At 46.2% G+C, this 57,671-nt stretch carries 50 protein-coding genes (1 of these 50 cut by a window edge); 29 read left to right on the top strand and 21 right to left on the bottom strand.

What is annotated here, in order from left to right:
* Nucleotides 1–723, top strand: partial view of a LacI family DNA-binding transcriptional regulator gene (locus tag FKN08_RS11255; protein ID WP_009698245.1) — the 3' portion only. The gene continues 264 nt to the left of window position 1, outside the view; only the last 723 of its 987 coding nucleotides appear in the window; its start codon lies off the left edge, out of view; the stop codon is at nucleotides 721–723.
* 63 nt (nucleotides 724–786) lie between these two features.
* On the opposite strand, the gene FKN08_RS11260 is transcribed toward FKN08_RS11255, so the two are convergent.
* A complete protein-coding gene (locus tag FKN08_RS11260) occupies nucleotides 787–2,160 on the bottom strand; it encodes a carbohydrate porin (protein ID WP_170892244.1) in 1,374 nt (457 codons plus the stop codon).
* A 781-nt stretch (nucleotides 2,161–2,941) separates the two neighbouring features.
* Here FKN08_RS11260 and FKN08_RS11265 point away from each other — a divergent pair.
* Nucleotides 2,942–6,460 carry an AAA domain-containing protein gene (locus FKN08_RS11265; RefSeq protein WP_170892134.1) on the top strand — a complete coding sequence of 1,173 codons (3,519 nt, stop codon included), beginning with the start codon at nucleotides 2,942–2,944 and terminating at the stop codon, nucleotides 6,458–6,460.
* 286 nt (nucleotides 6,461–6,746) lie between these two features.
* On the opposite strand, the gene FKN08_RS11270 is transcribed toward FKN08_RS11265, so the two are convergent.
* The 4 genes from FKN08_RS11270 to FKN08_RS11285 form a co-directional block, all read right to left on the bottom strand.
* Nucleotides 6,747–7,466 carry a beta-ketoacyl-ACP reductase gene (locus FKN08_RS11270; RefSeq protein ID WP_170892135.1) on the bottom strand — a complete coding sequence of 240 codons (720 nt, stop codon included), beginning with the start codon at nucleotides 7,464–7,466 and terminating at the stop codon, nucleotides 6,747–6,749.
* Between the two features lie 300 nt (nucleotides 7,467–7,766).
* Nucleotides 7,767–8,561 carry a metal ABC transporter permease gene (locus tag FKN08_RS11275; RefSeq protein WP_170892136.1) on the bottom strand — a complete coding sequence of 265 codons (795 nt, stop codon included), beginning with the start codon at nucleotides 8,559–8,561 and terminating at the stop codon, nucleotides 7,767–7,769.
* 3 nt (nucleotides 8,562–8,564) lie between these two features.
* Entirely contained in the window at nucleotides 8,565–9,491 is a 927-nt protein-coding gene (locus tag FKN08_RS11280; RefSeq protein WP_170892137.1) for a zinc ABC transporter substrate-binding protein, read from the bottom strand.
* Nucleotides 9,481–10,623 carry a hypothetical protein gene (locus FKN08_RS11285; RefSeq protein ID WP_170892138.1) on the bottom strand — a complete coding sequence of 381 codons (1,143 nt, stop codon included), beginning with the start codon at nucleotides 10,621–10,623 and terminating at the stop codon, nucleotides 9,481–9,483. Before FKN08_RS11285 ends, FKN08_RS11280 begins: the two co-directional genes overlap by 11 nt.
* A gap of 207 nt (nucleotides 10,624–10,830) precedes the next feature.
* Here FKN08_RS11285 and FKN08_RS11290 point away from each other — a divergent pair, with 207 nt between their 5' ends.
* The gene (locus tag FKN08_RS11290) at nucleotides 10,831–11,502 is read left to right on the top strand and encodes a cupin domain-containing protein (RefSeq protein ID WP_170892139.1); all 672 of its coding nucleotides are present in this window, start codon (nucleotides 10,831–10,833) and stop codon (nucleotides 11,500–11,502) included.
* A gap of 73 nt (nucleotides 11,503–11,575) precedes the next feature.
* Here the strand turns inward: FKN08_RS11290 and FKN08_RS11295 are convergent, their stop codons facing one another.
* On the bottom strand, nucleotides 11,576–11,815 hold the full coding sequence (locus FKN08_RS11295; RefSeq protein WP_005392770.1) for a YdcH family protein: 240 nt from the start codon (nucleotides 11,813–11,815) through the stop codon (nucleotides 11,576–11,578).
* A 232-nt stretch (nucleotides 11,816–12,047) separates the two neighbouring features.
* Between FKN08_RS11295 and FKN08_RS11300 the strand changes: the two genes are divergently transcribed.
* Nucleotides 12,048–13,085, top strand: a complete 1,038-nt coding sequence (locus FKN08_RS11300) for a DUF4382 domain-containing protein (RefSeq protein WP_170892140.1) — start codon at nucleotides 12,048–12,050, stop codon at nucleotides 13,083–13,085.
* Between the two features lie 114 nt (nucleotides 13,086–13,199).
* Here the strand turns inward: FKN08_RS11300 and FKN08_RS11305 are convergent, their stop codons facing one another.
* Complete coding sequence (locus FKN08_RS11305) at nucleotides 13,200–14,069, bottom strand: helix-turn-helix domain-containing protein (protein WP_045606594.1); 870 nt, start codon at nucleotides 14,067–14,069, stop codon at nucleotides 13,200–13,202.
* A 125-nt stretch (nucleotides 14,070–14,194) separates the two neighbouring features.
* Between FKN08_RS11305 and FKN08_RS11310 the strand changes: the two genes are divergently transcribed.
* A complete protein-coding gene (locus tag FKN08_RS11310; protein WP_170892141.1) occupies nucleotides 14,195–15,343 on the top strand; it encodes a PLP-dependent aminotransferase family protein in 1,149 nt (382 codons plus the stop codon).
* A 410-nt stretch (nucleotides 15,344–15,753) separates the two neighbouring features.
* Nucleotides 15,754–16,782, top strand: coding sequence for a hypothetical protein (locus FKN08_RS11315; RefSeq protein WP_164665440.1), 1,029 nt, complete (start codon nucleotides 15,754–15,756; stop codon nucleotides 16,780–16,782).
* Nucleotides 16,783–16,888: 106 nt separating this feature from the next.
* Here FKN08_RS11315 and FKN08_RS11320 read toward each other — a convergent pair whose 3' ends face one another.
* Nucleotides 16,889–17,215: a DUF4156 domain-containing protein gene (locus FKN08_RS11320; protein ID WP_025592803.1), complete on the bottom strand. Its 327-nt coding sequence runs from the start codon at nucleotides 17,213–17,215 to the stop codon at nucleotides 16,889–16,891.
* 195 nt (nucleotides 17,216–17,410) lie between these two features.
* On the opposite strand from FKN08_RS11320, the gene FKN08_RS11325 reads away from it, so the two are divergent.
* Complete coding sequence (locus FKN08_RS11325; RefSeq protein WP_170892142.1) at nucleotides 17,411–18,121, top strand: lipoate--protein ligase; 711 nt, start codon at nucleotides 17,411–17,413, stop codon at nucleotides 18,119–18,121.
* A gap of 336 nt (nucleotides 18,122–18,457) precedes the next feature.
* Nucleotides 18,458–20,026, top strand: a complete 1,569-nt coding sequence (locus FKN08_RS11330; RefSeq protein ID WP_170892143.1) for a DEAD/DEAH box helicase — start codon at nucleotides 18,458–18,460, stop codon at nucleotides 20,024–20,026.
* Nucleotides 20,027–20,117: 91 nt separating this feature from the next.
* On the opposite strand, the gene FKN08_RS11335 is transcribed toward FKN08_RS11330, so the two are convergent.
* On the bottom strand, nucleotides 20,118–22,997 hold the full coding sequence (locus FKN08_RS11335; protein ID WP_170892144.1) for an amylo-alpha-1,6-glucosidase: 2,880 nt from the start codon (nucleotides 22,995–22,997) through the stop codon (nucleotides 20,118–20,120).
* 220 nt (nucleotides 22,998–23,217) lie between these two features.
* Here FKN08_RS11335 and FKN08_RS11340 point away from each other — a divergent pair, with 220 nt between their 5' ends.
* Complete coding sequence (locus tag FKN08_RS11340) at nucleotides 23,218–24,129, top strand: LysR family transcriptional regulator (RefSeq protein WP_170892145.1); 912 nt, start codon at nucleotides 23,218–23,220, stop codon at nucleotides 24,127–24,129.
* Here FKN08_RS11340 and FKN08_RS11345 read toward each other — a convergent pair.
* Nucleotides 24,082–25,017, bottom strand: a complete 936-nt coding sequence (locus FKN08_RS11345) for a LysR family transcriptional regulator (RefSeq protein WP_170892146.1) — start codon at nucleotides 25,015–25,017, stop codon at nucleotides 24,082–24,084. The two genes, FKN08_RS11340 and FKN08_RS11345, sit on opposite strands and share 48 nt — an antisense overlap.
* A 198-nt stretch (nucleotides 25,018–25,215) precedes the next feature.
* Here FKN08_RS11345 and grxB point away from each other — a divergent pair, with 198 nt between their 5' ends.
* Nucleotides 25,216–25,845: a glutaredoxin 2 gene (gene grxB / locus FKN08_RS11350; protein ID WP_170892147.1), complete on the top strand. Its 630-nt coding sequence runs from the start codon at nucleotides 25,216–25,218 to the stop codon at nucleotides 25,843–25,845.
* 10 nt (nucleotides 25,846–25,855) lie between these two features.
* The gene (locus FKN08_RS11355; RefSeq protein WP_170892148.1) at nucleotides 25,856–26,980 is read left to right on the top strand and encodes an alkene reductase; all 1,125 of its coding nucleotides are present in this window, start codon (nucleotides 25,856–25,858) and stop codon (nucleotides 26,978–26,980) included.
* Nucleotides 26,981–27,063: 83 nt separating this feature from the next.
* Here FKN08_RS11355 and FKN08_RS11360 read toward each other — a convergent pair whose 3' ends face one another.
* Genes FKN08_RS11360 through FKN08_RS11370 form a run of 3 tightly spaced genes read right to left on the bottom strand, consistent with a single transcriptional unit; the run spans nucleotide 27,064 to nucleotide 29,450 of the window.
* The gene (locus tag FKN08_RS11360) at nucleotides 27,064–28,122 is read right to left on the bottom strand and encodes a zinc-binding dehydrogenase (RefSeq protein ID WP_170892149.1); all 1,059 of its coding nucleotides are present in this window, start codon (nucleotides 28,120–28,122) and stop codon (nucleotides 27,064–27,066) included.
* A 4-nt stretch (nucleotides 28,123–28,126) separates the two neighbouring features.
* Nucleotides 28,127–28,639 carry a 2,4'-dihydroxyacetophenone dioxygenase family protein gene (locus FKN08_RS11365; protein ID WP_053809405.1) on the bottom strand — a complete coding sequence of 171 codons (513 nt, stop codon included), beginning with the start codon at nucleotides 28,637–28,639 and terminating at the stop codon, nucleotides 28,127–28,129.
* A gap of 49 nt (nucleotides 28,640–28,688) precedes the next feature.
* Nucleotides 28,689–29,450, bottom strand: coding sequence for an SDR family oxidoreductase (locus tag FKN08_RS11370; RefSeq protein ID WP_170892150.1), 762 nt, complete (start codon nucleotides 29,448–29,450; stop codon nucleotides 28,689–28,691).
* A 131-nt stretch (nucleotides 29,451–29,581) separates the two neighbouring features.
* Between FKN08_RS11370 and FKN08_RS11375 the strand changes: the two genes are divergently transcribed.
* The gene (locus FKN08_RS11375) at nucleotides 29,582–30,583 is read left to right on the top strand and encodes an AraC family transcriptional regulator (RefSeq protein WP_170892151.1); all 1,002 of its coding nucleotides are present in this window, start codon (nucleotides 29,582–29,584) and stop codon (nucleotides 30,581–30,583) included.
* Between the two features lie 62 nt (nucleotides 30,584–30,645).
* On the opposite strand, the gene FKN08_RS11380 is transcribed toward FKN08_RS11375, so the two are convergent.
* From FKN08_RS11380 to FKN08_RS11390, 3 genes are all read right to left on the bottom strand, one after another.
* Complete coding sequence (locus tag FKN08_RS11380; RefSeq protein WP_005392736.1) at nucleotides 30,646–31,923, bottom strand: TRAP transporter large permease; 1,278 nt, start codon at nucleotides 31,921–31,923, stop codon at nucleotides 30,646–30,648.
* Entirely contained in the window at nucleotides 31,920–32,477 is a 558-nt protein-coding gene (locus FKN08_RS11385; protein WP_170892152.1) for a TRAP transporter small permease, read from the bottom strand. The genes FKN08_RS11380 and FKN08_RS11385 overlap by 4 nt, the downstream gene beginning before the upstream one ends.
* Nucleotides 32,478–32,609: 132 nt before the next feature.
* Nucleotides 32,610–34,043 carry a PLP-dependent aminotransferase family protein gene (locus tag FKN08_RS11390; protein ID WP_170892153.1) on the bottom strand — a complete coding sequence of 478 codons (1,434 nt, stop codon included), beginning with the start codon at nucleotides 34,041–34,043 and terminating at the stop codon, nucleotides 32,610–32,612.
* 273 nt (nucleotides 34,044–34,316) lie between these two features.
* On the opposite strand from FKN08_RS11390, the gene doeA reads away from it, so the two are divergent.
* The 10 genes from doeA (at nucleotide 34,317) to FKN08_RS11440 (ending at nucleotide 45,056) form a co-directional block, all read left to right on the top strand.
* Nucleotides 34,317–35,504, top strand: a complete 1,188-nt coding sequence (gene doeA, locus FKN08_RS11395; RefSeq protein WP_005392731.1) for an ectoine hydrolase DoeA — start codon at nucleotides 34,317–34,319, stop codon at nucleotides 35,502–35,504.
* Between the two features lie 54 nt (nucleotides 35,505–35,558).
* A complete protein-coding gene (gene doeB / locus FKN08_RS11400; RefSeq protein ID WP_170892154.1) occupies nucleotides 35,559–36,566 on the top strand; it encodes a N(2)-acetyl-L-2,4-diaminobutanoate deacetylase DoeB in 1,008 nt (335 codons plus the stop codon).
* Between the two features lie 332 nt (nucleotides 36,567–36,898).
* Nucleotides 36,899–37,912 (top strand): TRAP transporter substrate-binding protein DctP, encoded by a 1,014-nt coding sequence (gene dctP, locus FKN08_RS11405; protein WP_053084244.1) that lies wholly within the window; start codon nucleotides 36,899–36,901, stop codon nucleotides 37,910–37,912.
* Nucleotides 37,913–38,015: 103 nt separating this feature from the next.
* Nucleotides 38,016–38,495: an Lrp/AsnC family transcriptional regulator gene (locus FKN08_RS11410; protein ID WP_170892155.1), complete on the top strand. Its 480-nt coding sequence runs from the start codon at nucleotides 38,016–38,018 to the stop codon at nucleotides 38,493–38,495.
* 155 nt (nucleotides 38,496–38,650) lie between these two features.
* A complete protein-coding gene (locus FKN08_RS11415) occupies nucleotides 38,651–40,171 on the top strand; it encodes an NAD-dependent succinate-semialdehyde dehydrogenase (RefSeq protein WP_170892156.1) in 1,521 nt (506 codons plus the stop codon).
* A 41-nt stretch (nucleotides 40,172–40,212) separates the two neighbouring features.
* Complete coding sequence (locus FKN08_RS11420; RefSeq protein ID WP_074190436.1) at nucleotides 40,213–41,619, top strand: aspartate aminotransferase family protein; 1,407 nt, start codon at nucleotides 40,213–40,215, stop codon at nucleotides 41,617–41,619.
* Between the two features lie 86 nt (nucleotides 41,620–41,705).
* On the top strand, nucleotides 41,706–42,680 hold the full coding sequence (eutB, locus tag FKN08_RS11425; RefSeq protein WP_006741390.1) for a hydroxyectoine utilization dehydratase EutB: 975 nt from the start codon (nucleotides 41,706–41,708) through the stop codon (nucleotides 42,678–42,680).
* Between the two features lie 14 nt (nucleotides 42,681–42,694).
* On the top strand, nucleotides 42,695–43,654 hold the full coding sequence (locus FKN08_RS11430; protein WP_145534461.1) for a cyclodeaminase: 960 nt from the start codon (nucleotides 42,695–42,697) through the stop codon (nucleotides 43,652–43,654).
* A 56-nt stretch (nucleotides 43,655–43,710) separates the two neighbouring features.
* Entirely contained in the window at nucleotides 43,711–44,487 is a 777-nt protein-coding gene (locus FKN08_RS11435) for an Asp/Glu racemase (RefSeq protein WP_047008056.1), read from the top strand.
* 47 nt (nucleotides 44,488–44,534) lie between these two features.
* Complete coding sequence (locus tag FKN08_RS11440) at nucleotides 44,535–45,056, top strand: DUF2058 domain-containing protein (protein WP_006741387.1); 522 nt, start codon at nucleotides 44,535–44,537, stop codon at nucleotides 45,054–45,056.
* A 95-nt stretch (nucleotides 45,057–45,151) separates the two neighbouring features.
* On the opposite strand, the gene FKN08_RS11445 is transcribed toward FKN08_RS11440, so the two are convergent.
* From FKN08_RS11445 to FKN08_RS11455, 3 genes are all read right to left on the bottom strand, one after another.
* Nucleotides 45,152–45,766 (bottom strand): LysE family translocator, encoded by a 615-nt coding sequence (locus FKN08_RS11445; RefSeq protein ID WP_006741386.1) that lies wholly within the window; start codon nucleotides 45,764–45,766, stop codon nucleotides 45,152–45,154.
* A gap of 80 nt (nucleotides 45,767–45,846) precedes the next feature.
* The gene (locus tag FKN08_RS11450; RefSeq protein ID WP_048624767.1) at nucleotides 45,847–46,239 is read right to left on the bottom strand and encodes a ribosome recycling factor family protein; all 393 of its coding nucleotides are present in this window, start codon (nucleotides 46,237–46,239) and stop codon (nucleotides 45,847–45,849) included.
* A 3-nt stretch (nucleotides 46,240–46,242) separates the two neighbouring features.
* Nucleotides 46,243–47,112 (bottom strand): LysR family transcriptional regulator, encoded by an 870-nt coding sequence (locus FKN08_RS11455; protein WP_006741384.1) that lies wholly within the window; start codon nucleotides 47,110–47,112, stop codon nucleotides 46,243–46,245.
* Between the two features lie 105 nt (nucleotides 47,113–47,217).
* On the opposite strand from FKN08_RS11455, the gene FKN08_RS11460 reads away from it, so the two are divergent.
* Entirely contained in the window at nucleotides 47,218–48,474 is a 1,257-nt protein-coding gene (locus FKN08_RS11460; RefSeq protein WP_005373814.1) for an adenylosuccinate synthase, read from the top strand.
* A gap of 372 nt (nucleotides 48,475–48,846) precedes the next feature.
* On the top strand, nucleotides 48,847–49,911 hold the full coding sequence (ansB, locus tag FKN08_RS11465) for an L-asparaginase 2 (RefSeq protein WP_006741383.1): 1,065 nt from the start codon (nucleotides 48,847–48,849) through the stop codon (nucleotides 49,909–49,911).
* A gap of 84 nt (nucleotides 49,912–49,995) precedes the next feature.
* Here the strand turns inward: ansB and FKN08_RS11470 are convergent, their stop codons facing one another.
* Entirely contained in the window at nucleotides 49,996–50,832 is an 837-nt protein-coding gene (locus tag FKN08_RS11470) for a pyruvate, water dikinase regulatory protein (protein WP_005392709.1), read from the bottom strand.
* 251 nt (nucleotides 50,833–51,083) lie between these two features.
* On the opposite strand from FKN08_RS11470, the gene ppsA reads away from it, so the two are divergent.
* The 4 genes from ppsA to tyrS all read left to right on the top strand — a co-directional run bounded on the left by ppsA (nucleotide 51,084) and on the right by tyrS (nucleotide 56,748).
* Nucleotides 51,084–53,456 carry a phosphoenolpyruvate synthase gene (ppsA, locus tag FKN08_RS11475; RefSeq protein ID WP_170892157.1) on the top strand — a complete coding sequence of 791 codons (2,373 nt, stop codon included), beginning with the start codon at nucleotides 51,084–51,086 and terminating at the stop codon, nucleotides 53,454–53,456.
* Between the two features lie 170 nt (nucleotides 53,457–53,626).
* A complete protein-coding gene (locus FKN08_RS11480; RefSeq protein ID WP_170892158.1) occupies nucleotides 53,627–54,406 on the top strand; it encodes a hypothetical protein in 780 nt (259 codons plus the stop codon).
* A gap of 193 nt (nucleotides 54,407–54,599) precedes the next feature.
* Nucleotides 54,600–55,406, top strand: a complete 807-nt coding sequence (locus FKN08_RS11485) for a helix-turn-helix transcriptional regulator (protein WP_046876144.1) — start codon at nucleotides 54,600–54,602, stop codon at nucleotides 55,404–55,406.
* An 82-nt stretch (nucleotides 55,407–55,488) separates the two neighbouring features.
* Nucleotides 55,489–56,748 (top strand): tyrosine--tRNA ligase, encoded by a 1,260-nt coding sequence (gene tyrS / locus FKN08_RS11490; protein WP_170892159.1) that lies wholly within the window; start codon nucleotides 55,489–55,491, stop codon nucleotides 56,746–56,748.
* Between the two features lie 78 nt (nucleotides 56,749–56,826).
* Here the strand turns inward: tyrS and FKN08_RS11495 are convergent, their stop codons facing one another.
* Nucleotides 56,827–57,186 (bottom strand): DUF6559 family protein, encoded by a 360-nt coding sequence (locus tag FKN08_RS11495; RefSeq protein WP_170892160.1) that lies wholly within the window; start codon nucleotides 57,184–57,186, stop codon nucleotides 56,827–56,829.
* A 167-nt stretch (nucleotides 57,187–57,353) separates the two neighbouring features.
* Between FKN08_RS11495 and FKN08_RS11500 the strand changes: the two genes are divergently transcribed.
* Nucleotides 57,354–57,608 carry a hypothetical protein gene (locus FKN08_RS11500; protein ID WP_170892161.1) on the top strand — a complete coding sequence of 85 codons (255 nt, stop codon included), beginning with the start codon at nucleotides 57,354–57,356 and terminating at the stop codon, nucleotides 57,606–57,608.
* Nucleotides 57,609–57,671 lie beyond the last annotated feature (63 nt).

The following is a 57,671-nucleotide window of genomic DNA, read 5'->3' on the forward strand; positions in this document are numbered from 1 at the left end:
GGGAAACATGTCTTACTTGCTAGCACTCACCAAGCCCATGAAAAAGAACTGGAATACATTCAGATCTTTAACCAAAAACGGGTTGAAGGGATCATTCTTTACGCCACCCACCTCGATTCCAAGCTGGTAAAAGCAATTCAAAACTCAGCCGTCCCAGTTGTGCTCGTCGGTCAAGATGGTTCCATGTTTAATATTCCAAGCATCATTCATGATGACGCACGAGTAGGGTTTGAAGCGGGAAATAGACTGGTTGCAAAAGGTTGCCAAACCATGGGTTTTATTGGTGTGCAAGGTGACGATATCGCGGTAGATAAGCAACGCTCTGAAGGATTTGTTCAAGCGCTACAACATCATGGTTTTGAGCTCGCCTTCCATGCTCGTGGTGACTTTACAATCGATTCTGGCTATTCATTGGCAAAACAACACTTAACAAAGAACCCTAAGCTAGATGGCTTGTTCTGTGCGACAGACCGTATTGCTATCGGTGCGATGAGAGCGATTCAAGAGCTCGGGTTAACACCGGGTAAAGACGTTTTAGTGCTAGGAGTTGGTGATGATGAGCTCGCATCAGTGTGCACCCCAACCTTATCAACATTTAACTATGCATTTGATAAAGCAGGGGAAAATGGTGCGAAACTGTTACTAGATAGAATCGCCAACAGAAGTTTTGAAATGAGTAAGATGGTACTAACCTTCAAAACAATTGAGCGTCAGTCCTGTTAATGAAAAAGCGCCAACTGAAATCAGTTGGCGCTTTTCTTATTACTCTTTGTCGGTTAGAGCCCTTTAGAACCAAGTTTCCATTTGCAGTGCAAACAGAACTTCACCACCATCACCCATCGTTGCAGCGCCCGCATCCTGGCTAATCGAGTAGCCATTCAAGTCTTCGCTCCAATCAACGTAGCTAACTGCAAAACGTAGCTCCGGACGGTCAAAGAAACCTGCTGCGGTAGACATCTTAAGCGTTGGTGCAATTGTCGCTTTGTAAAAACTGCCACTTGCTTTATCAATCGCATTGTCTAGGTCCATGTATTGGTATGAGCCTTCATAAACCATCTCAAAGTTTTGCGTAAACTCTTGTGCTAAGCGGATGTTGAACGATGCCCACGTAAATTCATCATTTTTAGCAAAGCGATCTTGGCTGTGTTCTGCTAGCAACGCAGGTGCTACACGCCAGTTGTCGCCGATGCGTGTTACACCATAACTGAACAAGCGTACGGCTTTTGCGTCTTCTAGCAAATCACCGTTTGAACCAATGCCTTTAAGTTCCGCACCCAGTCCATCACCCATCAAAATACCGGTTTTAGAGAAGCCTTCACTCATGCCAAAGAAGTTATCGCCATGGTAAGCAAACATCGCATGTAAACCTTTGTCCGCTGCACCTTCTACGCGATCATTGTTATCAGCAGACGTCATGCCGCTCAGCATCAATTGCCAATTACCAAAGCGGTTGTTCATTGTCGCGATATAGTTTTCAACATCCGTTGACGAGCTATCAATCTCACCAAAATCACGACCATAGATCGAGAAGTTTGCTTTCCATGAATCGCTCATTTGGACGTCATACACGCCTGCACCAGTACCAGATAGGAAAACGATATCCGAGTCAAAGAAGTGAATGTCAAAGTTATCACGGTCAAATCGTTTGCCTGCCCAAAACGTTGCGTCAGCAAACGCACTTGATTCAGAGAACATGCTCAACTTGTTTAGCTCAGCATATACCTGACGAACGTTTAATTGACTCTCACTCGCTGTCCATTCGTTATTGGTTTCCGTACTATCTGCCAACATGATTCGGAACAGTGCGCTGGAACCATCATCTGCAAAGCGTTTGTGAATAAGGTTTGCTTCCACATAATGATCATCCTCAACCCCTAATCGTCCAATTGGCGCGCCAATAGCACCAGCTGCCGTCATGTAAGGACCAGTACCCACTGCACCATTCAGATCATCATTAATGAGCAACCCGGAACGAGCGTAGCCATGAAACTCAAAGCTTGAGGCTTTTTCATTTGCTTCTACGGATACTTTTTCTGTCTGTTCAAGCCTCTGTTCTAATTCATTAATTCGCTTTTCAAGAGCGGCAACATCTGTTGTTGCGAATGCAGGTGCAGTAACCAGCCCAAGCGCTACTGCCATCGTCAAAGTGTGTAGTTTCATTTCCATAGTCTCACGTAAATTTATACTTAGGTTATTTGCAAACGTTCCCAAGCAAAATTGCAAACTTATGGTGACTTTAAACGTCCATCTAAAGCCTGAATTTCAGAGCGCTCAGATACAGAGCGTCTCTACCACTTGTATCAATGAAGGCGATAATATATAAAATTTTCGGGAACGTTACCGCGAGGAAGAAATTTTGTTACTTCTATCACGTTCAATTGTGTTACTTACAGAAAAATCATTAACCAGCGCACAGTTAAATTATTCGCTCTAGAGGAAGCAGTTTGAAGATATCAGGCTGTGAATGGGGATTTGATGTTCGCTTGAGGGAATGATAATCACTCACTTCCCCAATCTACTTGGTGACGACGCGCCTCTAGAAGATCAGCGGCTAAGCTTGAAAGTGACTAAGAGCGAAGCGGATCTCGATACCTTGGTTCAAACAACATAAAAGGCAGTTAAGACGAGATAAACGCCCTTCACTTTCTGTGAAGAGCGCTTTGTTATTCTAATTCAAGCTAACGAAACTCTTTTTTGGACAGACATTATTTAGGTCTGCAGCTAAATATTCACAGAGCTAATCATTGAATTCATATAACATTAGGAAAATAAACTTTAATACTCCTGCCCCAATTCTTCGACTGCTCGAATGGTCATCATCCGCATGACTAAAAGATCGCCAAGTAAGAAATTGTTCAAAGTTCTTACAAAAAACACTCCCTTAGCAAGGAGATATTCGACTAAAATCACACGCTTAACACGAAAATTTCAAGGACCGGGTATGAATAATCAGGGCTGGATTCACTATTGGCGTAATTCTCTTGCCGATGCCGACAGCGCGAAAGGTGCATTAAAAAAACAAGATCTGAAGAATTATGTGCGAGCGACAACCGACGAGTTCAAAGAAGGTAAGCTTAAACCTGATTCTACATTGCTAGAAGATCTGTTTCGCAATGAACCAGATACCCTAACCGCCGTACAAATTCATCATCGACCGATCACCTATTATCTTCGGAAAGTTCATGGCAAAGATTACAGTGGTAATATGCCTGGTGTACTGACACCGATTGTCTGCTCTTTATGGGTCAATCGTGAAGGACTATTATTTCCTCACACCGCGCCATTCATACCTCGTGATTTGCTTGCTCCTCAAGGAAATGACACCTTTACTATCGCTGACGTTGATAAGATCGATGAATTCCTGACAACAAATGAAATTCCAGCGCTGTCTAATGAAAGTATTCCTGCCAAATTCGAACAAGAAGAACAGTATCAGAACCATCAAAAAGATTGGCACAACTACTACGGACTCACTCAAAAACTATTTGCCGATTACTGCGATAGAAACCAAATCGAGCAGTTCTACGAAGACATTGAAAGTCGTGGCTTAGTCAACAAAACCAACGAGTGCCCGGGTGCTTCAAGGCATATTTTAAAACTGTACGATAACCTAAGCAATTCAAGCACAACCTTGCCTCTGCTTGATAGTTACGCGGTAAAAACAGTAACCAACCACGATGAATGTATTGATGTATCTCATACAGTGAATTCGCGTTTTGGCCACTCAAATAGTCAATTCCCGCTAGCTAAAGCACAATGCGATGCTTTGGCCCATACCTTAGCTATGCAAGAAGGCGATATTCTTGCGGTAAATGGTCCTCCTGGCACAGGTAAAACAACGTTTGTTCTATCTGTAGTCGCGTCACTGTGGATCGAATCTGCGCTAAAAGAGAGTCAGCCGCCGCTAATCATTGCGGCATCGACTAATAATCAAGCAGTAACCAACATCATTGATGCTTTTGGTAAAGACTTCGATGAAGGCGAGGACGAACTATCGGGCCGATGGTTACCTGACATTTTTAGCTATGGTGGCTACCTGCCATCGGCGTATGGAGAAATGGAAGCTGCCAAAAGTTACCAAACTAAGCATTTCTATGAAAAAGTCGAGCAGTTGGATTTTGTCGATCAAGCCCAAGCGCATTATTTGGATAGAGCAAAACAGGCGTTTCCACAACAAAATTTTGCTGATGTAACGCAAGTTAAAGCGCATCTCCTTGCCGAATTGCGCCAACATCAAAACCAGTTAGATTACATCCAAAACAATTGGCATCACTACAACCGCCAACTGACTGACATCCATTCTCGGCTGGGGCATAATCCCCAACAAACATTGGCAGATCAACAACAAGCCGTTTCTAATGCGCAAGTATTGAAAGATAACGCCAAAGAACAGTTAACTGCGTGGCGAAGCTACCTCGGTAATGAATCTACATGGTTAACTCTGTTTAAGTGGTTACCGCCAATCAAGAATAAACTTGAGCTCCAGCGTAGGAGTTTCATGTTTAACCTTATTGAGCACGATGAAGAGCAAATTGAAAACCTGTCATCAGACCGATTTGAGAGCCTACTCAAGCAAATATTTTCTAGTAAAAAAGACGATTTTGACGAACAAAAAAATCGGTATCAATCTTGGTTAGAACAGTATCAAGAGTTTGAGCAATCACAACTGAATTGGCTTGATTCTATCAATAACTTTACTGAAGACTCTCCAGAACAAACTATTCCACAATTGACCGACATCGATTCGGTTTTAGATATCACGATCCGTTTTCGAATGTTCCGCTTAGCTGTCCATTACTGGGAAGCATGCTGGCTACTCAGTTGCCGAGATTTGGGTCAAGGGCTGAACAAGCAGGCCCGGAAAACAGGTCTGAAAACGGTTCGTCCGCGCTGGCAACGCCGAATGATGCTCACTCCTTGCATTGTATCAACGTTCCATTCTCTGCCTTCTCATATGACTTACCAGTCTCACGTTGGGAATAATGAATTTGAAACTGACTATCTGCTTAATGAAATCGACCTTTTGATCGTTGATGAAGCGGGTCAAGTAGCTCCAGAAGTTGCTGCGGCCTCGTTCTCTCTAGCCAAAAAAGCATTGGTGATTGGTGATATTTACCAGATCCCGCCGATTAGAAATGTGTGCTCATCAATTGACCGAGGCAATTTAAAGCAGCATAAAGTTATCAGCTCTGATGATGAATACACAGTCATTCAAGAGGAAGGCCGAAGTGTAGTGACTGGCAGTGTGATGCATGTAGCACAACAAGCAAGCCGCTTTCATTATATGCCGGAAGCTGAGCCTGGAATGTTTTTGCAAGAACATAGACGCTGCTACGACGAATTGATCTCATACTGCAACGACCTTTGCTACCAAGGTATCCTGGTCCCCAAGCGAGGACTAGCGACCGAAGGTAGCCTCTTCTCTCCTTTCAGTCATTTGCACGTCGACGGTATCGCGGAATCATTTAGCGGCAGCCGACGCAATAAGTTAGAAGCAGAAACTATCGCTGCATGGTTACATGCCAATAAGGTTGAAATAGAGAATTACTACGGTGAGCCACTGGCCAAGTGTGTGGGTATCATTACTCCATTTTCAGCTCAAGTGAACCAGATCAAGACTGCGTGTGGTGAGTTCGATATCAAAGCAGGCAAAGGGGATGACCAACTAACCGCCGGCACCGTTCACTCTCTTCAAGGTGCTGAACGCAAAATAATTATTTTTTCCCAGGTATACACCAGACACAACGATGGCGGGTTTATCGATATGGATCCGTCAATGCTCAACGTCGCTGTCTCTCGAGCCAAAGATGCATTCTTGGTGTTTGGTGATTTGGATATCATTGAAGCTGCGCCATCAGCTTCTCCACGAGGATTACTCGCCAAGTATCTCTTCACTGACGAGCGAAATGAGCTTGAATTTAGTGTTGGTCAACGCCCCGATTTATTACAAATATGCGGCCATCCGAAACTGCTAACCAATGCCGAAGAGCACGATGCGTTTTTATCAAAACTGCTGAGGGAAGTACAACGAAAAATAGATATCGTATCGCCTTGGTTACTGCTAGACAAACTGCAATCAACTGGGCAGTTAGAACTACTAAAAACAGCACTGCAGAAAGGTGTCCAGATAACCATACACACCGACAGACATTTCAATACCACTGTCGCAAACCACCCGGATACCAATAAAGTAAAAGCGTTTCAACATTGCTGCACGACCTTGGAACAGCTTGGTATCGTTATCAATGTGATAAATGGTGTCCATAGTAAAAGCGTTTTTGCTGATGATCGGTATATGGCGGTGGGGTCATTCAACTGGTTTAGTGCAAGCAGAAGCGGAAAATACGCCAATATCGAGACATCATTAATCTATGTCGGTGAGTTAGAGAAGGAGATCAAAACTCAACTCAACTTCTTAAATAGCCGAAGCTGCAACACAAACAAGCAGCCCGTGACGTAGACACAAAGCGTCACTCTTTTGTCCCGAAGTGACTCAAAATCATTTTCAGCATACCCTCAGACAGTTGATTGCTGATTATTCACTTTTAATGGGCAATTACGAAGTAAGTTGCACGCCTTTCACATGAGTTTTATTGGGGAAAACTTGGGGCTAGAAGAGCAAGCGATTTTATGAGCGAAAATGACAATGTGGCAAAAACGCACCAACAGCTCAATTAACGTTACCCAACAAAAACGCCCTTCACATAAGTAAAGGGCGTTTGTTATTTGAGATTTTGATTAGCTAGTTATAACACCAACCCACCATCAATCTTGAGCACTTGTCCGGTTATAAACGCACTTTTATCAGACGCTAGAAACGCAACGCCATTCGCAATGTCTTGCGCCGAGCCCATGCGTCCCAGAGGCGTTTTACTTTCCATCATTTGAATGACTTTTTCAGGCAAGCTCTTTGTCATGTTGGTAGCGATAAAACCTGGAGCAACACAGTTGACTCGGATTTGAGCGCCTTTTCTTGCTAACTCTTTCGCCCAGCCTTTGCTCATCGCTATCACGCCACCTTTACTCGCGCCATAATTACTTTGACCAATATTGCCATCCGTTCCCACGATAGACGAAATACTGACAATACTGCCTGCACCTTGCTCTAGCATGACAGGTGCAACGCGCTGGGTGAGTAAAAACACCGCCTTTAGGTTCACGTCGATAACGCTGTCCCAGTCTTGCTCTAACATGTCTGGCAGCAGTGCATCTCTCGTTATTCCGGCGTTGTTGACCAGAACATCAATGCGTTGATGTTTCGCGACGATGCGATCGACCACTTCACTTACCGCTGCGGCCTCACAGAGATTCACTTGATAACTTGAAAGGTTTGGCGACTGACTCCACTCCACAGGCGAGATATCTAGCCCCACGACGTGAAATCCATCTTCGAGTAATTGTTCGCAAATGGCCTGCCCTATACCGCGAGCAGCCCCTGTAACGACGGCGACTTTTTCGTCTTTCATCTTGGTCTTCCTTAAATGTTGAGAGTACAAATTCGCTTGTATCCCTAGCGTTTTTTGTTTTTATGCCTAGTCGCGCTACAGCTGCGCTTCTCATACGCAGGGTCTTTTATATCTTATAAAAACTATAGAAACAGTCTGGGAGTCGGATGTGAACTAATCAAGGCAACTTGATGACTATGGCAAGATCAACTTAAGAAAGTGTGTTGGAAGGAGCAAAGTTACACGATTGGAGGACTTGGATAGAAAAGTATTGATCTGATGACTCAAATACTACTTCATCAGACCAATATTACTTGTCTCTTAATCTCTTACAAAAGCTGGTTTTGTTATTTTCACCAGAAAAGGTTGAAGCAAAAGATTAAACAACATTCCAGTAATAAACAGGGTGATCACAATACTCGCACCACTTGGTAAGTCGTAGCGAGCCGATGCGGCAATACCCGATAAAATCCCAACAATACCGATGCTGATACTGGCGACAAAGAATCGAGTTCCCTTCAATGCTGCCGTACATAAAGCTGGAATCACCAACAAAGCAAATTCTAAATAAATGCCGGTTAACTTGACCGTAATGGGCATCAGGATAGCAAAGATAAGATAAAAACCACTACCGCGCATAAACGCAGGTTTTAACCAAACCAATAGCAACATCGCAGCGGTAATGAGTGCCAAAGGCCAAACGTCTGCCCAAGTCGCCCATAACAGTTGCCCATTAAGAATGCCTTGAATAAAGTCTCCGCCGTGTGGGTCTTTGCTCACCAGCAGGATCGCCAGCGATGCAGACACCACAAACAAGCTGCCAATCATGGGCTCTAAATGTTGCTGGTATCGTTTCTCCATTAAGGCAATCAAACCGCAAAGCATCAAAGACATAACCCAAGGGCCAATCATTTCACCAAAGAATGAGCCTGAGAACAGCGCGTATTGGCTCAACCAGTAGTGGCTTAGTGCTGCCCCCAATGCCGCAACTTGCGCCACCGCCAAATCTATAAAGATGATCTGACGATTAAGAACTTGTTGCCCCAGAACGATGTTGCCAACTAACGCAATTAAGCCACACAAAACCGCAGGTAAAAGCCATGCATAATCTGCCATGACTTAGATCTTCACTGGAACGGGTGGCACTAACACATCCAGTAAATCATCAATGACCTGATCGTACATCTCATCCAAGCTTTCACCCTCAGAAACGGTCAATGGCAGTTGAATCACAGGTTTGTCAGTATGCTCCTGCAACCAGTTCGCTGGACGCAGATCCTGATGAGAGGAGTAAACAATCGCATCAAAACTGTCGGCATCTAACTTGGTAAGTGATTGCAGGTGAGATGTGGTCGGTGAAATGCCCGGTTTAGGTTCGAGATCGGCAATCTGCTTCATTCCGAGCCAATCGTACAAATAACGATACGTCGCGTGATAACCGACAACTTGCTTACCCTTTAAAGCCGCGCCTTTCTCATTCCATTCATTGAGCTTTTTTTGCCACTGCGCGCGAAACTTCATACCATTCACTTGGTAACTTTGCGCGTTGTCGGGATCAATCGCTTTTAAGCGCTCCGTTACTATACGAGATAATGGAATCATGTCATTTGCCGCAAATTGAACATGTGGGTTTCCGTGCGCATGAATGTCCCCCATGCTGCGGTCAACATGATCATGAGAGTCCAACATACGCACGAAATCGGTCGCATAAATCATGCTTTGAGCACCATTTTGAACGGCACTATTGCCACTTCGATTTTGAAGCATCGGCAACCAACCTACCTCCAACTCAGCGCCAGAGCACATCGCCATGTCAGCTTGGCGCATCTTGGCAATCAAAGACGGACGAGCTTGAACATAATGCGGATCTTGCTTAGCCGTGGTTGCTGAGTAAATGGTGGCGTTTGGGGCATGACTTTCAAGAAAAGCTTTCCATTCAGGCTCACAAACGAAAATGTTAAGAGCCAAAGCAGGCGAAGAGATGATGGCAGATCCCGCCGCCATCATCACTAAACTGCATTTACTTATCGCAAGTTTAGAACGCATGTGCACCGTGCGCTCCAAATGTCATTACGTATTGCAGAGTAAACACGTTGTCTGTTTCGCTGTCTTGGTTATCAATGCGAGTGTATTGCGCACGGATCGTACCGAAATGAGAAGAATCCCATGCGATCATCGCATCCATCTCTTTATCATTCAGTGCTGTGAAATGCATATGATCGCCGTGTGCGTGGCCATCATAGCTTTCTGCTTCGCCGTAGCGTAGGCCTGCAGACCAACTTGGGTTGAAGCGGTAAACGCCCGAAACATAGTATGCGCTTAGGTTGTCTGGTGACTCTGCATCGTTCTTATATTTACTGTCTACCACACCGTCTAACAACATGTATTCCGCAGATAGCGTGAAGTTGCTGTACTTGTAGTTACCATCTGGTGCCCACTTCCACACAAAATCTGCGCCGTATAGGTTCGCACCCGTTACAGCCGCAGCGTGGCTGTGGTCATGTTCTTCTTCGTGACCATGACCATGGTCGTGATCTTCGAATTCTTTAATTTTGCCATTTTCGTTACGCAGGTAGCTTAAACCAAACTGCCAACTTGAAGATTCAGAGAAATCATTACCAAGCTTCATCGTTGTCGTGTAAACACCAACTTTAGAGCCATCTTCAACAGAAGACATCTTGTTGCCGCTTAATGCTTCTACACCAAACTTCACGTAAAGATCGGTTGGCAGAACGATGTTTGCGCGTACACCGTCATCATAGTAATGCGAACCAAGGAAAGTACGATAAGCAATTGGGCGTTCAACGAAACTGTCAGTGTGCATGTGTTGATTGTTGAGGTAACCGAAGTCAGATAGGAATCGGCCCGCGCGCACGTTTACACCGTATGGCAATGCCAAAGTTTCGATGAATGCTTCTTCAAGCTCTAATTCTGTCTCATCGCCATGACTTTCAAGAACAGCGGTCAACGCACCGTGAAACTTATCGTCAATATTTGATGATAAGTTCAATTCCGTATGGCCTAGGCCAAAGCCTTCTTCGCGCTCAGAATTATGACGTTGACCATCTTGGTAGTAGCCATCAACAACAACACCAATCTGTGGGTTCGATAATGTATCGGCAAAAACAGGGGACGCAAAAATGCTACCGATCGCGAGAGAAACCAATTTCTTATTCACTACTTCTTTCCTCTTGTTATGTTATAACATTTAATTTTGCGATGTTATAATATAACAATTATCATTACACAAGCAGAAATTTAACTTGGTTCCGACAGCTAGCTCGTATTCAATCCCTGATTTTGACTATCAACAAGTGAATCAATTGATGTTTTTTATACGTATACTATTGAGAGTAAATCATTAGATAAGTAACGGAATTTCAGTATGTTGAATATGGATTTCTCGAAAAGAATCGTGATAGAAACAGGTGAACAGGAGTGGATCGCCAGCCCTTACAAAGGCGTGTGGCGTAAACCTTTGGAAAGAGAAGCCAAAGAATCAGGGCACACCACCAGCGTAGTGAAGTATGAGCCAAACTCGCACTTTTCGACTCATCCTCATCCTCACGGAGAAGAAATATTAGTGCTCGAAGGAGTGTTCTCTGACGAAGATGGTGACTACCCTGCTGGAACCTACTTGCGTAACCCTCCTGGAAGTCAACATGCGCCCTATAGCAAAGAAGGCTGTGTGATTTTAGTTAAACTAAATCAATTCAATTCTGATGATCTTGAAACAGTTCGCATCAACACGAACGAAGCGAATTGGTTACCTGGCACCGGTGGGCTGAAAGTCATGCCATTGCATGATTTTGAGCATGAACATGTCGCATTGGTTAAATGGCCGAAAGGCGAGAAGTTTCAACCACACCGTCACTTTGGTGGTGAAGAAATTTTTGTGTTATCGGGGGAATTTAAAGACGAGCTAGGAACCTATCCTCCCTACTCTTGGATACGCAGTCCACATATGAGTGAGCACTTTCCTTTTGTAGAGCAAGAAACGGTCATTTGGGTAAAAACAGGCCACCTGCCACTCCAAGCTCCTGCTCAGCAATCCTAATGTTGGAATACTTGGCATCGTCCCTTGAAACTAAAATCGGCTCGTAGATTACGAGCCGATGATCATTGCGTCGCTAAGAACCCATAATTCTCGAGTGGAGCCAATCTTTGAGCTCAGCTCGATTATGTTTTAACACGTTCATTTCGTGATCATCAATCGGGCTTCCTTGCAGTTCTAGTACGCGGATTTCCTTATCTAAAGCATTGTAGTTTTTAACGGTTTCAGCAAATGATGCATCGTTTTCGGCAAGCTGAGTAATGGTATCCAAATGTTCTGGGAATTCATGAGTTAATGAGTGATTTTCACCTAACATAGAGACCTCTTGGCTAGAGTTATTGATGTATATCTCCGCTCATTTTTTGAGCGACACATTCTTAACCATAGCACTTCATTGAGCACAATATCGTCGATTTGAGCACACTTTTACTGAACGTCTTAATGATGGTTCGTCGCTGTTTTCGACCCGGTAACTCCGCTCGTTGTTATTCTGTACTTTGTCAATAATCGGCTACATTTAATACACTTCTCATAAAAAGGTACATCTAATGAACAGCATGAAAACTGGCCTAATCAGTGCATCAATAGCCGTTGCACTTATTGGCTGTAATTCAGACAGTGACTCTGTCAGTACAATGACTCCTGTTACTTTGTCCGTATCAGATGCCCCTATTGATGACGTATCAGAAGTGGTGATCACATATAACAAAGTTGCATTTCTTCCTCTGGATGGTGGCACACCACAAGTATTCGATGTGTATAAAACAGACGAAGAAGGCAATTTGGTCGACGAAGATGGTAACCCCCTTCCCGAAGGTGAAGATCCACTCCCACTAAGTGTTAACTTACTCAATTTCCAAGGCAGTGACGCGCAGGAATTGGTGGATGATGAACTGATACCAACTGGTAATTATAAACTCTGCGTGTTTGCTAATGATGGCGATCATCCAAACTACCCATCGTATGTGATTGACGAAGCGACAGGAAATCAAATCCCACTGACCGTCAAAGGTGATGGTGCTTGCCCACAAGGTGTCGGAAAGGATCCTGACTCTAGAGTACTGTTCTTTAACAACACCTTTGCAGTCAACCCTGACAATAATGAGTTCGTAGTTGAATTTGATCTGCGCCGTGGCTTAAAAGACGGAACAGGCCAAAATGAAGGCTACAGCATTCAACGCACCTCCGTCACTTTAATTAACACGGTTACAACGGGGGAGATTCAGGGTGATGTCGCAACATTGACCTATCAAAGCTGCGAAACGGATACCCCAAGTGCAAACGGATATGCGCACGCGGTCTACTTATATCAAGGAAATATCGCTGAAGAAAACATGGGGCCATTTGCCGGCGCAGAAGGCCAAGCAATGCCAATCGCAGCAGCGAACGTGGTTCAAGATGTTGATGATGCAAATTACGAGTACGAATTCGGTTTTGTAGAACCTGGTACTTACTCGGTCGGTTATACCTGTACGGCAAATGACGATTCTGAAGAAGGTATTGTCGCTGGCGAAACTTTCAGCATTTATCAATCAACTAGCGGACTTAACGTATCCGTTGGTACTAATACAGACGCAAACTTTTAAGATCCCCTAGAAATGGCAGAGTCAGCACAAGCTCTGCCTTTTCTTCATGGCGTTCTTGGTCAGCTCTTTGCTCACCACAAATCGACTCACACGATAATACGTTCGTTTTCATCCTTAGAAGAAGCTAATGGGTAGATAGAAATCCAGCTCAAACGCCTCATCATGGCTGAGAAAGTGATTTTTATGATAATGGACATAAGCGGGCGTAGAACGCTGTTTAAAGCCAGAGTTAGGCAACCACTTCTCTAATACCATACTCAGTTGAGGAAGAAGCTCACCATATACTCCCGTTAAGCGAAAGACGGCATGTAAACCGCCTGGGATGGTCATTTGATTCACGACGCCACGCACTTTGAGCGGCGTATCAATCTCCATACAAGCCACATAGCGACACTTGTCGAGTTCTACCCAAGCAGGGTTGGAGTGATGCAAGCCGTATTGAACCGAAAAGTCCCGATTCTCAGAACTTGCCCACGCTTTCAAAATCAGCCACGCATTGCGAATGGAACGGTTATAGCCCTCATGCCGAACATACGCCGCAAAGCGTTGTGGAACCTCCATAATTTTAGGTTCTGGCAACTCGCGTTTCGCAACACGATGATAACCCGCTGCTACTTCCGGATCCTTCAAATACGGTTTTTCTGCGACTTGTAAATCATGCTTTCTCCACGCACCAGGTGACATAGCGAACGTCGCTTTAAACGCTCGGCTAAAAGAAGATACCGAGCTAAAGCCGCACTTGTTAGCAATGTCTAACACCGATGAGCTGGTATCAAACATAAGTTGATTGGCAGCGTATTCCATTCTTGTACGGCGGATATATTGATGGATGGACTCCCCCACTACATCTTTAAAAATACGGTGGAAGTGTTGTTCAGAATAGGCTGCTACATCCGCCAGCTCTTTAGCCGATAACTCTCTGCTAATGTCCTGATGAATGTAAAACAGCACGTCATTGATTCTGGAAACTTGTTGATGGCTCACGGAGTAAACTTTCGCTCAAATAGCATAAATGGACATATTTAACAGCATAAATGGACACACCAAGCTTGGCAATTTACCTATACTATTTCTGACATAAAAAAAGACAATTACGAGAAGCACAGCACATGGAAATAGCACAGTCATTACAACAAACTAAGTCATCCTACATTCGAGAGATCCTCGCAGCAGCGAGCGATAAGAACGTCATTTCTCTTGCGGGTGGCTTACCGGACGAAAAAACCTTCCCGATCGACTTAATGAAACCGACGCTCGAAAACCTCGCGAACATGCCAGAGGTGTTTCAATATGGCGCAACAGCAGGCTACGCACCACTACTTAACTTTTTGACCGATTATTACCAGCTGCCAGAATCTCATTTGGCGATGATCACAACGGGTTCTCAGCAAGGGCTAGATTTGATTGCGCGTGCGTACGTGGATCCGGGCGATAAAGTGGTGATGGAAGCACCAAGCTACCTTGGTGCTATGCAAGTATTCGGTTTAGTGCAAGCCAACATCGTGACCGTTTCGCAAACCGAGTGTGGCCCAAACCTTGAAGAACTCGAGCAATGCTTTGCCACGCAGCAACCAAAAATGTTCTACGCCGTACCTGATTTTCACAACCCAACGGGCGTATGCTGGGCGCTAGAGACTCGCCAAAAAGTTGCCGAGCTTTGTATCCAATACGACGTGGCATTCATTGAAGACGCACCATACCGCGAGCTGCGTTTTTCTGGTGAAGCACTACCGCTGGTTTCGGATTTCTGCCCGCAGCACTCCATCGTGTTGCGTTCATTCTCCAAAATCGCCTCTCCAGGCTTGCGTATTGGTGTGGTAACGGGCAAACGCAGTTACCTTGAGCCACTCATCAAAATCAAACAAGGTGCCGATCTGCACTCTAGTATTCCTATGCAAGCTTTGCTGCATGGTCTACTGCAACATGACAACTTCGAAACGCACATTTCAACCATCTGTGCGCTTTACAAATCGCGTTACGATGTCATGTTTGCTGAGCTGCAAAAACAGCTGCCAGAAAGTTGCGTACTCAAACCTGTCGATGGTGGCATGTTTGTATGGGTCGAAATTCCAGAATGCGACACCTTCGAACTTGCGAAGACCCTTCTTGCAAACTGGGTTGCTGTGGTGCCAAGCCCGGTATTTTATCCGGAAGGTTCAAAGGTAAAAGCCGCTCTGCGTCTTAACTTTACCAATGCCACACCAGAAGAACTGACGACTGCTGTCACTCGACTTGCGGATGTACTCAACGCTTTGTAATTGAGCGCATACGTTAGAATCTGCCTTTGAGATTCGAAAAAGTCTCAAAGGCAGCATCAAAAAAGTTCCCCAAAAAATTTTATATTTTCTCTCAAATCAACTCTCTACAGTAAGTACCTGTTTTCTCTTGATCCTCTCACTCATATAAAATGAGAACCTAATCACGTATTTGATGGTTAGAAAAGTTACGTCTATCTTTCAAACAAAAGACATCAACTTCGCAGCATTAATGTTCTCAATTTCAGACACTTTACTCAGTCGTGGCTTAGCGATTGAGTAAACGACTAGAAAGCATCTGCGGGCATACCCACTACGAAGGATTGACCAGAACCATTCTGAATGTCGCGAGCCAGTCTTTTGATTGGCAATTACGTCAGTGAATCGCACCAAATGACAGAGGGGTTATCAGGATGAACACTCGAACCACGACAGGACTCGTCACCACTGGCTGGTCCGTTATCTTTTCACTTTTTACCGCATTCGCCGCGTATGCGAATACGTCTCCAAACTGTAGTGATGTTTTAGCGGGCAACACAACTGCCGTATCGCAAAAAATGATGGTTTTACTGGGCGAAGACATCACTAAATCCAACCGCATCACCACGGTGATTCCAGCCAAAAACAATCCATTTGTGACCGAAGCACTGGTCTCGGTTTCCAACGACGTGTCACCCAATGGACGTTTGCCACAAAAGACATTGGAAGAGATCAGAAAAGTACGCTCAGATTTAGAAAAAGCCGCACAGGAAGTGAGCCGATTACAAGGTACTTTTGAAGTCGCATTTGTTAGCTTGATTGATGGTTACTGCCAGTTCTCGAACCACGAACTTACTCAGCATGCCAAAATCGACTTTGACCATTTGGAAGGTCTCACGTTGTATTCAATCCCCGCTTTGTTAGCAATGGTGGATCAATCCTACGCCATGGCAGAAAATAGAATTGCTAGCGAGCAGGAACAGTTAAGCAACATTGAGAAAGAACAACAGAGACAGAAACAGCAAGCCAGTGCTGCCGCAGCAGCGCGTTACCAAGACGGTAACGTGTTGGTGAAAGTCGAGAATTTTGATGGCTCTAATGTGACGTTTTCCGTGACTAACGTCGGTTCACAAGGTTCATTACAGCCAAACTTCAACACGTTTAATGCCTATCGCACCGAAAGCGGAGAGCTAGTGTATAAATCGGAGTCTTTGTTGAACTTAGCTGATACTGCGGGTAACACGCTTGAAACCATGGGGATCGCAGAGCTCTCATCACGAGGGGGAAACAACTTGTCAATCTCTCCGGGTGAAACCCGAAAATTCGTCACCAGTATCGCTTCAGAAGTCGCACCACACGCACAGTTAAGCTTGGAGTTCCCAGCCAAAGTATTAAATACCGAACAAGACTTCACGCTGTCGTTTTCTGACACGACGGCTGTGGCTACAGCGAATGTAAATTAGCTGAAAAGTGCTCATCACAACGCGCACAGACGTAAACTTGTTGTTTGGCAGCAAGATCAAAGACAGGCACATTTCGCCTGTCTTTGCTTTCGGAAAAGTAAAATTATCACTGTTTGCACTTATAAGCATTAGCAAACATAGTAACCGATGTGGAGAAGTCCAACGGCTCATATAAATACAATGTATCTGCGCCCAAATCTGCCGCTTTGATGCGCATTTGGTTTAACGTACCCCAAACCATGTCTTTATCTGCGTGCAGCCAATAATCATAAAAGTGCCCTTCCGAGCCAATTACCGTTCCCATTAGCTCGCAGTTTTCAATCGCATTCACGTTGTCCCAAAGCACTTGGACTTGCTCAGATTCTTGGGTCGGGAACGTCACACATCCCGTCAATGATGCCGCTAACGCAAGACACATCACTCGCTTTTTCATAGTCATATCGCCTAAAAATTATTTAGATGGCGGATTTTATGAATTGCTTATGTGATGACCAACAAAATATTTCTATCGCCCCTTTAAATAGAAATAATGGAAGCGAAGAAAACTCTAAAGGCAGCGTATACCGCTAGTAATCACATGGCATCTAAGATAAAACAGTAGCGATAATATACGGATGAGGGATAGAGTTTGGTTTCTAAAAATAAGCTAATTCGCTATACGGCTACGGAAGTCGCTGATGCATTTGAAAAAGAAGATGAGCTCATTAAACAAGTTCAGTCCAACCAACTCTCGCAAGTGCTATTACTTTGGCAAGTAAAAAGCCCGACGCTCGTGCTTCCCGCGGGTAAAAAGTGGCCTATTTCTAACGAGTTAGAACATGCGTTAAATGCGTCTGGCTGGAAACTCTTTTCTCGTAAAACTGGCGGTGCCCCCGTCCCTCAAGTACCGGGTATTATTAATCTATCACACATCTATCACTGGCCAGACGGTGAGCCTTACGACATCAAGAAAGCGTATCTCGATTTGTGTGCGATTTTGACAGTTTTCTTTGAGCAACTGGGCGTGAAAGTAGATGTCCATGCTACGCCTTATTCCTACTGCGATGGCGAGTACAACCTCAACATTGGCGGGCAAAAAGTCGTAGGAACCGCTCAGCGCGTTTTACTGAAAAAAGGCGGCGGACAAATGGTGTTGTCACAAGCATGCATTCTGATTGATACCGACGTCGAAAAGATTGTCGAACCAGTACGATTATGTAGTCAGCTTTGTGGTCACAGCGATGATATTCGTGGTGATGTCCACACACCGCTCTTCCATCATATATCCGACCGTCCATCGGTAGATTCACTCTTTCAACAACTAACGAGTGCATTTTTAACGCACGCTAAGGCTGAGTAGTTATAAGGAGCAAGCCTCACTCTTGCTCCGAGCCGCTTCTAGCTATTGGTTGTAGTCATGTCGTTCGCTGCCTTTGTCCGAAAAGTATTCGATAAACTCAAACTGCATGCCGTGATAGCGATGCAAGCATGCTCATCACCAACGTAAAACCATTCAATCGATCGGCCAAACCAGGTATCAATTTTGTCTGCCAAAAATAAATGAGATCCAGTTCAAATATTTATCCACAACAGAATTAGTTGAAGCCAGCGCGTAAAAGCCTCAGAATGTCGCACTTTTCGTACCGATTTGTTTTCGGCGCGTTGTTATCTAACTCTACAATTGAGAATCATACATATGGGTTTTACCTCTTTAGGTCTATCTGCTCCAATCCTTAAAGCTATTCAAGAAAAAGGCTACGACACCCCTTCGCCAATTCAGGCAAAAGCAATTCCTGCTATTTTGGAAGGGAAAGACGTAATGGCAGCAGCGCAGACTGGTACAGGTAAAACTGCAGGCTTTACGCTACCGATTCTTGAGCGTTTATCGAACGGCCCGCGCGTTCGTGCTAACCAAGTTCGCGCACTTATCCTAACGCCAACACGTGAACTTGCAGCTCAGGTGCAAGAAAACGTGTTTATGTACGGCCGTCACCTTCCACTAAGCAGTGCAGTTGTTTTTGGTGGTGTGAAGATCAACCCGCAAATGCAGCGTCTTCGCAAAGGTGCGGATGTGTTGGTCGCGACACCAGGCCGCCTGATGGATTTGTACAACCAAAATGCGGTCAAATTCGACCAACTAGAAGTGCTAGTACTGGATGAAGCAGACCGCATGCTGGATATGGGCTTTATCCGCGACATTCGCAAAATCCTAGCCCTGCTACCAAAACAACGTCAGAACCTACTTTTCTCGGCGACTTTCTCGGATGAAATCCGCGACCTTGCGAAAGGCTTGGTGAACAACCCGGTTGAGATTTCAGTGAACCCGGCAAACTCGACGGCGAGAACGGTTGAGCAAAGCATCTACCCAGCAGACGTGAAGAAGAAAGCTCCGATGTTGGTTAAATTGATCAAAGACGGCGATTGGAAGCAAGTGCTGGTGTTTACGAAAACGAAACACGGCGCAAACCGCCTGGCGAAGTTCCTTATAGAACAAAACCTACCTGCTGCTGCCATCCACGGCAACAAGAGCCAAGGCGCACGTACCAAAGCACTGGCGGATTTTAAATCGGGTGAAATTCGTGTGTTGGTCGCGACGGACATTGCTGCGCGCGGTATCGATATTCCTCAATTACCACAAGTGGTGAACTTTGAGCTACCTAAAGTGGCAGAAGACTACGTTCACCGTATTGGTCGTACTGGCCGCGCGGGCGAAGTAGGTAAAGCGATTTCACTTGTATGTGCGCTAGAAGCATCTGAGTTGTTTGCGATTGAACGTTTGATTAAAGAAGTGCTACCACGTAAAGAGTTGGAAGGTTTTGCGCCAACCAATGTGGTACCAGAATCTAAACTGGATACTCGACCAATCAAACCAAAAAAACCTAAGAAGCCGAAAAAACCAAAAGCGCCAAATGCTGCGGGTGAAAACGCTCCAGCAACCGAAAAGAAAGCAGGCAATGGTGCAAACAAACCTAAACGTCGCTTCAACGGTGGTAACAACGGCAACAAAAACAGCACCAATCAAGGTGGTGCGGGCAAGCCTAAAGGCAACAGTGAAGGCCAAGGTCGTACAAACAGTAAACCAGATGACCGTAAACCTAACGGCAACAAGCCAAATGGCAATAAACCGAATGGAAATAAACCAAACGGTAGTAAGAGTGGCAACGCTGGTAAACCGTCAGGTAACCGCAAGCCAAACAATGCTAAGCCTGCAGGAAACAAACCATCAGGTCAGCGCCGTAAACCTCGTCCGCAGGCGGCAAACTAATCTGTAAACGGCCTCCGATAGCAAATACAACAAAGCCGCTGATAATCTCAGCGGCTTTGTTTTTCTTAGAACACAGCTTTGTTAAAACAGCCTACATTAAAGGTGTGATTCGAATATCTGCGATTTGCGCTTCGTTCTTTTCACCCTCAATACCACCAGCGTAGATGTAGGTTTCATTCGATGTGAGGTAACTCATATTGAAGTGGTCCTTCAGCGCGATCTGATAGGTTTTCTCCTGCTCCAACGCCACTTCAATTGGCGTTGAGTAACGCATACCTTGGTTTTCACCAATATGGCCCATCTGCAAGTAACCTTGACCAACCACTTTACCTGCATCATCCAATACCTCTAACAATTTCACGGTGTTCGTGATGCCGGTATTAAGTTGTCCTAGGTTATTGTTGTACCAAGCATCGAACTGGTAAGTGCCCGTTACAGGAGCTGTAAACGACTCTGCACCTTTTACGATGCCACTGTCTTTGCTCACCGTAACCACTGAGACATTGTCTTTGAGTGGCTGATATTCGCCATCAAGTTTGATGCGGATCTCTTCACCGACACAAGCCGGTTGGCTTGGGTTAGAACGGAAGCCTTTATCGTTAATGCTTTCAGCCAAATAACAAGCAAAACCTGTTGGCGTATCGGAATAAGATTGAGCAATCACGTTCTTTTGAATCAGCTCGCCATTGCGATACAAGTTCACGTTGTACTTGCTCGTCACGTCAATCGAAACCGAATTATCAACGCTTTTTACTACCAGTTTTGGCTCTTGCGGAGAATAAACGCGGCTGTCTTCACTCACATACGGTTTCACACCAGAAACTAAAGTAATGCTGCTATCTACATTCACAAGCGCGCCCAGTGTCACGTGGAAATGCCCCTCTTCGTCCATCGTGACATTTTCAACTGGGTAGTAGCCTGTTTCATCTTTGCTTACTTCAGGCAAATCAATGGTTACCGAATAGTTCTTTCCTTTAAAGGCAAAGTTTTCCAACGTGATTTGTTCAGACTGAGCCAACAAGTTATTGCGCACCCAACTTGTGATAAACGGCTTCACTTCCAACTTACCTGTTTCGGTATGGATGCCGAATAGGGTCTCTACCACCATGTTCAAGTAGCCACCCACAGACCAAAGCTGACGCTGAGAGTTAATCACTGGGCCATCCAAGCTCGGAGCTTCGCCATGATCACTATGGATGATGAATGACTTACCAGAAAGCCACTCTAAGTTTTCCATGTTGGATAAATTGGTTGCCGTACCACGAACCAACGATTGAATGGCATTGTTCGCTGCTGCCACGTTTTGTGTTTGATGCGCGGCGCGCAAGCTGTACGCGGTAACAAATGGCCAAATTGCGCGGTTATGGTACACAGGCACGTCTGGTTGTTGAGGGAAATAAACCGGCACGCCAAACTCACTGTGTGGGTAATTGGCCATGATTTGTTTCGCCTGCGCATCACTTGCCACGCCACTGATGATCGCCAACGCTTCACCCAACATGTCGTATTTGTCGACCGCGATGTCTTTGCCATTATCAAACAAATAACTTACGTACATACCGCGTTCGGCATTCCAAAACTGCTCGTTGATAGCGGTTTTTAACTGCTCAGCCCACTCGGTGTATTTGACCGCGTTGGTTGAATCGTACTTCTCTGCCAACTTAGCCGCGAGCTGAATCGCGCGGTAGTGAACCACGTTTGTCGATAACGCTTTGCTGCTCCCAATCGCATTGACATCGTTTGGCGTCCACGTTGAGTAAGTTTGCTCACGCCAATCGAGGAAGGATTGTTCGCCAGTGTATAAACCGGATTTAGAATCAAAAGCCGCCAGGCGATCGGCTTCAAGTGTATTACTGATCGCTTTATATGCGCGCTCTGCAAACTGGTTGTACTCTTCCCCATCCAATGCCGAAAGTAAGCGTTCTGCACCAAGCGCCCAAGTCGTGCGGTCAGTACTGATTGGCCAGCTACCGCCAGTGCCCGTGTCTTGCACAATCTGCTCGCCATCGTATTGCTGATCGGTCGTGTCGCGGAAAGCGGACAATTTGAAATTCAAACCATTTTGCACGCGAGTTGGATTCATCAATGCAAGCGAAAGGTCTGCTGCGTACGCCAAATCACGCGTCCACACGTAATGCCACTTCGCGCCCGTCTCAAAAACTTCCGCTTTGATTGGGTTGTTGTAGTTGTAATTGCCGTCTTTGATTTCAGAAACGGCAAGCTGGTCTAGCTCTTTCATCGTCAACGCAAACAACGCGTCAAACGCGACATCACCCGACACCACTCGCGGCCCTGTTTGCTCATTAATCACTAAGCCTTGGTCGAGCGCATCACGCAATTCTGTCGTCGTTGAAATACCAAATTCACGCAGCTCAGCTTTAGGATCTTTCACCGAGAAAATCACGGTATCACTCGAGTCATCGTAATTGGCGAACAGTTTCACTTCTTTGCTCTGATGTCCTTCATGCACCATTGCAGGGTCGAGAATCGCATCAGAGTAGTATTTTTCCGCTTCTTCTTGCGTTGCTTTCGTCACAGTCATTGTCGCGCGACTTTCATCGGCAAAGCTCACAGAAAACTTGTAATACCCTTTGTCTTCAAACGTGATCTCAGAGTTGCAATCATCGTTCATACACGCTTCATTTGTGTCTGGTTTTGGCAGGTACTCCTGAGCTTTATCGAACGCCGCGGGCTCCTCAAAATAGGTGTATTGGATCTGCCAACCCGGATCAGCAATCTTGAACTGATTGCTACCTCGAGCGACGCGCAGTACGGTTTCGTACTCGTTATTACCCAAATAGTTTAGCTTGGCATGCTCTGCCGTGCCCCAATCCCCATTTAAACCACGTAAATATAAGTCGGCTGAAATAATTGGTTTGTCGACCTGCACAGGCGCATCAGAGGAATCTGACCCACACCCAGCAAGACCAATACAAGACGCGACAGCAAGCGCAATAAAACTCGGTTTCATGTTCATCCCTTAGATTGTTGTTTTGGCGATAGTCTAAAGAACACCCTTTTGATGGGAAAATAGGAAGTCAGGAGCGAGCTATAGATAACATCTATACGTCAAACCCCAACAGTGATGTAGATCTATGAAATGCGCATAATTTCAATCAAATGAGATTACAGATTTGTGATTTATAAATGAAATTGTGCAAAATACCCCTCGTTCTTAGAGGGGAAAGAAAATGGACAAATCTCTGCAGCAATTTTTACTGGTTGCACGCTGCCAAAGCATCAGTGCTGCGGCAAGAATGGCAGGGTTAAGCCAGCCAACGGTAACAAGCAATTTAAAGAAGCTGGAAGAGAATCTCGGCGTGACGCTGTTTGAGCGTCATCCTAATGGCATGGTGTTGACCGAATACGGACGCATCCTCTATCGCCATAGCAACGCGATGCAGCATGAATACAACCAAATGATGCAAAGCATTGATGAACGGAAACAGTACCAAGTCGGAAAAATTAAAATGGGTACTGGCGATGCGTGGTGGCCGCTGTTCGTCAAACAAGCACTCAATGAACATCTGACCAAGCAGCCATCGGCATCTACGCACGTCGAATTTGGCAACCACTTAGGCTTGATGGATTCATTAATCAACGAACAGATTGAATTTTTCATCGGCCACGAGATTGTCGGCTTGTCGTCTAAATGCGATGTTACGTTTATTCCACTATTTCAAACGGTTGATGCCTATTTTGTTTCCCCAAGCCACCCACTTTTAGGGAAAACCGTCACCGAAGAGATGCTGCACGAATACCCCGCTCTTTCGGTCACTTATGACGCTAAGAAATTCGCTCACGTCATCGATAACCCAATCCCGAAACAAAATGAACGCGAAAGGCAGCAACTGGATGACAGACCGACTTACGAAGTGGATTCTCTGCTCGCCAGCATTGATGTACTGAAAGAAAGCGTCGCGGTGATGTCTTATACTCGCCATCTGCAACCGTATTTGGAATCCTTTGGCTTACGATGCTTAACCATGGAAAACGAACCAAACCCTGGCACCGTCGGGATTTATCGCCACCGCCGAGAAACCTCGGAATCGCATCTAGATCTGATTGCTGGTATCACTCAGCGCGCTAAATTGCTCAACTAGAAAGTCCAAAAACAGGCGAACTCTTTTCGGTTGATATTGGCGGCTCTGATAAATGACATGCAGATCCGCTTCAGCGCCTTGCGAAAAGGCGCTGAAGTTTTTCATATACCCATCCAAAACCGTTACTAAACGTTGTTGTTTTAGGTCTTGCTGAATATCTAAAATCGATTTCAACGCAATCCCCGCCCCCTCCAACGCCCATTGTCGAATCACTTCACCATCATCAGAAAAGCGCTTTGGCGTAACCGTGATCGTTTGGTGAGACTCTTCATCTTTAAAGTGCCACGTTTTTAATTCTTCATTGCTGCGCACCATGGCTAAGCAGCGATGATCCGCGAGATCTTGAGGACAGTTGGGGACACCTTGCTTCGCCAAATAATCAGGTGACGCGCACAGCACGCGTTGACTCGACACCAGCTTGCGCGAAATGAGATTGCTATCCGCTAACTCGCCGTAACGAATCACCAAATCGAGCCCCGATTCAGCCAAATTCGATAAATTGTCATTAAGATAAAGATAAGGCGTCACATCCGGATATCGCTCAGAAAAAGCCGACACCATCGGCGAAATAATTTGTTTGCCAATATCTCGTGGAGCTGAAATTTTCAACGTTCCGCGCACTTCCGAAATACCCGTTTGCAGCAAGTTTTCCGTCTCTTTCACGCTATCAATGATGTTCAGACAAGCTTGATAGTACATTGCCCCGGCGTCCGTGAGTGATACGTGGCGTGTGCTTCGGTTGAGCAGCTTTACGCCATAGCGTTCTTCTATCGCTTGCAGTCTTGCCGTTACCGTAGCCGGAGATAAACCTAACTCCCTTCCCGCCGCTGCCAGACCTTGATGTTTAACGATGCTGACAAACAACGTCATATCCGAAAACTTATCCACCTTCGCGCCCTTATTATTTGGAAAAACTGAATAATCAATTCAGATATAACCCAATTATCAAATTAAGTCGAATCCATATACTGACCCTATCGACATTGTTTAGACCCAGAACGTTATGTGACAGGGCAAAGTTAAACGCCGTAACGCTGTTCAACGCACAACAACACGCCCTGCCCAGCCAGAGATAGGAAACAAAAAATGAAACTGTACATTTATGAACATTGCCCCTTTAGCGCCCGCGTCCGTTTTGTCGCAGGCATGCTGAATATTCAGCTCGACGTCATCAACATTGCTTATGACGACGAGAGCACCACCACAAACATCATCGGCGCAAAACAAGTTCCTCTTTTGATCAAAGACGATGGTGAAGCGATGGCGGAAAGCTTAGACATCATCAACTACTTCCTTGAATTGGCATCTTCCAATGAAAGCAGCCAACCCTCAGCACCGGTTTTAGACTGGCAAAAGCAAGCGTTTTTACCGCTACAAAAAGTCGGATATCCGCGTTGGTCAAACATGACGTTACCGGAATTTGCAACAGAAACCGCTAAACAAGCATGGCGTGCAAAAAAAGAAACCGAAGCGTTAAATTTTGAAGCCTTGATTAACGATACACCTGCGATTGCGAAAGAAATCGCCGCTTTGATAGAACAAACCAAACCCTTGCTCAACCTAAGTTCAGAAAAGCAAACGTCACTGGTTGATCAAGCCATTATGTTTTCCATTCTACGCGGCTTTTTCAGTGCGTCCGAAGTGCAATGGGATCCAGCCGTACTTCACTGGATGGCAACCGCTCGTAAAGCGACCAACGTGCCAGTACTTATCTGAGGAGCGCAACATGAAACAAAGACCAAATAAGCTGTTTGAACCAGCTCAACTGAAAGCGTTGTCACTACAAAACCGTATTGTCATGGCACCAATGACTCGCGCACGTACCACTCAGCCGGGCAACATCCCGAATGAGATGATGGCAACGTATTATCAACAGCGCGCTTCTGCCGGACTGATCATTTCCGAAGCCACACAAATTTCGGACGATTCTCAAGGCTACTCGTTCACCCCTGGCATTTACACCGATGCGCAAGTGGCGGGCTGGCAGGGTGTGACCCAAGCGGTCAAATCACAAGGCGCAGCGATGTTTTGTCAGCTATGGCATGTGGGCAGAGTGTCTCACCCAACATTCCAAAATGGTGAACAGCCTATCGCGCCATCTGCGCTCGCTCCGGTAGAGACGCAAGTTTGGATTGCGGATGAACAAGGCAACGGCAATATGGTCGATTGTGTTGAGCCACGCGCCATGACACAAGCGGATATCAACCGAGTTGTCGGTGATTTCGCGAACGCAGCCAAACGCGCCATTGAATCGGGTTTTGATGGTGTAGAAATCCACGGCGGGAATGGGTATCTGATCGATCAGTTCTTAAGAACCAACTCAAACCATCGAACAGACAACTACGGCGGTTCACGAGAAAATCGTATCCGTTTTCTTATCGAAGTAGTGGATGCAGTTATCGCCGCTGTCGGTGCGCATCGAGTTGGAGTGAGATTGGCACCATTCATTACGTTTAAAGATATGGACTGCCCAGATATCGTGCCAACAATCTTGGAAGCATCAAAACAGCTACAGGAGCGCGACATTGCCTACTTGCACTTGTCCGAGGCCGATTGGGCTGATGCACCAACGATTCCTGAGGCGTTTCGAATCGAACTTAGAAAGCGCTTTCGCAACGCTATCATTGTCGCAGGTCGCTACAATCCTCAACGAGCAAACGAAGTGTTAGAGAAAGGCTACGCGGATCTTGTCGCATTCGGACGACCATTCGTAGCAAACCCAGACTTGGTCTCTCGATTGCAACATCACCATCCGTTGGCAGAACTCGATGGCTCAACGTTGTTTGGCGGAAACGAACGAGGCTACACCGATTACCCTGCTCTGCAACAGGAATGCGCAGAACAGGCCTAACAAAAAAAGCCCCAACCTAGCTGCTACGGTTGGGGCTGTCACCAAACTAAAATTGGTTTTAGCTAGCTTAATCTGGCTAAGAGTTAAATCACTTCTAACGCGCCGCGGCGCCAAGGTTCGATAACGACTTTGATGTGGTCATTTGGCGTCATTAACTGTCTAAACGCATCTTCCACACCATCGATTCCCACTTTGGCGGTGAGCATTTTCTGCCAAGGCAACTTATGTTCGGCAATCGCTTGTAGGCATTGCTCAAACTCGTGCGGTTGGTAGTAGTAAGAGAATCTCAAATCGAGCTCTTTTACCGTAGCGTACGCGTAGTTAATGATTGCGGGTGTCGTATGGATACCCGAGATGACGATTCGCGCTCGGGCAGGAGCGCGGCGCATAAAATCGTCAATCAAGGTATGCTTGCCCACACACTCATAAATGACCAGACGTGAGTTCATCGCGTACTGCTCACCAACGGCGATCTCGTCTTCCTTGGTCGGGTTGATCAATCGATTTGCGCCAAACTCGCTAGCAAGTTGCAGCTTCTCTTCCTGAAGGTCGACCGCAAGAATATTGCTCACACCGCGTTGTTTCAGTGCAGCAATCACCGCCAGCCCTATAGGGCCGCAACCGACAACCAGCGCTGTGTCTTCCGTTTCGATTTCACTGCGATTGACCGCGTGCAAACCGACCGCCAGTGGTTCGGTCAATGCCGCCGCCTCGGACGGCATTTCGTCGGGCACTGGCAGTAGGAGAGCTTCATCAAGTAGGAAATACTCAGAGTAAGCGCCGTAAGTACCCGGAGTGACACCAACGCCTGCGCCATTTTGGCTGAGCAACATCGGCACAGAGGTGACTCGGCTACCGACAGGCAACGTTTGCTGCGTATCGGCACCGTATTCGACAATTTCCGCACAGAATTCATGTCCCAACATCACTTGAGCGTGCTCACCTACTTCATCAGGCATCAACCCGAGCTGGTAGAATACATCAAACACCTCATCCGCGTGTCGAGTAATATGTAGGTCGGAGCCACAAATCCCACAGGCGAGACTACGAACCAACACTTGTCCCGCTGCGGGTTTGGGGATTTCGACTTGCTTCAGGCGGACACTACCATCCTGCATTACGATACTGTTCATCTGTTGCATGGGGTTACTCCGCTAGCTCATCACTCAGGGCAGCAATCGCACCCGGTTTGATATAGCGCGCAGTGAAGCCTTGCGCTTTGGCAGCGGCAACCACCACTTGCTCAATCCAACCTGCATCCATGATGTTGATAAAGTTACCCTCTTCGTCAAAGTTAATGTTCGCACCTTGGATCACCATAAAGCCATCTGCGCCACCCGACTCTTCTGGACAGTGAAAGGTATGAATCGAACCGCCCGGCTCATATAAGTAGCTACCAGCGGTTTGGACTTGGTCTGGATACTCGATGTAGTGCCACGCGCCACTCAGTGTATAGAAATGCACCACACCAGTATGGAAGTGCTTAGGCAGAGTCACGCCCGGTTTGAACTTGGCGCGAATCACCCACGTACCATTTTCTGGGTCAAGAAACAGCGGGTAAACATCAACACCCGGTAGCGCGTCTTTAATGATCGACTCTTCATTAGTATTAAGAGTTAATAGGAAATCTTGATGCTGAATAACTTCTGGTAATGACATAACTTACATCCTCACTATTGCTGTAATTTGGCGTGCTCGTCTATTCCATCTATCCCATGAGCGGGTACTTAAAATTCTCGAAACCGTCAGATGCGCTAATGGTGCAGCCGTTGATACAGTTGGCTTTCTCGCTGACAAGAAACGCTACCACGTTGGCAATCTCTTCTGGTTGCGTGAAGTTTTGGCGCATCTGTTCTTTGCGGATGTGGTTCCACAAGCCGATCTCTTCGTATTGCCTTAACATCGGAGTATCGACACGTCCCGGAGCGACGGCACACACACGAATATCCAGAGGCGCTAACTCTAGAGCGGCGCATTTGGTCATCATATCGACTGCGGCTTTACTGACGTTGTAGGTAAACGTCATCTCGGAGGCCATTTGGGCGTAAACGGAAGAGGTATTGAGGATCACGCCCGGTGTCCCTTGCGCTTGGAATTGTCGTCCAGCGGCGAGAATGCCATAGTAAACGCCGTTTTGGTTGACTTTAGAGATAGGCTCAAAGTCGGCGATAGGATCATGTTCAAGCAGAGGTTTCGGTGCGCCGATACCTGCATTGTTGACCATGATGTCAAGTGAGCCAAATTGTTCGACCGCGTACCTCACCATGGCTTCGACTTGTTGGTAATCGGTGACGTCCGCAACAAAGGTTTCCAACTGCTTAGAGCCAAAACTTGCGTACATTTGCAGTGATTGATCTGAAATATCGACAGCAAGCACTTTGGCTCCTTGCTCTCTTAGCTTTGCAATAATAGCTTGCCCAATTCCACCCGCAGCGCCAGTCACGATGGCAGTTTTATTGATAAGTTCCATACAGCTTCTCATCCATGCGTTGTTGTTATCGAAATGTAACTTAGATCAACTCACTGGCACTCACTTGACCCTTTACGAAGTAAATTTGATATATTGCGATTTACAACCTGTTAACATTTAAAAATCGAGACATGTATATCGTACGAAGTGGCGCTGCCGATAAATTTGATAGCTTGGTTTCAGAATTAGGTCAGAATCCGCAAGAGATAATGGCCGCTGTTGGCCTGTCTGCCGCGCAGTTTCGCGATCCCGATACCTATCTCGCCTACCCTAGGTTGGCTGAATTACTGGAAGAAGCGGCTGCTCGTTGTAAGCAACCGTTGTTTGGTGCGTTACTCGCCGAGCGCCAAAACCTGCAAAGTTTAGGCGATTTGCCGATGCTGGTTTCTCGTGCTGAAACGGTCGGTGATGCATTGGCGCGGGTGAATGATTATCTCTATTTGCATTCGTCAGGCGTTACTCTCAACATGACGCCACAAGATGATTGGGTACGATTGTCGCTCAATATTGATGTGAATAGTGACCGCGGTATTGCGCAGTTGATGCAGCTAAGTGTGTCACACTTAGCCATGTTTATCGCCAGTTTGCTCGATATTGAAGCAAGCCACTTCGCGCTACATTTGACTCAACACGCAACATTGGAAGTAGAGCAAAGCAAGTTTGCCCAACAGAACAAACTGCGTTTTGGTGATAAGTTTGACGGTGTATTGCTCAAAGCCAACCTGCTCAACGCTAAGAATCACCAAGACGAAGACGCACTGGATCGCCACTTTCAACAGCACCTCAAGTATTTGCAAACCCGCTATCCTAACAATCTGAGTGATCAAGCAGCGAATATGATTGGTCGTTTGTTGTCGACCGGAGAATGCAGCGTGGAGCGCGTTGCAAGAGCATTAGACCTGCATCCGAGAATGCTGCAAAACAAGTTGAAACAGCAGGAAACAAGTTATCGACAGTTGTTACAACAAGTACGACAGGATTTCGCCGAGCAGCGTTTAAGTGAGAATATTCAGAGTATTACCGATATCGCATTGCAACTGGGCTATGCAGAAACTGCGGTATTCAGCCGCCACTTTCGCAGTTGGACAGGAAAGTCGCCCAGCCAATGGAGACTGGAGAACAGGATAAGTTGAACAGTTTGAGAGCATAGATAAAAAGCCGCTGATATTCAGCGGCTTTGAGCGTTTAGTCGATACTATCGAAACGCTAGATCACGTAAGAAAAGTGAAATCGAAGGGAAGAAAATCAGCATCACGGAGACCAAAAGCAAGATGAACACAAACGGTGGCGTGCCGCGAATCACTTCCACATAAGGGCGTTTAAACACGGCAATCGCGGTAAAGATATCGCAGCCAAACGGTGGTGTTGCAGAACCTATCGCAGCTTGCAAGGTCACGATGGTGCCGACCAGTACTGGGTCAATGCCAGAGGACTTAATCACAGGTGCAAAGATAGGGATCAAAATCAGCATCACTACGATTGGATCAACGAACATACAACCAATAAAGAACGCAATTGAAATAACGACCAGTAACTCGGTCTGCGAAAGATCATTAATCCCGATCATACCCAACAATTCTTGCGGGATCTGGGCAAATGAAATTACCCAAGAAAAAGCAGCCCCTGCTGCGACTAAGATAAATACCACCGCGGTAACCATGCCCGTAGAAAGCGCGATTTCGCCAAGCTCCTTCCATTTCACTTTACGGAAGATAACCATTTCTAATAACACAGCGTACAACACCGAAACCGACGCCGCTTCGGTAGGGCTAAATACTCCAGCATAAATACCGCCAACAGTAATGATCGGAAAACCAAATGGTAAAACCGCTTTACGTATTGTGGTCCAACGTTCTTTCCAGCTGGCTCGCGGGGCATTTTCTACAGAGCTTTTACCTGCATAAAAATAACAGTAGGCAGAAAACATCAATAAAATCACGATCGCCGGTCCAATACCAGCAATAAACAGCTCAGCAACCGATGTTCCAGACACCACACCATAGATGATCATACCGATACTCGGTGGAATAAGGAGCGCTAAGTCAGAGGCGTTAATAATCAAAGCCAGAGCAAAACTGTCTTTGTAACCATACTCCAACATTTTCGGTCGCATAATAGAGCCAACAGAAACAACGGTGGCTTGTGTAGACCCCGATACCGCACCAAACATCGCACAGCTAAGCGATGAGGTGATCGCCAGACCGCCACGAACGTGCCCAACAAACGCCATTGCGACATCTAGCAAGCGCGTTGCTGCGACGCCTCGGGTAATAATTTCTGCCGCGAGAATAAACATCGGTACTGCGATCAACGCAGCGGGTTTGATGCCAGCAAGCATTTGCTGGATCATAAAATCTGGCCCCAAGCCAAGAAAAACAATAAATCCCAACATGGTCGCCGCTAATAGCGGTACCAACATCGGAAAGCCAAAAGCCAACAACGTGATCATCGTTGCAACAAGAGCGGTCGTCATAGCGCTTTCTCCTGCTTAGTGGCAGAGCCGATGCCATCTGGTCGAGATGAGCGTGAAAGCTTTGTCAGCGTTATGAAACGTTTGATATGGCGACCACCCACACGCGCGAACTGAACCGTGCTAAAGAAAAGGCCAATCGGTGCGATTAAGTACACCCAACTCAAAGGTACTTGCATTGCAGGAGAAAGACGCCCCATTTGGCTCACCTTGCCAATGTATTGCCACGAATACCAAGTTAGCACCGCCACCAATGCGGCGGTGAGTAAATAAATAATGCCGTTGGCTAAAGTTTGTATACGCTTTGGAAGCATATCGGTAAATGCCGTCATACGGATATGGCGAGATTGGCGGGCAGCATAACTGCAACCAATAAACGTGACGGCGATAATGAGGAAATAATTGAGTTCTTCTGAAAAGTAGATGCTTTGGCTAAAGAGGTAGCGCCCTAACACGTTAGCAATTGAGTTCAACGCAATAAGAAGCACCGAGCCAATGAGCAGTGCCGCCTCCGATTTCTGTATATATTTATCTAGCCACTGAAAAATCCCTTTCATCCGCGCTGCTCCTGATCAACAAAAATGTTAATGAAACGTTATCTTTTTCATGACAATCAAGTCAATCAGGTGAATAAGAAAGATTTTCTGAACTTGGCGCTTTCGCAGAAAAAATTGGTCAGAGCATACTGCTCAGACCAAAAAGTGAGAGGTTGGAGGGTTTGTATCGAGAATTTCTGCAATCACAGATAACCCATGCTTAATGTAGCCTCGATTAGTCTCTGCTCCCAAACTGATTCGCACGTAAGGCATTGGCTGATTAGTATCGAGAACAAAAGGTTTATACCCCGTGATCTGCACCCCAGAACGCTTAGCCGAAGCGACCAGATCATCACTGCTCCACTGCTCGGGTAACCTCAACCAAATGTGCTGACCATTCGGGTGTGAGCTATAAACATGCCCTTCTAAAGTGGCTTTTGCTATTCGCTGGCGCTTGGCAAATTCATTGACTTGAAATCGAATAAGTCGATTTAATGTACCGTTCTCGATCCACAAATGAGCGACTTCAAACGGTAGCGGGGTCGCAGACCAACTCGTCGCAGCTAAACGGCCAATCGCATGCTGCAAAAAATGACGTGGGACCGTTAAATAGCCCGTACGCATACCTGGCGCTACGACTTTGGTTAAACTGGTGACATAAAAAGCCTGCTCGGGTAACAGTGCAGCGAGAGGTGGGACACGATTGGGCTCTAGTGCCCCATACACGTCATCTTCAATCACGTAGATATCATACTGTTTCGCAATATTTGCTATCGCCTCTCGGCGCACAATATCCATATGCGCACTATTCGGATTGGCCATGCTCGGTGTGCAACACAGCGCCTTGATTGGTTTGTGTTTACATGCCCATTCAAATGCATCCGGCGTGATACCAAACTCATCCATCTCAAGCGGCTGTAACTTAAATCCAAGCATTCTCGAGCGAGAGATCAAGCCATGATCGACTAAGTGGCCACAAGCGACTAAATCACCGTGTTCAACAACGGTGCTTAAAGCCAAGGTCAAGCCATGGCATGCACCATTTGTGAGTAATATTTGATCGGTACCAACGTCTAACCCTTGGCTACTGAGAAATCGCGCTCCGGACTCAATATGATGAGGCTGACCTGTTACTGGCTTTGCTTTACTGATCAAACTGCGATTGTTTGTTTGCCCAGCAATTTCCATTAACGCCTGATTAAAAAGCGTAATGTGGCGATCGGTTACTACCGGATGAGCGATCGACATATCAATTTCATCCGGCGTTTCTTTCATCTCTTGCGTCAGCATGAACTCCGTGTCCGTGCTTTCATCCACAAAGCCTGATTTTACAAACGTACCGTTTCCCACCCAAGACTCGAGCGCACCTTTTTTCTCTGCATAACCATATGCATGACTGACGGTTTGTACGCTCACGCCAATTTGCTCCGCAAACTCACGATGTGTGGGTAGTCGAGTACCGGGTTTTAGGTAACCACTGCGGACACATTCGACAAGATAATTGCCAATGGAGATGTACTTAGCGGTGCCTGGGCGAATGATCGGGTTCAAAGAAATTGTCATGACACAATATTTTAATTGATTCATTTTTAATGCTCATTGTAACTTCAATTTAACAAATGGCGAGTTTTTAGCCATCAAATGCGGTGTAATGCACAAAAATGAGCCACAATTGTAATGATTGACATGAGAAATATAGATTCAACAAACATGTTAAATGGCATCGTTTAATCCAAACCCAGCCGCAGTGGTGAGTTGCAATAGTTTTTAAACGCAGGTCTGGCTGACCTGGTGGAAGGTAGAAATACCTCAACGTCTCCGAAGGCCCATAAGGCGTCGGATTTTTAACAAGGAGAAAATATGAGAGGCGTTGCTTTGCATTTTACACTGGATGAATTCCAGGACCGATTAACAAAAGTTCGGCAGTCGATGGAAGAACGAGAGTTGGATGTCCTTATCATTCACGATCCTTCTAACATGGCATGGCTGACTGGTTATGACGGTTGGTCTTTTTATGTCCCACAATGTGTCGTTGTAGGATCATCTGGCGAGCCTGTTTGGTTTGGGCGCTGCCAAGATGCCAATGGGGCATACAGAACTGCGTATATGTCGGCAGAAAATATCACCTACTACCCAGACCATTATGTAATGAATCCACCATTACACCCAATGGATTTTCTGGTAGAAGCGGTACTCGCCCCGCGTCTTTGGGATCGCGGCCGTATCGGGGTGGAAAAAGATAACTATTACTTTAGTGCCACCGCTTACGAGTCACTCACCACGCACTTGCCGAATGCTCAACTTCTCGATGCAACCGGGCTAGTCAATTGGTGTCGCGCCGTTAAATCTGATCAAGAACTAGCTTATATGTACCGCGCAGCTCGCATTGTTGAAAACATGCATCGCGTCGCGTTCGATATGATCGAGCCAGGATTGCCGAAACATCACCTTGTCGCCGAGATTAACCGCCAAGCAGTACTTGGGCATGAAGATCACTTTGGCGATTACACCGCGATCGTACCGCTTTTGCCATCTGGTTCTGATGCTTCTGCACCTCACCTAACGTGGGACGATAGACCTTTCAAAAAAGGCGAAGGTACTTTTTTCGAAATCGCTGGCGCGCATCGCCGTTACCATTGCCCACTCTCTCGCACTATTTTTCTTGGAGAACCGGACGACAAATTCAAACGTGCAGATGAAGCATTAACTTTAGGTCTCGAAGCAGGCTTAGAAGTCGCAAGACCAGGCAATACTTGCGCCGACATCGCCAACGCATTGAACCAAGTCCTCGATAAAGCAGGATTCTCACGTGAAGGCGCCCGCTGTGGTTACCCAATTGGTCTGAGCTACCCTCCTGATTGGGGCGAACGAACCATGAGCTTGCGAGACACCGATAAAACCGTATTAAAAGAAGGCATGACATTCCACTTTATGCCGGGGCTATGGTTTGAAGATTGGGGGTTAGAAACCACCGAAAGCATTGTGATCACCCGTGATGGTGCAAAAACACTGTGTGATTTTCCACGCCACTTATTTGTTAAACACTAATTTTTCAAACCGTAAGTTCTGTTGAACTAGGCTTAAGAACAAAAAGGACTCGATATGCAAAAGAACTCGATCACAGCCACCGTAGACTTTGACCGAGAAGGCGTGCAGCACGGCTTTTTAGCGCTGCCCTATTCCCATGATGACTCCGCTTGGGGAAGCATCATGATACCTATCACCGTGATAAAAAATGGTCACGGGCCAACGGCGCTGCTTACTGGCGGTAATCATGGTGATGAATACGAAGGTATTACCAGCCTGCTTAAATTGGCAAACTCGCTTCAAGCAGAGCAAATCCAAGGTCGCGTCATTATTGTGCCAATGATGAACTTACCTGCGGTACAAAATGCCTCGCGCACATCGTCTATCGATAAAGGGAATTTAAATCGCAGCTTTCCCGGAAACCCTGTAGGCTCAGTGACCGAAAAAATCGCGGATTACTTTACTCGTTACTTAGTACCCATGTGCGATTTTGCGTTAGACATTCATTCAGGTGGTAAAACGTTAGACATCGTGCCTTTCGCCGCAGCCCATCGCCTCGACAACCTCGATCAAGAAGAAGCATGCATCTTAGGTGCAAAGCTGTTTGGCGCACCTTACACCATGATCTTGCTCGAAATGGACGCCACCAGCCTGTACGACACCGCAGTGGAATCTCAAGGCAAAATTTTCGTCACCACAGAGCTCAGAGGTGGCGGAACCAGCACTCCAGAAACCATCGCTTATGCCGACCGTGGTATTCGTAACTTCTTGCGTTTTTCGGGCAACTTATCAGGTGATTACGAAAAACCAACCCTGCCAACTAGGTTGCTTGATATGCCCGATGCAAGTTGCTACGTGCAAAGCCAGCACAACGGTATCACCGAATACTTATTTGAGCTTGGCGATACCATCAAACAAGACGATGTACTGGCAAGAATCTATTCAACCGAGCGTACAGGGAGCGACCCTATCGAATACAAAGCGCAGCGCAGTGGGATTTTTGCTGCACGTCGTTTCCCAGCCATGGTCAACATTGGTGACACGGTCGCCGTAATTGCCGAAGACTGTGGCGAATTAAACTAACTCTTATTAGGGCGTATTGACCTTTCGCGGTTAAATTTTGTTCGAGGTAAAATCGTTTTAGGCGCGGCGAAGACTATGCAGCCTAGTCATTCTAAGCAAATGGTCTTCAACAAAGCATAAAACGATTTTTGCGGGGGCGCCTAGCTCGAACCCTTCGGGCAGCCTTTGTGGTTCATTTCTACTGCGTTATCGGCTTTTTATGCAGGCCACCCACAAATCGCTGCAAAAATCAGCTCGAAAGGTCAACACGCCCTAAACACGACACAACATCGGGTCTGGTGTATCACCTGCCATTGGTGAATTGACTCACAAACTGATTAAGGAAGAAATGGATGAATCCGATGAAACACAGCTACCTAACGAGTGCCGTACTGATCGCAGCCAGCTTTGCCACCAGCAATGTTTATGCAGAAACGTGGAAATTCGCTCTAGAAGAAGTCAAAGGCTCGGTGCAAGATGCTTATGCGCAAGAGTTTAAAAAGCGCATCGAAAATGCAACCGATGGCGACGTCACAGTGGAAGTCTATCCATACGGCACATTAGGTCAGTCAGAAGATCTTACCGAGCTTACTGCGAACGGTATTATCCAATTTACCAACGCATCGCCAGGTATTTTTGGTTCATTCGTGCCCGAAATGCAGGTTTTCTCCATCCCTTACCTTTTGTCGCAAGACAATGATGTGAATAAAAAAGTGCTGAGTTCAAGCCCTACAATCTATGACACACTCGGCGGAAAGCTAGAACAGAAAAACCTCAAACTTCTCACTATGTATCCAGAAGGTGAAATGGTGTGGACGACCAACCGTGAGATTCGTTCTCCAAAAGATTTTGATAACTTCAAAATACGCGTGATGGCATCGCCAATGCTGGTTGAGGCTTATAAATCGTTTGGAGCCGACCCTACGCCTTTACCCTACTCAGAAGTCTATGGTGCTCTGCAACTTAAAATGATCGATGGTCAAGTAAACCCCGTTTTTGCTATCGAAGAAATGAAGTTCTACGAAGTGAACGACTACATGATCTGGGCAGGACAACAACAATTTACTACGACTGTCATTACCAACAACAGCTGGTTCGAAACCCTCCCACAAGACCGCCAAGATCAGGTCAATAAAGTCATCGCTGGTATGACTGACTTTATATTTGAAAAACAGGATGAGTTTAACCAAAAACGTCTTGATCAAATTAAGCAAGCAAAACCAGATATGCAGATGATCAAACTCGACAGTGACGAACGTGCAGCATTTAAACAAGCCTCTATGCCAATGCGGGACAAATACATCGAGCTTACAGGCGACAGCGGTAAAGCAGTGCTGAGCTCACTGGAACAAGAGTTCAATCAATAACAGAATCAATAACAGAAAAAGGAGTGGCCTTCGGGCCACCTTATAGCGGTTGACCAGTCATCAACTATTCTGAACTGATTGGTATTTTACAGGGAGACCAATTATGCGCCTCGATCGCTACGACGTAAAAATTCTACAAATACTTCATGACAATGGCCGTATTACCAAATCTCACCTTGCCGAGGCCATTAACCTATCCGTGAGCCCTTGCTGGGAGCGTGTCAAAAAACTGGAAGAAGCAGGCATCATTGAAGGCTACGGGGCAAAAGTAAATACCGATGTTTTGTTCAAACGAACGTCGGTCATGGTTGAAGTTACGCTCAAAAAGCACAGCGCCCAAGCGTTCAAACGTTTCGAGCAACTGGTTCAACACTCACCAGAAGTCACTGATTGTTATGCCACTGGCGGCGGTGTCGATTACATCCTCAAAATTCAGTCGGAAGATATTGACCAATATCAGCGGCTTATCGACAACTGGTTAGAGTCAGAAGTGGGCATTGAGCGCTACTTTACTTACATCGTGACGAAAACAATCAAACGTGATGCAGGCACATTAGAAGTGAACCAAAACGCCTTGTTCTAAAAGGGAAAACACGCTTAAAAGACGACCAGAAAAATCACCATATCTGATGGTGTGGAAAAGAAAGTTTTGATGGTTTAAACCTCGGCATCAGAAATTATTTCGGTCACTTCTCCATTACAGTTTAACTATGGACAACGACGCTGGGAGAAGGACTCATGACAGCACTGCACAGCTTACATGCTGAGGAATTAAAAGCCTCGCACGACATGATGGCGATAATGAAAGACGTACGTTTGGTGAGAGGTTTAGCGTACGTAAATGGCAAATGGGTAAGTGGTGACCAATTTCATCCGGTGGATAATCCAGCGGATGGGACGGTCATCGGCTACATCACCAAGCTATCTCAGCAACAACTCTATCAAGCGATTGATGAAGCCGACCAAGCCTTTCGTCAATGGCGAAAAATGCAAGCAGAAGAGCGCGCTGAAATTCTCATGCGTTGGCACGATCTGATTTTAGAATCAAAACAAGATCTTGCTCGTTTGATGGTTATGGAACAAGGCAAAACATTAGGTGATGCTTTGGGTGAAATCGACTACGGCGCATCCTTTGTTCGTTGGTTTGCAGAGGAAGCACGCCGCAGTTATGGCGAAACCATCCCAAGTCATATTCCGAATGCGCAGCTATCGACGGTACGCGAACCGATTGGTGTCGCAGCACTGATTACACCATGGAATTTTCCTAATGCAATGGTCACCCGTAAAGCCGCCGCAGCATTAGCGATAGGCTGTCCGGTGCTCATCAAACCTGCCAGCGAAACGCCTTTCTCCGCATTGGCCTTGGCAGAATTAGCAGACCGAGCCGGCTTTCCACCTGGTGTATTTAACGTGATTACTGGCGATGCGGTGATGGTGTCACAAACCTTGTGTCACTCCGATAAAGTCAAAGCGCTCTCGTTCACAGGTTCAACTCGAGTGGGTAAGTTGCTGCTGCGCGACGCGGCACAAACCGTGAAGAAGTGCAGTATGGAGCTCGGCGGTAATGCCCCTTTCATCGTGCTGCCAGATATGGATGTCGAGCAAGCAGCCAAAGCCGCCGTGGATGCCAAGTTTCAAACTGCAGGACAAGACTGCTTGGCCGCAAACCGTATTTTCGTCCCCGAAGATAAGTACGAAGCGTTTTTGGAAGCGTTTGCCAAAGAAATGAACCACATTGTTTTGGGCAATGGTTTAGATGAAAAAACCACCATGGGGCCGCAGATCAATCGCGCTGCGGTGGATAAAGCGCATGATTTGGTGCGTGACGCACTCGACAAAGGCGCGCGATTGGTAGCGGGATACCACCAGCCCGTACCAGGCGAAAACTTCTTTGCGCCGACATTGCTGGCCGATGTCACCCCTGATATGGCGGTGTATCGCGAAGAGAATTTTTGTCCTGTGGCAGGCGTATTGCCTTACCAAGACTTAGATACCGTGATTGAAATGAGCAACGACACTGAGTACGGCTTAGCTGCCTATGTTTATGGCCACGATATTCACCAAATTTGGCGCTGCATGCGTGGTTTGGAATTTGGCATGGTGAGCGTGAACTCCGTCAAGATGACTGGACACCCTATCCCATTCGGCGGTGTGAAACAGTCTGGACTTGGACGAGAAGGCAGTCGCCACGGCTTTGAAGAATACAGTGAAATCAAATACTGCTGCTTAGGCGCTTTACCAACCGTCAGTGGCAGTTAAGGCACGAAATATGGATATCCAATTATTAGAGGAGAAGGATCATGAGCAACAAAACCCAACAACTTTTAGAGATCGACCGTCAGAGAGTATTTCATGCCTCAACCCACCTGAAGCAGTATGCGGCTGGGGAGCTTTCGGGAAGAATTATCTCGAGCGGAAGCGGAATACGCATCACCGATTCAGAAGGCATCGAGCTGATAGACGGCTTTGCCGGGTTGTATTGTGTGAACATTGGCTATGGCAGGACTGAAATGGCCGATGCTATTTATGAACAAGCCAAAGAGCTGGCGTACTACCACACTTACGTCGGTCATACGAACGAAGCACTAGTGACACTGTCAGATCGCATCATCAAAATGGCGCCTGAAGGCATGAGTAAAGTCTACTACGGCATGTCAGGCAGCGATGCGAACGAAACTCAACTTAAGTTGGTCTGGTATTACAACAATGCTCGTGGTCTACCAGAGAAGAAAAAAATTATCTCCCGTGATCGCGGCTACCATGGTTCAAGTATCGCTTCGGGTTCAATGACAGGGTTGCCTCTGTTCCACGCACATTTTGATTTACCGCTTGAGCGCATCAAGCACACCATGGCGCCGTATTACTATCGCCGTGAAGACGAGAGTATGTCTGAGCTTGAATTCTCTCAATATTGTGCGGATCAACTCGAAGCGATGATCTTGGAAGAAGGCCCTGAAACGGTGGCAGCGATGATTGCGGAACCAGTGCTCGGTACTGGCGGTATTGTGCCACCACCAGAAGGGTACTGGCAGGCGATTCGTAAAGTACTAGACAAATACGATGTACTCTTGATTGCGGATGAAGTGGTCTGTGGCTTTGGTCGCCTCGGCTCCGATTTTGGCTCGCTGCACTACGACATGAAACCGGATCTCATCACGGTAGCGAAAGGGTTAACCTCTGCCTATCAACCGCTATCTGGCGTGATCGTCGGTGAACGAGTTTGGAGTGTGCTAGAAAACGGCACCGACCAATGGGGCGCTATCGGACACGGTTATACCTACTCCGGTCACCCAATGGGAGCGGCAGCCGCGAACTGCAACCTCGATATCATTGAACGTGAAGGCTTGGTGCAAAACGCAGCCGAGGTCGGCGCTTACCTGCAGCAACGTATGGCGGAAACGTTTAACGATCATCCATTGATCGGTGATACTCGTGGCGTTGGCTTGTTGCATGCGTTGGAGTTTTCTTCAGACAAACTCCGCCGAGCACACTTTGATCCAAACTTGAAAGTGGGTCCGCAAATCGCGGCAGCCTGTTTAGAGCAAGGCTTAATCGCTCGCGCCATGCCACATGGTGACATCCTCGGCTTTGCTCCACCGCTTATCGCGAATCGTAATGACATCGACACTATTGTCGACAAAGCGCACCAAGCGGTCAATAAAGTGATGGATAACCTCGTCACGTCTAAACAGTGGCAGCCAAAATAGCCGCGAATTAACCAACTCACAAACCTACCAACGATTACCGCCCTCTCTGACCAAGTTAGAGGGGGCGGTCCTAAGAGACGTACTACATGGAAACACAAGCAATCTTTGCCGCAAAGAAAGCGATTAACGGATTAGTCAGTCGCACACCATTACTTCACTCACCACTGTTATCGCAACAATATCAATGTGAAATTTGGTTAAAACTGGAAACACTACAACCTATTGGTGCTTTTAAATTGCGTGGAGCGACTCATGCCATGAACAAACTGAGTGAGGAACAAAAACAACATGGCGTCGTCACTTGCTCTACTGGTAATCACGGCCGTGCCGTGGCTTATGCTGGGCAACGACTAGGAGTCCGCACCGTGATTTGTATGTCCAATTTAGTGCCACAAAACAAAGTCGACGCAATTAAAGCATTAGGCGCAGAAGTTCGAATTGTTGGGCAAGCTCAAGACGACGCGGAGCGAGAAGCATTGAGGCTAACAGAAGAAGAGTCGATGACCTATCTCTCACCATTCGAACACCCAGACATCATCGCCGGACAAGGGACCATTGGGCTAGAAATCATTGAAGATCTTCCTGATGTCGACGTCATTTTCGCCGGGTTATCTGGCGGCGGATTGATTGGTGGTATTGGCTTAGCCGCAAAATCAAATAGCAGCAAAGTGAACGTGTATGGCGTTTCCATGGACAAAGGCGCAGCGATGGTAGAAAGCATTAAAGCAGGAAAACCAGTACAAGTTGAAGAGCACGAATCGTTTGCTGACAGCTTGGGTGGCGGCATAGGTTTAGACAATCGCTATACCTTCAAACTCGTGCAAGAAGTCATGGATAAAGCGTTTTTAGTCAGTGAACACAACATCGCCAAAGGCATGGCAGATATTTTCGATGCAGAAAAATTTGCCGTAGAAGGCGCGGCCGCAGTGGGGCTTGCCGCCATTCACCAGCATCAACTGGACTTACGCGGTAAGAAAGTCGTTTTGGTGCTCAGTGGAAAAAACGTCTCTTCAGACACTTTTGAGACGGCATTAAAAATTGGCCGCCAAGTCAAAGAATAACCGAGGTCGTGCGAATGAAAATCTATAATAAATCTCAGATAGAGCAAGCAACTCAGTTAGATCTTAATGCGTTAGCGGCCGTGGAAAATGGCTTCAAAGCGCTTGGGCAAGGCAACGTCACTATGCCTCCGATTCTTAGTATGGCAATCGAAGAGCATAACGGCGAAGTGGATGTAAAAACGGCGCATATCAAAGGTAATGAGCGCTTCGCGATAAAAATCAGCCCAGGTTTTTTTGATAACCCAAAACTGGGACTACCCAGCCTAAATGGTTTGATGGTCCTCTTTAGTGCGAAAACAGGGCTGGTTGATAGCGTATTGTTTGACGAAGGGTATCTAACCGACATTCGTACTGCTCTCGCCGGCGCTATCTCCGCGAAATACCTGTCGAACTCAGAAGCATCCAAAATTACGGTTATTGGCAGTGGGCTTCAAGCAGAACTCCAAGTCGCTGCGATAAAATTAGTTAGGCCAATCTCCCAAGTGAACATCTGGGCAAGAGACAACACAAAATCGCAGGCTTACAAACAACGCATGGAGCAACGATACGATCTATCCGTATCCGTACACTCCTCTATCCAGCAAGCATGCCAAGAAGCCGACATTATTGTCACGACAACACCATCAAAAGAACCTTTGCTGAATTGGGAAGATATCCCATCAGGAGCACACGTGATCGCTATGGGTTCAGACAGCCCTCATAAACGTGAACTTGCCACGTCAGTCATTCTAAATGCTGAGCATCTGGTGGTTGATCGAATTAGTCAGTCAGAGTCGCTTGGCGAGTTACGCAGTGTAAATAAACCGCTCACCCGTAGCCTAGTCGAACTTGGCGACATCATTTGCGGCAAACACCCCTACTCAAGGCGTGTTGACGATGTTTCGGTATGTGATTTAACAGGGACTGGCGTTCAAGACACCGCAATCGCTGACTATACCGCTCAACAACTCACCAGCATTCAATCCACGATGTAACTTATTCCCTGTGACTTTGGCGGTGGGCAACCACCGCACTTTTTGAGGGCCGTAACATGCCAGAGCTCTGTACGTTTCAATCTTTAACCACTCAGTTTGATTTTTCGGCGGATGTATCCGCTTATCAACGTTCAATCGGACTCATTCAACTCGCGACCGACTATGTGCTAGAAAACGAATGGCGCGAGCATTTACCCGCAGATGTTCGCTTATACACTTCACGCTTTCTCACCACAGGTACTGTTGATCCTCTGCACTTAACAGACATGCAAAACAGTATCCGCGAGTGTGTACGCACCATCGTGCCAATGTGGCCAATCAACATCATGGCGTTTGGCTGTACGTCAGCTAGTGTGCTCATTGGCTCCGATCAAATCACTGATTTAATTCGTCAAGAGAGACCCGAAGCCATAACAACTAACCCTTGGCAAGCCGCACTGAGAGCGCTTGAACACCATCAAGCTCAAAGAATCGTTATGCTGACGCCGTATACTAATGACGTCAATCACCCACTTTATGAGTCCATGACCGAACATGGCATTGACGTTCTGGCCTTTGGGTATTTCAATCTCGACTACGATCCCCATATCCCAACCATTGGAGGACAAGACGTAGAAAATGCCTTAGCGCAGCTGCTTGAGTCGATTGATTGCACTGTGGACGCGGTATTTATTTCATGCACGAACATGCGAGTCATGCATCTACTGCCTTATTTCTCAAGCCGCTTTGGTATTCCTGTACTAAGCTCCAACCAAGTGATGCTTTGGGACGCATTGCGTTTGCTTGAGTCCGATAATTTCTCCGACGTGTCATCATCGCCCTTTCCTTGCTGATAAGGACTCGCTAAAATGCACAAAATTGCGCACTAACTGGATGAAACATGGCAAAACTTACCCTTCAAGAACAAATGCTGAAAGCTGGCTTAGTTAATGAAAAGAAACTAAAGAAAGCGAAGAAAGGCTCTAAAAAATCACGCGTTCAAGCACGCGAAGTAAAAGCGGCGGTTGAAGAGAATAAACGCCAACAGTTAGAGCGTGATAAACAATTGAGCGAACAGCAAAATGCCGAGCGTTTGAATAAAGAGATCAAAGCGCAAATCAATCAATTGATTGAGATGAACAAGATCGACTTAAAAGATGGCGATATTAAGTACAACTTCACCCATGGCACCTTGGTTAAGTCACTGTATGTTGATGCTCTCATCCGCGAACAGTTGATTAAAGGCATTCTAGCCATTGCGATTGTCGGTGAAAGCTACGTTGTCATTCCACGCGGAGTAGCGAATAAAATTGCTCAACGTGATGAGTCCGTCATCATCGAACAGAAAGAACCAGAATCGGACATTCCAGCAGAAGACGACCCATACGCAGATTTCGTCGTGCCAGATGACTTGATGTGGTAACAACAAACAATAGATGCATCAACGAAAAGAGCCGCTGATATAACATCAGCGGCTCTTTTTTTAATAGAAAAAATACGCTTCAGAAATGATGTGCGTTATTGCTTACTTAGTAGTAAATTCACACCAGATGCGGCTAAAAACAGCGAACATCCCCGATTAAAACGTTTCGCCATTTTTGGATTTGAAAACCAATGTCTAAGGTACAAACCAAAAATCGCGTAAATTGAAATGGCGACCATTTCTAAAATCAAAAACGTGGAGCCAAGGGCAAAAAACTGCTCTTGAACGTTGGCGTTCACATCAACAAACTGCGGCAAAAACGCAGTAAAAATAAGAATCGCCTTCGGGTTACCGGCGGCAAGCGTAAACTCTTGTTTCGCAAGCCCTGCATAGTTGCGTGAGTTAGTTAACTCAGAGATCGGGCTCGATTCAGAACGCCAAAGGTTGAATGCAATCCACAATAGGTACAACGCACCCACCAGCTTTAACGCTAAAAACAGCATTTCTGATGTGTACAAAATCACGGCGAGCCCAGAGGCAGACAACGCGATCATGCCAGAAAATGCCGTAATACGCCCTAAACTAGCGACAAACGCGGCACGAAAACCGTAACAACGCGCATTATTCATTGCCAATAAGTTGTTTGGGCCTGGAGTCATATTCAGAGCAAAGCAAGCGGGAATAAAAAGGAGGAGCTTCCAAATATCCATGATAAAAAATGGCCTTAATTTTTAGTAATAGCCCGCACCGTAACATTGGCTGCTAGAATGAGTAAATAAAAAATTCTACGCTAGAGCATTTCCGCTTCAAACCGAGCTGCTCTGGCTTGCGCAATCGTACAGTGCGTTTCTGTCATCAACTCCGCCAAGGTGATATTTGGGTTTTGCACCACCAACCGAATCAGTTTTTCTTCTAACGGTTCCAGTTTGTCCTGATGAACGGATAACCCTTTCTCCAACTTATTCATCACAAACCTTAGCTCTTCACACTGCCCTGCTTTTAGCTGATCAAGTAACGCTTTTAAGTTCAAAGCTTCTCCAGAAACTTGCCAATGACGTGAGCGCCTAACTCGCTTAACGTCACACCCGCAATCCGCCGCAATGACTTTAATGCGTTTAGCATTCTCACCGCCAATGCGATGAATCAGAGAGGGCAGCGAAACAATAATGTCGTCATCTTTCATCCGTTACTCTCCCACCACTGACACATTCTCTCCAACCCAAGTGAGTAGCTGTTTGGCGGCTTTGGAGAGCACCTGATTTTGGCGCACAATGTAGCCGAAATCGGTGTTTGGAAAACTAGGCAAAGGCGTGACTTCTCGGGAAAGCATTAACCTCGGATCAAGAGAGAAATCCGGCACAATGGCGGTCCCAAATCCTGCTTCTGCCCAGTCGATTTGTGCTTCCACACTGCCCACTTCCATCACGCGATGCTTAGGCAGATTTAACTCAGGTAAAGACGCATCTATCAGCTCACGGGTTCGCGTGTCGTGCCCTAGCAGAATCAACGTCTGGCTCTCTTTTCGATTGTCCTGCCACTCAAAAATGTTATCGCCAAACGCACACCAGTGAATTTGCGTGAGAGGCGTAAAATGCAGCGGTTGACTCTCTTTTTGTGCGATAACAAAGCCGATATCGGCACGCGCACTTTTCACCAAATCCACCGCTTGAGAAGACGTGGTATTGAACAATGCCAAGTCGATACCCGGGTATTCACTTTTGAATTGCTGGAACGGTTTGATAAGCAGTAAACGTGAAACGATATCGCTCGCCGCAATAGAAAGCGTTCCTTGCGTAAGATCGTTGATGGCATTGAGATCCGATTGGCAAATTTGCAGCTCATTAAGCATCCGCTGCGCCGTATCTAACAAACGCTTCCCCGCTTGCGTCAACTGCACAGGATTTCGCTCAATCAGTTTAGTGCGCGTGGCTTGTTCCAACTGCTTGATATGCAAACTCACGTTCGGCTGTGTCATGTGCAGTTCCGTCGCTGTTTTGCCGAAATGTTTTACCTCTGCAAGAGTTACGAAGGTTCGTAGCCAGTTCAAATCTAACATTGCCAATTCCAATATGAGATTCTTATCAAGTTAATGAGTATAATTAATTTCTCTTATTATGGCGAACGCCTTAAGATTTTTGTATCTGTTTTTGGAGATTAAATTATGTCGTCTATCGTTGTTGTGGGTGCAAACTGGGGTGATGAAGGCAAAGGCCGCATCGTTGACTTTTTGGCAGAGCAAGCTTCTGCGAGCATTCGTTTCCAAGGTGGTAACAACGCGGGTCACACCGTGGTTAACGACCTAGGTACGTTCAAGCTGCACCAGCTACCAAGTGGCGTTTTCAACCCAGACTGTTTGGCAGTATTAGGTCCGGGTATGGTTATCAGCCCTGCATTGCTGTCTCAGGAGATTGCGGAAGTTGAAGAAGCGGGCGTAAAAGTGAATATGTGCATCTCTGATCGCGCAACACTGTGTCTACCTCTACACGCATTAGAAGATACGCTAGAAGAACAACGTTTAGGCGACAAAGCATACGGTTCAACTCGCCAAGGTATAGCACCTGCGTACGGTGACCGCGTAATGAAGAAAGGCATCCTAGTTGGTTGGTTGAAGCAACCAGAAGTATTGGTTGAACGCCTTCAATTCATGATGGATTGGAAACTGCCACAACTGCGTGCGCTTTACCCGACGTTCGAGTTTGAACAAACTGCTGAAGAACTGGCGAACTGGCTGCTAGAAGTCTCTGCACCTTGGCGCGATTCAATTTGCAACGTAACGCTGCCTCTAAAAGAACTACAAGCGAAAGACAAAACTCTATTGTTCGAAGCGCAGCTTGGCGCGGGTCGTGACCTTGTTTACGGTGAGTACCCTTGGACAACATCTTCTAACGTTGTATCAATGTACGCGGGTATCGGCAGTGGTCTTCCAGCACTTCGTCCTGAACGCGTTATTGCGGTTGCAAAAGCATTCAGCTCATCAGTAGGTACTGGTACGTTGATCACTGCAATGGAAGAGCAAGATGCTTTCCGAGAACTTGCAGGCGAGTTCGGTGCAACTACAGGTCGTCCGCGCGATATGGGTTACTTCGACGCAGTCGCTACGAAGAATGGCGTTGAACTGCAAGCCGCAACTGAAATTGCACTAACGAAAGTAGACTGTTTGACTGGTCTTAACGATCTGAAAATCTGTGTTGGCTACGAAGGCGACCACAGCGAAAACCCAATCTGGCCTCAAACTGCATCTCTTGCGCCAATCTACGAGAAGATGGAAAGCTGGAGCGAGGACATCACAGGTTGTCGTAAGTTTGAAGAGCTTCCAGTAGCAGCACAGAAATACGTTCTACGCATTGAGGAACTGATGGGCGTACCAGTAAAAATGGTGTCTGTGGGTCCTGGTCGTGAACAAATGATTATGCGATAAGATGTGAATTAACACATCATTGGCAAGCGGCTTTTATCTGTTCCGGGGTAAAGCCGCTTTTTTTTACACTGTAAACTTTGAAGAAATTGCACTTCTCAATTCGTGTTTAGTAACCTAATCGCACCTCCCTTCCCTCTTTATTTACCAATCAATAGATTAGAGCATATAACGCATTGTGCACGTTATTAGTACATCTCTCACTTGTTAAAGAAGCACGTTATTTAAGTTAATTGTTTGAATTAATGTTCTTTAACTGATTGCTTGATCACGATCTTCATCTGCAATTTGTTGAACTAGTGCTCAAAAAATCTAACCCGCTGTTTTTAGGATAGATGAGTTCCCCAACATCCAACCTAACAGCAGGTGATTCCCATGACGAAAAATCTTTTCCGCCTCAGTACAATAACTCTCGGTTTATGCATCAGTTCGTTCTCTTTTGCGCAATCCGATCTTCCGAACATTAAAATCCTTGCCACTGGTGGCACCATAGCTGGAGCAGGTCAATCTGCGACAGAGTCAAACTACACAGCAGGTAAAGTCGGCGTTGAATCATTGATTTCTGCCGTTCCGAGCATGACCAACATTGCCGATATTTCCGGAGAGCAAGTCGTCAGTATTGGTTCACAAGATATGAATGATGAGGTATGGCTTAAATTAGCCAAACGCGTCAACGAACTGCTCGCTCAAGATGATGTTGACGGTATCGTCATCACGCATGGTACCGATACGTTAGAGGAAACCGCTTACTTCCTTGATCTGACCGTCAAGAGCAAAAAGCCAGTCGTGATTGTCGGTGCAATGCGTCCTTCCACCGCAATGAGTGCTGATGGCCCAGTTAATTTATACAACGCCGTCGTGACAGCCACCGATGAAGATTCTGAAGGGCGCGGCGTGTTAGTCGCGATGAATGACACTATATTCGATGCGCGAGACGTAACTAAAACAAACACCACTTCCGTCAGTACTTTCCAGTCACCTAACTTTGGCCCTATCGGTTACATTCATAATAGCGATGCCAAATATCAACGAAGCCCAGAGCGTAAACACACCACAGAAACACCATTCGATGTATCAAAACTCAACACACTACCTAAAGTAGGCATTGTTTATAACTATGCAAATGCGTCGAGCTTACCAGTCAAAGCCTTTGTGGATGCGAAGTTTGACGGTATTGTAAGTGCTGGTGTGGGTAATGGTAACTTGTACCACACGGTCTTTGATGAGCTAGAAAAAGCGAGCAAAGATGGCGTTGTTGTTGTAAGGAGCTCTCGCACACCAACTGGCTCAACCACTTTGGATGCTGAAATTGATGACGACAAATATGGCTTTGTTGCCTCAGGCACACTAAACCCACAAAAAGCACGTATCTTACTGATGCTGTCACTTACTCAGACTAAAAACTATCAAGATATCCAAAAGATGTTCCAATACTATTAAATCATTCTGTGCAAGGCATCTTTAGATGCACAAGAGGAGGTGTTACTCGCCTCCTCTTGCACACGACGATGTTGGCGCCCCTGGTTAACCAAACAAACGGCGCTTCATTCCTGCTTTTTCCAGAATACGCGTAGTAATTTCCTCAACAGACAGAGAGGACGTATTGATATATGGGATCGCCTCTCTTCTAAACAACGCCTCTACGGTGTCTAGCTCCAACTTACACTGCTCAGTACTGGCGTAATCACTTCCAGACAAACGATTCTCACGGATTTCAGTCAAACGTTCAGGGTCGATAGTAAGCCCGAATAATTTATGACGATGGATCTCAAACTCAGGCAACAAACGCATCATCTTCACGTCTTCCGCAATAAATGGGTAGTTCACGACACGCAAACCAAACTGCATCGCCATATATAGGCTGGTGGGGGTTTTCCCGCTGCGCGATACTCCCAGCAGGATGATATCGGCTTGTTCCAACCCTTTTAGCGTGATGCCATCATCATGCGCCAATGTATATTCAATGGCCGCGATACGGTCGAAATAGGTATCGGAATCTTTCCCCACACTGCGAGAACGTTGCAACTTGGGTTTTGGCGCCATCTGAATGTCGTCTTGCACTTTCTGTACAATGCTTTCCAACACATCGTAGCTGTATGCAGGTGCTTCCAGCAGCATTTCACGTACGTCTGGCACCACGATAGAGAAAAACACCAGAGGTTTGACGCCATTGCGTTGGTAGGAAGTTTCAATTTCTTTGACTACGTCAGCAACTTTGTCCTGGCTTTCTACAAACGGAAAGGTTTTTTCGTTAGGAATGAACGGAAATTGACCGAGAACAACATGTCCTAATGTCTCACATGTTATCGCCGTACCGTCAGAAACATAGAACACATCACGACTTTGGTTATTTATTTGCATTTCTGTTTAATTTTTCAAAATCTTTTGAGTAGGATGGTAAACATAATATTAATAAATCAGTTTGGCTTTCAGTTAGGTTCACCACAGCTTTAAAAATTCTTTTGAATTTTTTTCAGCCAGAACGTAATCGTTTGCCTTTGATATCAATCTAAATGAAGCAATATATGGTCAAAGTGTAATAACAGCCAACATGCGATTGTTTAGAGCGATTTAAGTCCCCCTACTAAGCTGCAATGTTTCTGGAGAAAGACATGCAAAAGAACACCCTCTGGTTCAATGGCCTATCCATGGATGATGTCGACAAAGTCGGCGGTAAGAATGCTTCACTTGGCGAAATGGTTTCTAACCTAGCGAACGCAGGCGTTTCTGTACCAAATGGTTTTGCGACAACCTCATACGCGTTTAACCAATTCCTTGACCACGAAGGTTTGGATGAGCGTATTCACCAATTACTTGATGAACTAGACGTTGAGGATGTGGAAGCTCTGCGTAAGACAGGTGCAACCATCCGTCAATGGGTATTAGAGGCCCCTTTCCCTGCGGATCTTGAACAAGAAGTCCGTGAAAACTACCAAGAACTGATTGAAGGCAACCCTGAGCTTTCAGTCGCAGTTCGTTCATCTGCTACGGCAGAAGACCTGCCTGATGCCTCTTTTGCTGGTCAGCAAGAAACGTTTTTGAACGTGAAAGGCATCGACGCAGTACTAGAAGCAACTAAGCACGTTTACGCTTCTCTATTTAACGACCGTGCGATCTCTTACCGTGTACACCAAGGTTTCGACCACCGTGGTATCTCGCTATCTGCGGGTATCCAACGTATGGTGCGTTCAGACAAAGCTTCTTCGGGTGTAATGTTTACGCTTGATACTGAGTCTGGTTTCGACCAAGTTGTCTTCATCACCTCTTCATGGGGCCTAGGTGAAATGGTCGTTCAAGGCGCAGTAAACCCTGATGAATTCTACGTTCATAAGCCAATGCTTGAAGCAGGTGAGCACCCGATCGTTAAGAAAACATTTGGTTCTAAGTTGATCAAAATGATCTACTCTGACAACCAAGAGATCGGCAAACAAGTTGATATCGTTGATACTTCTGATGAAGAGCGCAACACGTTTTCACTGAACGACGAAGAGATCAAAGAGCTCGCCAAACAAGCGATGATCATCGAGAAGCACTACCAGCGTCCAATGGACATTGAGTGGGCAAAAGATGGCATCGACGGCAAGCTGTACATTGTTCAAGCGCGTCCTGAAACCGTATGTTCACAAACGGAACAAAACGTGATTGAGCGCTACGAGCTACAAAACAAAGCAGATGTTTTGATTGAAGGTCGTGCAATCGGTCAACGTATCGGTAAAGGTGCAGTGCGTTTGGTTGACTCTCTGGACCAAATGTCATTGGTTCAGGAAGGTGATGTGTTGGTTACAGACATGACTGATCCAGACTGGGAACCAGTGATGAAGAAAGCTTCTGCTATTGTTACCAACCGTGGCGGACGTACTTGTCACGCAGCAATCATTGCTCGTGAACTTGGTATTCCTGCAATCGTTGGCTGTGGCGATGCGACAAGCAAACTGACTGATGGCGCAACAGTGACCGTATCTTGTGCAGAAGGCGAAACGGGTTACGTTTACCAAGGTGAACTTGAGTTTGATGTAAAACGCTCTTCTGTTGATGAACTGCCACTACTGCCGACCAAAGTGATGATGAATGTGGGCAACCCAGATCGCGCATTCGACTTTGCTCAGATTCCAAACGAAGGTGTTGGTCTTGCTCGTCTAGAGTTCATCATCAACAAGATGATCGGTATTCACCCGAAAGCATTACTTAACTTTGATGCGCAAAGCGATGAGCTAAAAGCAGAAATTAAACAGCGCATTCGTGGTTACAAAGATCCTATCGATTTCTACGTGAGCAAGCTGACTGAAGGCATCGCGACTATCGCTTCTGCTTTCTGGCCAAAACGCGTCATCGTTCGTATGTCTGACTTTAAGTCTAACGAATACAGCAACTTGGTTGGTGGTAAAGCCTACGAACCGCATGAAGAAAACCCAATGCTCGGCTTCCGTGGTGCGTCTCGTTACATTTCTCCAGTGTTTGAAGATTGCTTCGAGTTAGAAACTCAAGCTATCAAGCGCGTTCGTAACGAAATGGGTCTGAAGAACGTTGAAATCATGATCCCATTCGTGCGTACACCAAGCGAAGCTGCATCAGTGATAGATTTGCTAGCGAAGTTTGATCTGCGCCGTGGCGACCAAGGTCTGAAAGTCATCATGATGTGTGAACTGCCATCCAACGCGGTACTTGCCGATGAGTTCTTGAAGTACTTTGACGGCTTCTCGATTGGTTCAAACGACATGACTCAGCTAACGCTTGGTCTGGACCGTGACTCTGGCGACGTTGCTCACCTATTTGATGAGCGTAACGCGGCGGTGAAAATCATGCTGAAAATGGCAATTGACGCAGCAACCAAAGCTGGCAAGTACGTGGGTATTTGTGGTCAGGGCCCATCAGATCATGAAGATTTGGCGGAATGGTTGATGGAGCAAGGCATCAGCTCTGTTTCACTAAATCCAGACACCGTTATCGATACTTGGTTACAGCTCGGTAAAGTTAGCAGCAAGTAACGCGCTAAAAATTTAAGCCCTCACACTCCCCTTGTGAGGGCTTTGTTATGCATACGTCATTTCGCAATCAGTTCGTGATTCCTCTCTCAAGATCGCCATTTAGTCAATTTCATTATCAAAGTCTGATGACCTAGAATGAATGATGTATCGACAACTCCAGAGAGAATTTGATGAAAAAGTCTATCGCACTCATTACCACATTGATGCTCATCGCATCTCCCGCTTACGCAGATTGGGATGATATTTCCAACAAAATGTCTGAGCTAGGCGAAGCGGTTTCTGATACTGCGCAAGATGCTTGGGACGATACCAAAGCCTTTTCAAAGCAAGCGTGGCAAGATTTCACTAATTGGTCCGAGGAAGCAATCAATACCGCGGGCGAGTGGACAGAAGCCAGTATCGAGAAAAGCAAAGAATGGATAGATGCAGCCGACAAGAAAATTGATGAACTAATGGAAGGCGACACGCCAGAAGAAGCTCGCCAAGCCGTAGACTTAATGGCGGATAGTGCTTTGCTCAAGTTGTTTAATGAAAAGCCGGAGGCCAAAGCCATTTACGACAATGCTTACGGCTACGCGGTCTTTGATTCTCGTAAATTGTCTTTGTTGTTTCACACCAACTCAGGGTCAGGTGTCGCAGTCAATAAGGAAACAGAAAAACGCACTTATATGAATATGTTTGGTTTGGGCGTCGCACTTGGGGCTGGCGGCAAGTTTTACCAACAAGTGATTCTATTTGAGAGCAAAGAAGACTTTGATACGTTCGTCAACGAAGGATGGGAAGCGACCAGTGAAGCCTCTGCTGTAGCTGGCGAAGACTCAGAGCAACTTTCAAAGCAATTTAACAGTGGCGTCGCCGTTTATCAGTTGAATGCAAAAGGCTTGCTCATCGATGCCAACGTGTCTGGTTCTAAATATTGGGTTAACGAAGAGCTCACCAACTCGCAGTAACGCATAACAACTAATCGCTTAAACAGAACGGTTGTTATGCACCCTTATCAATAAGTTAACGCAGCTATGACTCCTCAAAACTGAGTACTTGTGCAACTTTCTCATGGGAAGTCACCAGAAGATGGTGACTTCCCTTTCTCGTTGGATGGCTTTTCGTTATGCTTGCGCAAAACCATCTGCAATTCGGTATCCCATGCCTGACAATAACTTTAATAATCTGCTGGCAGAAGCAATTTCTGCTCTTAATACGCCTAACTTTACTCCTAAGCTTATGCGTGTCATTCGCACTCTTTTTCATTTTGATTGCGCGGTTATTTTAGGTTATCGAGAAGGTAAACATCCTATCTATCTCTACGACTCGATTGAGAACGAACGAGAGTTACTTTTTCAACGCTACCTGACTGACTCATTTCAAAATGACCCTTTTTTTCTCAAACTAAACGAGACAAAACAACAAGGCGTATTTACGCTCAAAGACGTAGCACGCAAAGGCGTTGATTTTACTTCCTACTGCGAACAGTTCTACCATCAGACCGGGTGGAAAGACGAACTGAGCATGCTAGTCGAAGTCGAACCTGGCCGTTGGGTCATGTTGTACTTCGGGTATATGAATGATGGAAAATACTTTTCTCAACAGCAAATCAATAAATTAAAGCCCTACTTCCCGATAATTCAATCGCTTTGTCAGCAGCACTGGAAACAAACGGAGTTTACCTTTTCTGAGCCTGTTTTTGCCCAGAGTGCTTATTCTGGCAGTATGCGATTAGCCATTGAGCAAGCTTTAGCAACATTTGGCGTAGAATCACTCACTCGTCGCGAGCAAGAGGTGGCTTCACTTCTCGCTCAAGGGTTTGACACCAAAGAAATTGCCGCGCGGTTACACTTAGTGCAAGGAACGGTCAAAAATCATCGAAAACGCATTTACTCGCAGTTAAATGTGTCTTCATTGAGTGAGTTATTCCAGCTTTTCCTCAATCACCTTATTCTCCATTCAAGATAAAAAACTGTCCCTTAAGGGATATATCGACAAAAGGTGTCGCGTTTTAGTCTGAATACAACAACCACTAAGACAGACAAAAAGAATGACGACACCATTACTGCAAGATTTACAAGATCGTGGCTTGATTGCACAAGCCAGCGATTTAGAAGAAATTCAGACACTTCTCTCACAGCCCCAAACCGTTTACTGCGGCTTCGATCCTACAGCAGGCAGCTTGCACATCGGCCACCTCGTACCTTTGATTATGCTTAAGCGCTTTCAAGATGCCGGACACCAAGCTGTTGCCTTGATTGGCGGTGCAACGGGCATGATTGGCGACCCAAGCTTTAAAGCGACCGAGCGCAGTCTGAATTCTTCAGAAATCGTCTCAGGTTGGGTTAACGATCTTTCTAATCAAATTCAGCAGTTGATGAATCACCAGCTGACCAAGCCGATGATCATGGTGAACAACGCTGACTGGATGAAAGCGATCAATGTGATCGACTTCTTCCGTGATGTGGGTAAGCACTTCTCGATCAATACTATGATCAACCGAGAATCGGTAAAACAACGCCTGCAACGACCTGACCAAGGCATCTCCTTCACCGAATTTAGCTACGCTCTGCTGCAATCGTACGATTTTGCCGAGCTAAACCGTCAATACGGTTGCCGTCTGCAAATCGGTGGCAATGACCAATGGGGAAACATCGTCAGTGGGATCGATTTAACTCGTCGCCAAAATGGTGAGCAAGTATTTGGCTTAACTCTGCCGCTGATCACCAAATCCGATGGCACCAAATTTGGCAAAACCGAAGGCGGCGCAGTGTGGCTAGACCCTAGCAAAACCTCACCTTACGCCTTCTACCAGTTCTGGCTTGGCGCAGAAGACGCCGACGTTTACCACTTCTTGCGTTACTACACGTTCTTGAGCTGCGAAGAAATTGCCAGCATTGAAGCGCAAGACCAAGCAAGCCAAGGCAAGCCACAAGCACAACGTATTCTCGCTGAAGAAATGACGCGATTTGTTCATGGCGAAGACGGCCTATCTAGTGCCGAGCGCATCACTCAAGCACTGTTCAGCGGTAATGTGCAACAACTGAGTTTGGGTGAATTAAAACAGTTGGAGTTAGATGGTTTACCAAGCATTGAGAGCACACAACAAGATTTGGTTGAGCTATTGATTGAGTCGGGTTTAGCAAGCTCGAAACGTGTTGCACGCGAACACATCAGCAACAACGCCATCAGTGTAAACGGTGAAAAAGTGTCGGCTGATAACCCGAGTTTAAGCTTCCCACTGTTTGACCAATACTGGTTACTGCAACGCGGTAAAAAGCACTTCTGCCTCGTAAAGCGTGCCGCTTAACAAAGCATCGGAGTGACACCTCACAAGGCAAAGTGATATAGCGAGTTAACTGACAAGACTTTATAAGGTTAGCTCGCTCTAGTATCGACTGTGCATACCAAAATGATGAGACATTCCATCTTCCATTCGGCCGCCTTTCCAGCCACCAGCACCGAATAAACTAAGCACATCTTGAGCGGTATAATCGGCACCAGCAAAGAAGTCATTCGCCACATCAGAGCGGATGGCTTGCAACTCTGGTTGATTTTCCAAATCAAGATCTTGCGGATTCGCGTACAACGCCAACGCAATTTTTTGTTGGCACGTGCTTAACTCACTGGTGCTCGTCTTTACCTGACCGACGGAAAAGTACTCACGACTGCCATATCCCACCACCAATCTGGTACTCATTAGCTTAATTACTTTCTTAATGCGGCGACGTTGTATAAATCTCAACATGTTTTGTTATTCCTGTATTAAGTTGGCTATGGTCGTATTCTTTTGTTCGAATTAAAACACTCTGTTTTATCCGCGAAATTTCTCTAGCGCTTTTCGCGATGATCGGTTGTATAATACGATTCTGAAATATTTTGTTACGTTACCTCGGTAACCCCTGAGACTGCAACATGAACAACAGCAGATGGGTCGGCTTTATAGGCGGCACGATTGTCTTACTTTGTACCTTTATCCTCTTCGGATCTTCCGTCCACGCTGCTTGGTACCGAATCCCTGCGGAAGCCATTCATGGTATCGCCTTCACTCTGGCTTTTGGTTTAGGGTTAAACAGCCTACTGGCGTACGCGACGGCAATGCTTACTCTCGCAGCGCTATTCTACATAGGTTTTGTTGTTGGCTACCGTATTCATCAGAAACTTAAATAAACTTCTGTCTCAACCTGAGCTTAATAACGGATACTTGATAACTAAAAAGGGAGCAAAGGCTCC

Source organism: Vibrio sp. 1-2 (7-a), assembly GCF_013048515.1.
In the GTDB taxonomy this organism is placed as follows: Bacteria; Pseudomonadota; Gammaproteobacteria; order Enterobacterales; family Vibrionaceae; genus Vibrio; species Vibrio diabolicus.

Coding starts and splice junctions, on each gene's coding strand:
- FKN08_RS11260 (WP_170892244.1), bottom strand. CDS start 2,160: ATGAAACTACACACTTTGACGATGGCAGTAGCGCTTGGGCTGGTTACT.
- FKN08_RS11265 (WP_170892134.1), top strand. CDS start 2,942: ATGAATAATCAGGGCTGGATTCACTATTGGCGTAATTCTCTTGCCGAT.
- FKN08_RS11270 (WP_170892135.1), bottom strand. CDS start 7,466: ATGAAAGACGAAAAAGTCGCCGTCGTTACAGGGGCTGCTCGCGGTATA.
- FKN08_RS11275 (WP_170892136.1), bottom strand. CDS start 8,561: ATGGCAGATTATGCATGGCTTTTACCTGCGGTTTTGTGTGGCTTAATT.
- FKN08_RS11280 (WP_170892137.1), bottom strand. CDS start 9,491: ATGCGTTCTAAACTTGCGATAAGTAAATGCAGTTTAGTGATGATGGCG.
- FKN08_RS11290 (WP_170892139.1), top strand. CDS start 10,831: ATGTTGAATATGGATTTCTCGAAAAGAATCGTGATAGAAACAGGTGAA.
- FKN08_RS11295 (WP_005392770.1), bottom strand. CDS start 11,815: ATGTTAGGTGAAAATCACTCATTAACTCATGAATTCCCAGAACATTTG.
- FKN08_RS11300 (WP_170892140.1), top strand. CDS start 12,048: ATGAACAGCATGAAAACTGGCCTAATCAGTGCATCAATAGCCGTTGCA.
- FKN08_RS11310 (WP_170892141.1), top strand. CDS start 14,195: ATGGAAATAGCACAGTCATTACAACAAACTAAGTCATCCTACATTCGA.
- FKN08_RS11315 (WP_164665440.1), top strand. CDS start 15,754: ATGAACACTCGAACCACGACAGGACTCGTCACCACTGGCTGGTCCGTT.
- FKN08_RS11320 (WP_025592803.1), bottom strand. CDS start 17,215: ATGAAAAAGCGAGTGATGTGTCTTGCGTTAGCGGCATCATTGACGGGA.
- FKN08_RS11330 (WP_170892143.1), top strand. CDS start 18,458: ATGGGTTTTACCTCTTTAGGTCTATCTGCTCCAATCCTTAAAGCTATT.
- FKN08_RS11335 (WP_170892144.1), bottom strand. CDS start 22,997: ATGAAACCGAGTTTTATTGCGCTTGCTGTCGCGTCTTGTATTGGTCTT.
- FKN08_RS11340 (WP_170892145.1), top strand. CDS start 23,218: ATGGACAAATCTCTGCAGCAATTTTTACTGGTTGCACGCTGCCAAAGC.
- grxB (WP_170892147.1), top strand. CDS start 25,216: ATGAAACTGTACATTTATGAACATTGCCCCTTTAGCGCCCGCGTCCGT.
- FKN08_RS11355 (WP_170892148.1), top strand. CDS start 25,856: ATGAAACAAAGACCAAATAAGCTGTTTGAACCAGCTCAACTGAAAGCG.
- FKN08_RS11360 (WP_170892149.1), bottom strand. CDS start 28,122: ATGCAACAGATGAACAGTATCGTAATGCAGGATGGTAGTGTCCGCCTG.
- FKN08_RS11365 (WP_053809405.1), bottom strand. CDS start 28,639: ATGTCATTACCAGAAGTTATTCAGCATCAAGATTTCCTATTAACTCTT.
- FKN08_RS11370 (WP_170892150.1), bottom strand. CDS start 29,450: ATGGAACTTATCAATAAAACTGCCATCGTGACTGGCGCTGCGGGTGGA.
- FKN08_RS11375 (WP_170892151.1), top strand. CDS start 29,582: ATGTATATCGTACGAAGTGGCGCTGCCGATAAATTTGATAGCTTGGTT.
- FKN08_RS11380 (WP_005392736.1), bottom strand. CDS start 31,923: ATGACGACCGCTCTTGTTGCAACGATGATCACGTTGTTGGCTTTTGGC.
- FKN08_RS11385 (WP_170892152.1), bottom strand. CDS start 32,477: ATGAAAGGGATTTTTCAGTGGCTAGATAAATATATACAGAAATCGGAG.
- FKN08_RS11390 (WP_170892153.1), bottom strand. CDS start 34,043: ATGAATCAATTAAAATATTGTGTCATGACAATTTCTTTGAACCCGATC.
- doeA (WP_005392731.1), top strand. CDS start 34,317: ATGAGAGGCGTTGCTTTGCATTTTACACTGGATGAATTCCAGGACCGA.
- doeB (WP_170892154.1), top strand. CDS start 35,559: ATGCAAAAGAACTCGATCACAGCCACCGTAGACTTTGACCGAGAAGGC.
- dctP (WP_053084244.1), top strand. CDS start 36,899: ATGAATCCGATGAAACACAGCTACCTAACGAGTGCCGTACTGATCGCA.
- FKN08_RS11410 (WP_170892155.1), top strand. CDS start 38,016: ATGCGCCTCGATCGCTACGACGTAAAAATTCTACAAATACTTCATGAC.
- FKN08_RS11415 (WP_170892156.1), top strand. CDS start 38,651: ATGACAGCACTGCACAGCTTACATGCTGAGGAATTAAAAGCCTCGCAC.
- FKN08_RS11420 (WP_074190436.1), top strand. CDS start 40,213: ATGAGCAACAAAACCCAACAACTTTTAGAGATCGACCGTCAGAGAGTA.
- eutB (WP_006741390.1), top strand. CDS start 41,706: ATGGAAACACAAGCAATCTTTGCCGCAAAGAAAGCGATTAACGGATTA.
- FKN08_RS11430 (WP_145534461.1), top strand. CDS start 42,695: ATGAAAATCTATAATAAATCTCAGATAGAGCAAGCAACTCAGTTAGAT.
- FKN08_RS11435 (WP_047008056.1), top strand. CDS start 43,711: ATGCCAGAGCTCTGTACGTTTCAATCTTTAACCACTCAGTTTGATTTT.
- FKN08_RS11440 (WP_006741387.1), top strand. CDS start 44,535: ATGGCAAAACTTACCCTTCAAGAACAAATGCTGAAAGCTGGCTTAGTT.
- FKN08_RS11445 (WP_006741386.1), bottom strand. CDS start 45,766: ATGGATATTTGGAAGCTCCTCCTTTTTATTCCCGCTTGCTTTGCTCTG.
- FKN08_RS11450 (WP_048624767.1), bottom strand. CDS start 46,239: ATGAAAGATGACGACATTATTGTTTCGCTGCCCTCTCTGATTCATCGC.
- FKN08_RS11455 (WP_006741384.1), bottom strand. CDS start 47,112: ATGTTAGATTTGAACTGGCTACGAACCTTCGTAACTCTTGCAGAGGTA.
- FKN08_RS11460 (WP_005373814.1), top strand. CDS start 47,218: ATGTCGTCTATCGTTGTTGTGGGTGCAAACTGGGGTGATGAAGGCAAA.
- ansB (WP_006741383.1), top strand. CDS start 48,847: ATGACGAAAAATCTTTTCCGCCTCAGTACAATAACTCTCGGTTTATGC.
- FKN08_RS11470 (WP_005392709.1), bottom strand. CDS start 50,832: ATGCAAATAAATAACCAAAGTCGTGATGTGTTCTATGTTTCTGACGGT.
- ppsA (WP_170892157.1), top strand. CDS start 51,084: ATGCAAAAGAACACCCTCTGGTTCAATGGCCTATCCATGGATGATGTC.
- FKN08_RS11480 (WP_170892158.1), top strand. CDS start 53,627: ATGAAAAAGTCTATCGCACTCATTACCACATTGATGCTCATCGCATCT.
- FKN08_RS11485 (WP_046876144.1), top strand. CDS start 54,600: ATGCCTGACAATAACTTTAATAATCTGCTGGCAGAAGCAATTTCTGCT.
- tyrS (WP_170892159.1), top strand. CDS start 55,489: ATGACGACACCATTACTGCAAGATTTACAAGATCGTGGCTTGATTGCA.
- FKN08_RS11495 (WP_170892160.1), bottom strand. CDS start 57,186: ATGTTGAGATTTATACAACGTCGCCGCATTAAGAAAGTAATTAAGCTA.
- FKN08_RS11500 (WP_170892161.1), top strand. CDS start 57,354: ATGAACAACAGCAGATGGGTCGGCTTTATAGGCGGCACGATTGTCTTA.